This is a genomic window from Streptomyces sp. NPDC046862, assembly GCF_040704615.1.
Classification (GTDB): domain Bacteria; phylum Actinomycetota; class Actinomycetes; order Streptomycetales; family Streptomycetaceae; genus Streptomyces.
This window is the reverse complement of record NZ_JBEYXP010000028.1, coordinates 57,672-115,342: the sequence shown is the minus strand read 5'-3', so window position 1 is coordinate 115,342 and position 57,671 is coordinate 57,672. Positions and strand designations below refer to the sequence as shown.

The following is a 57,671-nucleotide window of genomic DNA, read 5'->3' as shown; positions in this document are numbered from 1 at the left end:
CGTGACGCGTACGTGGTGTGTGTGCTGGAGCAGCTGCACCGCGCGCTGAACCGGCGGGACGTGTTCGCCTCGCCGTCGAACCGGTGGGCGGACCCGCGCGCGAGGCTGTTGGACGGGCCGCGGTGGGAGGCGATGAAGGCGGACGTGCTGGCGGGCCTGTCCCTGTCCGAAGATGCCGCCGAGCACCTGGACCAGCTGGTCCGGGGCCTGGATGCCGCCGTGGCCCGGCTCCGCGCCGAGGGCCACGACATCAAGGACGAGGACGCAGCTCGCCTCTCCCGCTCAAGGACCGGCACATCAACTTCCTGGGCCGCTACCTGTTCAACATCACGGCCAGCGGCCCCGGCCAGGGCCTGCGCCCCTTCCGCGACCCCGCGGCCGAGGACGACGAGGAAGAGGACTGACCGCCGGCGCACCCAAGACGTCAGGCCGCTCGTTGTACCCCGTGCAGGCCGGGCGGCACCGCCTGGGTATCCAGCGCAAGAAAAGAATGCTGATCGCCGAAAACCTGGCGCTCGCCGACCGACGGTGGTCCAGCCGACGAGTCGAGAGCAGGAGGCTCAGCGGGCCAGCAGGCCCCGGATCGCGGCCGCGATCTCGTCGGGTGCCTCTTCGGCCATGAAGTGCCCGGCGCGGGTCAGCCGGTGGTCCAGGTCCGGCGCCCACGCCTTCCACACCCTGGCAGCGTCGTAGCCGAGCTGCGCGCCCCAGTCCTGCTGGATGACCGTCACGGGCATGGCCAGTTGCGACCCGGCGTCCAGGTCCGCCTGGTCGTGCATGATGTCAATGTCCGCCGAGGCCCGGTAGTCAGCGACGATCGACGTCACCGCCGCGGCGCTCGCGCGCAGGTATTCGGCACGCACATCCCCGGGCATGGCGGTGGGGTCGTTGGCCCAGGCGTCGAGGAACGAGCCGAAGAACGCGTCCGCGCTGCCTGCGATCATCGCCTCCGGCAGGCCCGGCGGCTGCGCCATCAGGAAGAGGTGGTAGCCGATCGACGCCGAGGCGCCATGCAGGACGTTCCACATGTCGAGCGTCGGCACGATGTCGAGGATGCCCAGGTGCGTGATGGTCTCAGGGTGGTCCAACCCCGCCCGGAAGGCGACCAGGGCGCCTCGGTCGTGGCCGACGAGGGCAAAGCGCTCGTGGCCGAGCGCCGCCGCCAGGGTCACGACGTCGGCGGCCATGGTGCGCTTGGCGTACACATCGGGGTCGGCGGCCGCCGGCTTGTCGCTGGCGCCGTAGCCCCGCAGGTCAGGACAGATCACCGTGTGCTCGTCGGCGAGCCGCTCGGCGACGTGTCGCCACATCAGGTGGGTCTGGGGAAAGCCGTGCAACAGCACGACCGGGCTGCCGCTGCCGCCGACAGCTGCAGCCAGCTCCACACCATCCGCACCGGGCAGGCGGATGTGATCGAAGCCGGGAATGGTGAGCGTCATGAGGGACCACCCTTTCGGGTCGGGGACTTGACCGGATCAGCTTGGGCGACGGCGATCAGCAACCGATCAGTACGGTTGGGCGCAGTCGGCCCCTGGCACGGAGGATGGGGGCATGCGAATCGACGTGCTCGGTGTGGTGCGTGCCCTCCGCGACGACGGCAGCCCGGTTGACCTGGGCGGACCCCGCCATCGTGAGGTACTCGCCCGGCTCGTCGCCGCCGAGGCACGGATGGTCACCACCGACACCCTTGTCAATGACCTGTGGACCGATCCGCCAGCCCGCGCCGTGGGCGCTTTGCGTACGTTCGTCGCCGCGCTGCGCCGCGCCCTCGAACCCGACCGACCGCCCCGCAATCCGCCGCGCGTCATCGTCACCGAAGGTCCCGGCTACGCGCTGCGCCTGCCGCGCGAGGACGTTGACGTCCATCGGTTCCAGGACACCCTGGCCCGAGCCCGCCGCAACCCCGCCGCGGTGACCGACCTCGGCACGGCACTCGCGGCCTGGCGCGGACCCGCCTACGCCGATGTGACCGGCTCCGCATGGGCGCAGCGCGAGCGGACCCGGCTGGAGGAATTGAGGTTGGAGGGGGTGGAACTTCGCGCCCGCATCCTCCTCGACTCCGGGGAAGGGGCCGACCTCGTCGCCGAACTCGGTGCCCATGGCGCCGAACACCCGTGGCGCGAGCCGGCCTGGGAGCTGCTTGCCCGCGCGCTGTATCGCGCGGGCCGCCAGGCCGACGCGCTGGCCACCCTCCGCCGTGCCCGCGCGATGCTCGTTGACCAACTCGGACTCGACCCCGGTGCCGGCCTTCAGCGCCTGGAGACGGACATCCTCAACGGGTCCGCGCCCCCCGAAGGAGCACGTACCGCGTGGACCGGCCCTGGTGTCCGGCTCGGCCCGCGCACCACCGTGGATCTGGCCCGCACCCTCGCACTGGCGGGTGGCGACGCCCTCGTCCGCTCGCGGCGCGACCGCCTCGCCGCCATCCAGGCGGCGGAACGCACGGGGGACCTCTCCCTGACCGCCCGGATCATCGGCGCCTACGACGTGCCCGCCCTCTGGAGCCGGGCCGACGACCCCGAACAGTCCCGCGCCGTCGTCGCGGCTGCCGAGCGCACGCTCACCGGGCTCGGCCCAGACGGCCCCGCCGACCTGCGCGCCCGCCTCCTGGCCACGGTCGCCGTCGAGAGCCGCAGCGCCGATCTGTCCGGGACCGAGCTGAAGCACGCGCAGCAGGCGGCGCGTCAGGCCGAGGAGCTGGCACGGGACCTGGCCGATCCCGCCCTGCTGGCCTTCGCCCTCAACGGGGTGTTCCTGCAGTCCTTCGGCAGCCCCGGGCTCGCGGCAGCACGGAACAGGACCGGCGCCGAGATCCTCGACCTGTCCACCCGGCACGAGCTGCCGAACTTCGCCGTACTCGGCCGACTCGTCCGCCTGCAATCCGCCTCGGCCCTCGGCGACCTCGACGCCGCGACCTCGCACGCCCATGCAGCCGACCAGCTCGCCGCCACCACCGAGGCGCCCCTCGTCTCCGTCCTCACCAGGTGGTTCAGGGCCCTGGCCACGGCCGCCCGCAGCGCCGAACCCGGCGGACCGACCGCCGCCACGGCCGCAGCGCACTACCGCGCTGCCGAGGACGCCCTCCGGACGGCCGGAATGCCGGGGCTGCACCGCGGCCTGTTCCCGCTCGCCCTACTGGGACTGCGCCTGCTGCACGACCGGCCCGCGCCCACCGACCCGCACCTCGACTGGGGCCCGTACAGGCCCTGGACGCGACCCCTCGTGCTGCTCGCCCAGGACCGGGGCGAGCAGGCCCGTACCGCCCTCGCTGCGGTTCCCGAACCAGCGCGTGACCACATGCAGGAGGCCATGTGGTGCCTGACCGCCCGCGCCGCCGTACGCCTCGGCGAGCGCGGAATCGCCGCGCACGCTGCGGCTGCCCTGCGTGATGCCTGTACAGAACACGCCGGCGCCGCCAGCGGAATGCTGACCCTGGGCCCCGTGGCGCGGTACCTGGCAGAGGCGGAGGCATGCGCCGGAGCGAGGTGAGCGACCGCAATCCGCGAACGCCGAGCCCGTCCGCGCTCACCCCACGGCCCCGGCGGAATCAGGTCGCCATGACGTTCAGGGGCATCCGTCGGCGACGCCAGGCGGTCGGCGACGGTCTCGACGCCACGCGTGGTGATCCACTGCCCGTAGGCGTTCGCGCAGGGCGCTGTGGCAATCTAGGCGACAGCCTTGGTCGTCCCTGCTGTCAACCGCATCGTGGGGGCCAGCGGGCCGTCTGCAACTGCTTGGTGACAAGCGTGACGCTCGGTGATTCGCATAAATGACCAGTTGCGAGAGTTCTGCGAACACCCCGGAACCGCTCACGAATCCGCAGGTCGCCGTTCGCGGAACTCCTCTCAAAACCTGCGTGTTGTGCGAGATAGTTCTGACAGACTGCGCGGGTGGACCTGACGCCCGATCAAGCCGCAAACGCGGTAGAACGAAACGACTGTCCGAAGTGTGAAGCCCCGGCCGGGAGCCCGTGCCGCACCCGCAGTGGGAAGTGCGCGACGAAGTATCACACCGCACGCTTCATCCTCGTGCCCGCGCTCCGCGAGGAGCTGGAGGTACTCGTACCGGAAGACCGCGGCCCCGGGCGGCCGTGGAAGGCGGGCCCGCCCGCCCCGGCCCTGCTGGCCGCCGTCGCGGCCAAGCCGATCCGGATCGGGTACGCCCGCTGCTCGACCGCGCAGCAGGAACTCCAGAGTCAGCTCGACGCGCTCGAACCGGTCTGCAAGCGAATCTTCTCCGAGAAGATCTCCACCCGCATCAAGACCCGGCCCGAGCTGGAGAATGCCCTCAAACTGGCGTACGACATCAAGGAGGCCGCCCCCGACCAAGAGGTCATCCTCACCGTCCACGAACTCAAGCGTCTCGCCCGCAACGCCGCCGAGCTGATGACCCTCTCCGGGCAGCTCCAGGCCGCTGGCGTGCAGCTCGAACTCCTCACCGGCCCGCTCACCGGCATCTACGACCCCAACGGCATGGGCGCGATGTTCTTTGCCGTCCTCGCCGTCGCCGCCCAGCTCGACCGCAACTACATCCGCGAGAAGACCCTGGAGGGACAGCAGGCGGCGGCCGCCAAGGGCAACCACGGCGGACGGCCCAAGGTCATCGACGACGACTCGCTGCTGTTCGCCCGCGCACTGCGGGACCGCGGCGTCCCCGTCCCCGAGATCGCGGGCAAGCTCACCATCAAGACCGGCAAGAACGCAGGCAAGCACCCCTCGGTCGCCTCGCTGTACCGGGCGCTCGCCGAGGACGAAGACACCGCCGGGTCCGACGATGCACAGGTCATCGGCCCGCGCCGTCCGGTCCGCGCCCGCATCACCGGGCCCGGCAGCGGCACCGACCCGGCGCTGATGGAACGGCTCACCGCGCAGGTCCTCGACGGCGACACCGTGCTGGACGACCTGGCCCGCCAGGCCGAAGACGGGTCCGACGACCTGGTGGCCCAGCTGCTCGCACAGGCCCGGAACGACGACCGGTAGGAGAAGCCCAGCAAGATCAATCTCACCGGGATTTCCTGTACCTCAACTACTCACACCCGCGTTCGCCGCGCGGCCGCCGCTCGATATCGGGGTGCCCCACGACACCGTCGCTGTGACAAGCTCGTCTCCACGTGGCAGGACGCAGGAGGGGGAGTTGTGACCATGGGTGATCTTGGTTCTGTGCTGCGGCTGGCGGCCTTTCCGGCGGATCCCTCGGGTGGGAACCCGGCGGGGGTCGTGCTGGACGCTCGCGGGATGTCCGACGCGGAGATGCAGACCGTCGCGGCCGAGGTGGGGTACGCCGAGACCGCGTTCGTCGTACGACCGCCACAGGACGAGAAGCCTCCCCGCGTGGGCATGCGGTACTTCTCACCCGTCGCCGAGGTGCCGTTCTGTGGGCACGCCACCGTGGCGACGGCGGTCGCGCTGGCCGAGCGGATCGACGTCGACGCGTTCCTCTTCGACACTCCCGCCGGAGAGGTGCGGATCGACATCACACGGGCCGGCGGACAGGTGACCGCCTCCTTCACGAGCGTCCAGCCGCGAGTGGAGCCGATCGACGCGGACGTCCTGAAGCGGCTGCTGGACGTCCTCGGGCTCTCGCACGACGATCTCGACGCCGCCCGTCCGCCACGAGAGGCGTTCGCCGGCAACGTCCATCCCGTCCTGGTCCTCGCCTCTCAGGACACCTTCGACGGCTTCTCCTTCGACCCGGACGTGCTGCGCACGCTCATGGACGAACAGCGGTGGCTCGGCACGGTCACCGTTCTGAAGGCGCTCGGTGAGGGGAACGACGGGGAGTTCGAAGCACGCAACCTCTTCCCCGTCGGCGCGATCACCGAGGATCCCGCCACCGGCTCCGCTGCCGCGTCCGTCGGCGCGTACCTCCGTGACACCGGACTGCTCGACGCGCCCGCCACGATCACGATCCGCCAGGGCAGGCACGTCGGCCGGCCCAGTGTTCTCCGGGTCGACATCCCGGCCGAAGGCGGCATCACGGTCTCCGGCACGGCCTCGGCGATCGCGTAGGCACTCACCCCGCCTCACACACGCCCGCGCTCACCCCGCCTTGCACACCGTGCTCACCCCGCCTTGCACACCGTGCTCACCCCGCCTTGCACACCGTGCTCACCTCGCCTTGCACATCGCGCTCAGCCCGCCTCGCGCTCCGGGACCGCCGCCTCCCGGACCGCGAGGCGGCGCAGCATCTCCCGAACCCGGTCACGGGACTCCTCCGCCGCGTCGATGGCCTCCATGCACTGCCAGTACGTCGTCTGGTCGTCCGCCGCGGAAGCGAGGCCGACGAGCGCTATACCGACCTCACCGAGGAGACCGCCCAGGCCGAGGAGGGTCTGACGGGCGTCACCCAACTCGGTGAGCTGGGAGGCGCGTAAGGCCCCCACGTCCAGCTGCGGGGCGCCGAGGACCCCGCAGCCTCTGCCCGCCAACTCGGTCAACCCCAGGGCCTCACCCCGCAGTTCGGGCGGGCCCGACACCGCCAGGCGGCTGCCGATCGCCTGGGCCAGGGCCTGCGCCTGCCACGCCTCCGTCATGATCTCCCGCTCCTCCCCGCTCCCCGCCAGGGCACGCCTGCTCGCCAGGATGAGCCGCATCGCGTCCATGCGAACCGTCCCCGTCTGTCTTGACGTGCTCTTCGCACGTCCGCCCGAACTCCACTGTCCACTACCCAGAGTGAAGGCACGTGGGACGAAAAGCCAGAGGAAGCCCGAAATCTGTGGACAACAAGTTGGTTGCGGACAACTCGTTAACTCCGGAGAGTGACAAACGGATTGATAGGTTCCTGATGGAATCGGTTCCTCCCCCCCACGGGAGCCGTCGGGAGAGCCCGAAGAACCGCTCAGGGCGCCTCGCCGGTCCGCGACTCCCCCGGTCGGGGAAACCTCCGCTCGTTGCGGGTGATCTTCGCGTCCAGCGCGGCCAGCGCGTCGATGCCGAGCACCTCGCAGAGCTGGAGCAAGTACGCCAGCACGTCGGCGACTTCGTCGGTGACACGGTGGGCGGTGCCGGCGTCGTCCATCACGCGCGCCGACTCCTCCGGCGTCAGCCACTGGAAGATCTCGACGAGTTCGGACGCCTCGACGCTCAGCGCGGCGGCGAGGTTCTTGGGGGTGTGGTACTGCTGCCAGTCGCGAGCGGCCGCGAACTCGGCGAGCCGCCGCTGCAGACCTGCCACATCCAGTTCGTTCACGAGATCCAGGTCTATCATCCGACCCCGCGCGGCTCCCGGATCACCCCGCGCTGCTCCCGGATCACCCCGCGCCGCTTCCGGATCACCCCGCGCCGCTTCCGGAGCACACCTCACGCGTTCATGTTCACCACGGTCGCCCCCACCACCCCCGTGGCCCACGACGCGTCGGTCACCGCGCCCACCAGCCGGATGTGCCCACGCGCACCCATGCGTACCGCGAGCCGGGCCAGCTCTCCCACCTGCCGTGCGTCGAGGGCGCGGTCGAAGCCGTCGGCGAGGACGGTCAGCGCCTGGAACGCCGCGGGCACCTCGCCCACTGGGTCGACCTCCAGGACGCCGGGTCCGGTCATCAGCACCAGGGCCAGCGCCAGATATCTCAGTTCCCCGTCCCCCAGCAGCCCGAGCGGTGTCCGTACCCCGTCGCCCCGATCCAGCAGCGCCCGTACCGTACCGTCCCCCAATGGCTCCGCCAGCACATCCGCGACCGGGCCCGCGCACCCGGCGTGGGCCGCCGCGACGAGCTGAACGTGCCGCCGCCCGCACTCCGTGCGCGTGCGCCACAGCACCTCGGCGAGGTTGCCGCAGCCGCGCAGCAGCCGGCCCGCTCCGGGGCGCACCGCCGCCCGCATGGCTTCCGGCCGCGGATCGCAGGCGAACACGGACCGCAGGGCGACCACGGTCTGCTCGGCGGCGGCGAGCACGCGGCGCTGGCCGTCGGTCTTGCCGGCGACGCGAAGAGGCAGCAGAGCGGTACCCAGGCGGTCGTCGGGGAGCGGGCCGCGGGTCACCGGCGCCGAGCCCGCCGTGTGCCAGGCCGCCTGGACGACGGGGCGGCTCGGGTCCCGCAGGGCCGTCTCCAGCAGGATCTGCCCGCCCGACGTCAACCGCTCGCCCACGATGCGCAGTTCGGGCTCGGCCTGCACGGCGACGTCGAGCCGTACGGGTCCCTCGGGGCCGTCGGCCGTGCAGCCGATGCGGAAGCCGCGCCGCTGCCTGGCGTCGGGCCGGGCCCGCTCCGGCACGCACGCGACCGGGTCCGGGAACACCTCTCCCAGCTCGGCCCCGCCGCCCAGCCGGGCCAGCGCCTCGTAGGCCCGGAGGGCCGTGGACTTGCCGCTGCCGCTGCGTCCGGCGAACAGGGTCACCGAGGCGAGCGGGAACACGGTGTTCCGGTGGCCGGCGAAGGCGGAGAGGCGCAGCTCGGTGACACTGGGGCGCTGTGGGCGTGCGGGTGCCTCCGGCGGAGGGGCGGGAGATGTGACAGCGGGTGGTGACGTGGGCGGGGCGGTCATGTACGGACGGTAGTCACGGGGTGGGTGGGCGAACCGTTCCAGCCCTGGGACCTTCCTACGATCGGGGGAGCGCGTGCCGGGGCTCTTTCCGCCCCCGCCGCCCCTACCCGTCCCATCCCTGGGGGCTGCGCCCCCATACCCCCGGGGAGGGTGGGGTGAGTGGGTTGTTGGCTGCGGGTTGAGGGTGGCTGGTCGCGCCCACGCGGCGGAGCCGCATATCGAAACAGCACCGCGCCCCTTAAAAAGCCGCGCCGTTGCCCACGCCCTAAGAACGCCCCGTTCCCCGCGCCCCCTCAAAAGCCGCGGACCGTCGCGCTAGACCCCCGGGATTCCGGCGCCCTCCATGAGGCCGCGTACCTCCGTGCCCGGGGGTGTGAGAAGGAACACGTTGCGGTCGACTCGGTGCATTCCGCTCGCCAGGCCGAACACAACGCCCGTGCTGAAGTCCAGGACCCGCTTGGCGACCTCGGTCTCGGCACCCGAGAGGTCGAGCAGCACCGGGACGCCCGCCATCAGCCTTTCGGCGACGTCACGGGCGTCGGCGAAGACGTTGACCCGCAGCACCACGAATCGGCGCCGTGCCTCCGTCTCGGCCTCGGGTATCGAGCGGTGGCCGACCTGGGACGGCCATGCGTCCCGGCCACGCAACGGCACGACCTGGGCGAGCCCTTCCCACTGTTCGTCGGTGACGTCGTGGCTGTTCACCGGCACTCCCCCTGGCTCGCACTCAAAGTCTGCACCAGCCAATTCTTACGCATGGTCACCCGTTCGGCTCAACCGCGACACGGACCGCTACGTCCTCAAGCGCACAACGGCCGGAATACGTCACTCTTCGATCCCTCACAGTCCCCGCACGGTCACTGTGTGGCCCATGTAACCCCTCATGATCAGGTCATGTGACATCGGCGTAACGGGCAATTCGTACGCTCGACCACGCCGGACAACGAGCCGGACAACGATCGGGGGCCGGGATCCGTATCCACCACCGACACCGATCCGGCACACCGATCCGCACACCGATCGAGCACACCGATCGAGCACACCGATCCGACCGATCGGACCGCTCAGCCGCCGAACAGGAAGGGGCCGCCGTGGCCGTGCAGGGCCCGCAGAGCGCCACCCAGCAGGTGCGGACCGTGTGCTCGTACTGCGGTGTCGGGTGCGGCATGGTCCTGGACATCGGCATGGGCCCGGACGGACGACGTACGGTCCTGAAGGCCTCCGGGGACAAGTCCCACCCCGCGAACTTCGGCCGGCTGTGCACCAAGGGCGCGACCACGGCCGACATGCTGGCCGCGTCGGGGCGGCTGACCACCGCGCTGGTCCGGGACGACCGCGGCGACGAGCCGGTCCCCGCGCCGGTGCACGACGCCGTGGCCGAAACCGCACGGCGGCTGCGCGCGATCATCGACGAGCACGGTCCCGACGCCGTCGCCCTCTACGTCTCCGGGCAGATGAGCCTGGAGGCCCAGTACCTGGCGAACAAGCTCGCCAAGGGCTTCGTGCGGACGAACCAGATCGAGTCCAACTCCCGGCTGTGCATGGCGAGCGCGGGGACGGGCTACAAGCTGTCGCTCGGCGCCGACGGGCCGCCCGGCTCGTACCAGGACCTCGACAAGGCGGACCTGTTCCTGGTCATCGGCTCCAACATGGCCGACTGCCACCCGATCCTCTTCCTGCGGATGATGGAGCGGGTGAAGGCGGGCGCCAAGCTGATCGTCGTCGACCCGCGGCGCACCGCGACCGCCGAGAAGGCCGATCTGTATCTGCCGGTCCGGCCCGGCACCGACCTCGCCCTCCTCAACGGTCTGCTGCACCTGCTGCACGAGAACGGGCACACCGACCCCGACTTCATCGCCGCGCACACCGAGGGCTGGGAGGCGATGCCCGGGTTCCTCGACGACTACGCGCCGGACTCCGTCGCCGCGATCACGGGGCTACCGGAAGAGGACATACGGGCGGCCGCCCGGCTCATCGGTGAGGCGGGCGAGTGGACCAGTTGCTGGACCATGGGCCTCAACCAGTCCACCCACGGCACCTGGAACACCAACGCCCTGGTCAATCTGCACCTGGCGACCGGTGCCATCTGCCGGCCCGGCAGCGGACCGTTCTCGCTCACCGGCCAGCCCAACGCCATGGGCGGGCGTGAGATGGGCTACATGGGGCCGGGGTTGCCGGGTCAGCGGTCCGTACTCGTCGACGAGGAGCGGGCGTTCGTCGAGGAGCTGTGGGGGCTGGCGCCCGAGACCCTGCGCAAGGACGGGGTCGGGCAGGGCACCGTCGAGATGTTCCGGAAGATGGCGGACGGCGAGATCAAGGCCTGCTGGATCATCTGCACCAACCCCGTCGCCTCGGTGGCCAACCGGAAGACCGTGATCGAGGGCCTGGAGGCCGCCGAGTTCGTCGTCACGCAGGACGTGTTCGCCGACACGGAGACGAACGCGTACGCCGATGTCGTCCTCCCGGCCGCGATGTGGACCGAGACCGAGGGCGTCCTCATCAACAGCGAGCGCAACCTCACGCTCGCCCGGCCGGCCGCCGACCCGCCCGGCGAGGCCACGGCCGACTGGCGGCTGATCGCGGCGGTCGCCCGGGAGATGGGCTACGAGAAGGGCTTCTCGTACGACAGCGCCGAGCAGGTCTTCGAGGAGATCAAGCAGGCCTGGAACCCGAAGACCGGGTGGGACCTGCGCGGGGTGACGTACGAGCGGCTGCGCTCGACGTCCGTGCAGTGGCCGGCCCCCACGGAGGACGGGCCGGACCGCAACCCGATCCGGTACGTGGAGAGCGGTGCCCCGGTGTTCCCCACGGCGAGCGGACGGGCCGTGTTCCACGCGCGACCGCACATGGAGCCCGCCGAGATGCCGGACGACGACTTCCCGTTCGTGCTCAACACCGGGCGGCTCCAGCACCAGTGGCACACGCTGACGAAGACGGGCCGGGTCGCCAAGCTCAACAGGCTCAACCCGGGGCCGTTCGTGGAGGTGCATCCGCGGGACGCGGCCGAGCTGGGGATCGAGGACGGCGACTCCGTCGAGGTCGCCTCGCGGCGGGGGCGGGCCGTGCTGCCCGCCGTGGTGACGGATCGGGTGCGGCGGGGGTGCGTGTTCGCGCCGTTCCACTGGAACGACCTGTTCGGGGAGTACTTGAGCATCAACGCGGTGACGAGTGACGCGGTGGATCCGCTGTCGTTCCAGCCGGAGTTGAAGGTGTGTGCGGTGGGGTTGGCCAAGGTTTCCTCGCCCCCGCCGCCCCTACCCGTCCCATCCTCTCTGGGGGCGCCGCCCCCAGACCCCCGTGTCGCCCTTACGGGCTCGTCCTCAAACGCCGGAGGGGCTGAGATGCCGGGCCCCGGTCGGGCAGAACTGGCCGCTCTCGGGCTCGAACCCTCCCCTCCGCCCGTCCTCTCCGCGCAGGAACGCCAGTACCTCACCGGCTTCCTCGCCGGGCTCGGCCCGGGTGTCCCGGGGGTTCCCGTTCTGCCGCCGGACGCTCCCTTCAGCCCCGAGCACGCGCTGTGGGTCAACGGTGTCCTCGCCGGGATGTACTCCAGGTCGGCGTCCGCGCCCCCGGCCGCTCCCGCCGCCGAGCCCGTCGGGCGGGAGGTCGTCGTGCTGTGGGCCTCGCAGACCGGCAACGCCGAGGAGTTCGCGGTGGCCGCCGCCGAGCGGCTGACCGCCATCGGGCACCGGGCCCGGCTCCTCGGCATGGACGACGCCAATCCGGGGCAACTCCCCGGCTCCGCGGACCTGTTGCTGATCACCAGCACCTTCGGCGACGGGGACGCCCCCGACAACGGCTCTGGCTTCTGGGACGTCCTCTCCGGCCAGGAGGCGCCGCGCCTGGACGGGGTGCGCTACGCCGTGCTGGCCTTCGGGGACTCCTCGTACGACGACTTCTGCGGCCACGGACGGCGGCTGGACGCGCGGCTGGACGAGCTGGGCGGGGTGCGCCTCGCGCCCCGTACGGACTGCGAACCGGACTACGAGCCGTCGGCGGACGCCTGGTTCGACCAGGTGCTCACCGCTCTGGGCACGACGACCGAGGCTTCCCCGGCTCCCCCCGCTCTCCCGGCTCCCCCGCCCGTGCGGTCCGCCAAGCCCGAGCCCGCCACCGCCCGCCTGGTCGGCAACCGGCTGCTCAGCCTGCCCGGCGCGGGCAAGGAGGTGCGCCGGTTCACCCTCGACACGAGCGGTACGCCGCTGACGTACGAGGCGGGTGACGCGCTCGGCGTGCGGCCGGTCAACTCCCTCGGCCTCGTGGCGGAATGGCTGGCGGTGACCGGCCTGGACGGCTCGGTGGCCGTGCGGGTGAACGGAGCCGGCGAGGTTCCCTTCGCCGAGGCGCTGCACCGGCACCTCGACATCACGCGGATCACCTCCGACCTGCTCCGGTTCGCCTCCGAACGCGCCCGCGACAACCGCGAGTTGAAGAAACTGCTGCGTCCGGACAACAAGGACGGGTTCGCCCAGTGGTCCTGGGGACGGCAGGCCGTGGACGTGGTCGCGGAGTACGCCGTGCGTGCCTCCGCGCAGGAGTGGGCCGGCGTCTTCAAACGGCTCCAGCCCCGCCAGTACTCCATCTCGTCCAGCCCGCTCGTCGACCCGCACCGGATCGCGCTGACGGTGTCGGTCGTGCGGTACGAGAACCTGCGCGGCCACCCGCGCGGCGGGGTCTGCTCGCCCTTCCTCGCGGACGGCGACCCGGACATGGAGGTCCCGGTCTTCGTGCAGCGCTCCCCGCACTTCCGGCCTCCGGCCGACTCCTCGACCCCCATGATCATGGTCGGTCCCGGCACCGGGGTGGCGCCCTTCATCGGCTTCCTCCAGGAGCGCCGCGCGCTCGGCCACCGGGCGCCGAACTGGCTGTTCTTCGGCGAACAGCACCGGGCGACGGACTTCTACTACGAGGACGAGCTGACGGGTTTCCTTCAGGACGGCACCCTCGCCCGGCTCGACACCGCGTTCTCCCGCGACCAGCGCGCCAAGGTCTATGTGCAGGACCGGATGCGCGAGCACGGCCCCGAACTGTGGCACTGGCTCCAGGACGGTGCCCGCTTCTCCGTGTGCGGTGACGCCTCCCGCATGGCCAAGGACGTGGACCGGGCGCTGCGGGACATCGCGGTCACGCACGGCGGGATGAGCGAGGGCGAGGCCGCCGCGTACGTGAAGCAACTGGCGGCGGACAAGCGGTACGTGCGGGACGTGTACTGATCGCACGGGCCGCTCGCCGCCGCCCGGACTCAGGGCGTGCCGCTCAGAACGGTCACAGGGTGCGGCCCAGGAGCGACAGCAGGGCCTCCCAGTGGCGTTCGGTCGCCTCGGCGTCGTACATGGCGGTGTCGGCCTGGGTGTAACCGTGCCGCGCGCCGGTGTACACCTCGGCGCGGTGACGGACGCCGGCGTCGGTGAGCGCCTTGTCGAGGCGTTCGATCTGCTCGGGCGGCAGGGAGTGGTCCTGGTCGGCGTGGCCGAAGTAGAGCTCGGCGGTGATGCTGCCCGCCAGCAGGTGCGGGCTGTCGGGGTCGTCGGTCGCCAGGCCTCCGCCGTGGAAGCCGGCCGCGGCCGCCACCCGCTCGGGGTGGGCCGCGGCGGTGCGCAGGGCGAGGCGGGTGCCCATGCAGTACCCGGTGGTGCCGACCGGTCCGTCGGCGGCCTCGGGACGGGCGGCCAGCCAGTCGAGGTAGGCACCGGCGTCGCGCGTCACCAACTCGGGTGTGAGCGACTGCAGAACCGGGGCGATCTGCTCCCAGAGGCCCGGGCGTTCCTGGGGGTCGATGAAGTCGGGCAGGTCGAACACGGGTGCCGGGCCGTGGCGGTAGAACACGTTGGGGACCAGCACGGTGTAGCCGGCCTCGGCGAGGCGGTCGGCCATCTTGCGCAGGTGGGGCCGCAGTCCGAAGGCGTCCATGTAGAACAGCACCGCCGGGTGCGGGGAGTTGTCGTCGGGGGAGGCGAGGTAGGCGTCGGCCGTGCCGTCCGGGGTGGGGATGTCAACGGAGGTTCCGCGCACGGTGGTCATGGGCGCTTGCCCTCTCTTTCCTTGGGCGCTCGGGCGCTGGGGCGGGTCGGAGACGGGGCGCACCCTAACAGTTGCTTGTAATCTGCAGCAGTTTCTTTGAGGTCTCAAGTGCCTACCTGGAGGCTGCGTTTCCCCCGAGATAATGTTGTGCACTTTCTTGACGATGGTCATTGAGGCGCCTAAGTTCACGGTGTCCTTCCCCCGGTCAAGGGAGACCGCGATGCCCCCGTCCCCCGTCGCATCACCGTCCACCGCCCCCGACCAGAGTCGGCAACTGCGCCGGGTCGCCCTCTCCGGGCTGCTCGGAACCGCCGTGGAGTTCTACGACTTCCTCGTCTACGGAACCGTCGCCGCGCTCGTCTTCGGCGAACTGTTCTTCCCCGGCGCCGATCCCGCCGTCGGCACCATCGCCGCCTTCGGCACGTTCGCCGCCGGCTACGTCGCCCGGCCGCTCGGCGGCATCGTCTTCGGGCACTTCGGCGACCGGCTCGGCCGCAAGTCCATGCTGCTGCTCACCATGGGCCTGATGGGTGGCGCCAGCTTCCTCATCGGCCTGCTGCCCACCTACGACACGATCGGCGTCTGGGCGCCCGTCCTGCTCATCACCCTGCGCGTCGTCCAGGGCATCGCCATCGGCGGTGAATGGGGCGGCGCCACCCTCATGGTCGTCGAGCACGCCGGTGAACGGCGCCGCGGCCTGTGGTCCAGCTTCACGCAGATGGGAGCACCGCTCGGCTCCCTGCTCTCCTCGCTCGTCGTCACGTTCGTGGTCGCGATGCCCAAGGACGAGTTCGCCGCCTGGGGCTGGCGCGTGCCGTTCCTGCTCAGCGTCGTCCTGTTGGGCGTCGGGCTCTTCGTCCGGCTCAAGGTCGTCGAGAGCCCGCTCTTCGCCGAGGTGAAGAAGGACCGCGCCGAGTCCCGGCTGCCGATCATCGACGTCCTGCGCCGCCCGCGCCCGCTGCTGCTGGCCTGCTGCGTGGGCATCGGTGCCTTCACCGCGCAGTCCCTGCTGACCAGCTACATGATCGCGTACGCCACCGGTATCGGCTACGCACGCCCGCAGGTGCTGACCGCGCTGACCGTCTCCGCCTGCGTCGCCCTCGTCGTACTGCCCTGTGCCTCCGCGCTCTCCGACCGGATCGGCCGCCGCCCGGTCGTCCTCGCCGGAGCCCTCGCCTCGGCCGCGCTCGCCTTCCCCGTCCTCGCGCTCGTCGACTCCAAGTCGCCCGGACTGCTGATCCTCGCGGTCGTCCTCGGCCACGGCATCGCCCAGTCCACGATGTACGGGCCGCTGGGCGCCCTGCTCACCGAGATGTTCGGCACCCGGGTCCGCTACACCGGCGCCTCCCTCGGCTACCAGGGCGCCACCCTCATCGGCGCCGGCTTCTCCCCGATGATCGCCGGCAGTCTGGTGGCCGGGAGCGGGGGCGGCACTCCCGTCGCCCTGCTGGTGTGCGGGGGCTCCCTCATCACCGCGCTGACCGTCCTGTTCGTGCGCGAGACCAGCCGGTCCTCCCTGACCGACAGCGCCGAACGCCCGGCCACCGCGCCGACGGCAGAGATCTCCGCATGACGCCCCGCGCCAGCGCCAGCACCCGCGCCCGCCCCCACACCGCGGTCCGCCAGTCCGGTCCCGCCCGCTACACCACCTACCGGCCCACCCCGTACCTGCGGCCCGACGACCTTGCCCATCCCGCCGACGACCAGTGACGCCGTACGGCTGCCCGCCGCGTGGCCGGCGGGCGGCCGTAGGCTTACCGCCGTGGAGATCGACGACATCCTGGACACCCCGGACACCGCTGACGGCCCCCAGCCCCGCCCGCAGTCGCTCATGCTCACCTTCTTCGGCAACCACGTCCTGGATGAGGGGGACCTGTGCGTCTACTCCGGCAGCATCATCGACGTTCTCGGCCGCGTCGGGGTCGGTGAGCAGGCCGTACGCTCCACGCTGACCCGCATGGTCAACCGCGGCCTGCTGCGGCGCCGCCGCGAGGGGCGCCGAATGCACTTCGGCCTGACCCCGCAGGCGACCCGCGTCCTTGAGGACGGCCGGACCCGGATCTGGCGGCAGGGCGCCGTCAACGACGACTGGGACGGCGGCTGGACGCTGCTGGGCTTCTCCCTCCCCGACTCCTGGAAGCGCCAGCGCCACGACCTGCGCTCGCGGCTCACCTGGTCCGGGTTCGGCGCGCTGTACAGCGGGCTGTGGATCGCCCCGGGACGGGTCGACGTCGCCGATGTCGTCTCCGAACTCGGGCTCCGCGACCACGTCAAGATCTTCCACTCCAGGGCCGACGAGTCCACCGACATCGGGCTGATGATCCGCGACACCTGGGACCTGGAGAGTATCGCCGCCCGTTACGTCACCTTCGACAAGCGCTGGACCGCGCATCTGGACGCCGGATCCGGGGACGACCCGATCGGTACCCGGCTGCGGCTGGTCAGCGAATGGCTGTGGACCATCCGCGCCGACCCCAGGCTCCCGGCCCTCCACCTCCCTCGCGACTGGCCGGCCCGCCCCGCGCAGGACACCTTCCGGCGCGTCGCGGAGCAGACCGAGGCACCCGCACGGCGGATGGCCCGCGAACTGCTTCAGACCGTCCCGGCGCGGTAACCGGTAGCCAGTCGCCGGTGGCGGCCGCCGGGTGGGCCCTCAGTTCCCGCTCAGCGGATGCGTGAGGTTCGCTCCGGTCGCCGGGTCGAAGACGTGGGCCTTGGCCATGTCGACCCGCAGCTCCACGGGCTCGCCCTCGCGGGCCCGGGTGGCGGCGTCCAGGCGGGCCACGATGTGATGGGCGTCGCCCCCGGTGTCACGCATCCCCGATTCCGTACGGAGCTCCTCCAGTTCGGTGGTCGTCGCGGGCCCGCCCTCCGCGGTGAAGTAGACGTACACGTCGGAGCCCAGCGACTCCAGGACCTCGACGGTGGCGATGAGCACCGGGCTCGTCCGGTCCCGTTCGTGCGACAGGGCCACGTCCTCGAACGCCTCCGGTCGCAGCCCGACGATGACCTCACGGGGCGCGTTCTGCCGCTCGAGCGCCTGCCTCGTACGGTCGTCGAGGGGCAGGTCGCCCAGGGAGGAGCGCAGGGTCCCGTCCTGCAGGGTGGCGTTGAGGAAGTTCATCGCCGGGGAGCCGATGAAGCCCGCGACGAAGATGTTGCGCGGGGAGTCGTACAGCTCGGCGGGCGTGCCGATCTGCTGGACCAGGCCCTGGCGCATGACCACGACACGGTCGCCGAGCGTCATCGCCTCGGTCTGGTCGTGGGTGACGTACACGGTGGTCGTGCCGAGGCGCCGCTGCAACCGGGAGATCTGGGTGCGCATCTGCACCCGGAGCTTGGCGTCGAGGTTGGACAGCGGCTCGTCCATCAGGAACGCCTTGGGGTCACGGACGATCGCCCGCCCCATGGCCACGCGCTGGCGCTGGCCGCCCGAGAGCTGCGAGGGCTTGCGGTCCAGGTGTTCCGTCAGGTCGAGGACCCGGGCGGCCTCCTCCACCTTGGCGTTGACGGTGTTCTTGTCGACCTTGGCCAGCCGCAGCGGAAAGCCCATGTTCTCCCGGACGTTCATGTGCGGGTACAGGGCATAGCTCTGGAAGACCATGGCGACGTCGCGTTCCTTGGGAGCGAGGTCGTTGACGACCCGGTCCCCGATGCGCAGGGTCCCCTCGGTGATGTCCTCAAGTCCGGCGATCATGTTCAGAGTGGTCGACTTCCCGCATCCGGACGGGCCGACCAGGATCACGAACTCGCCGTCGGCGATGTCGAGGTCCACGTCCTTCACGGCGAGGGCCCCGTCGGGAAAACGCTTGCTGACTCCCTCAAGGATGATCTCGGCCATGGGTGGCGCCTCCTTGCCTTGCGTGCCGTCCGGGCCGGGTCATCCCTTGACCGCCCCGGAGGTCAGTCCGGCGACGATGCGTCGCTGGAAGAGCAGAACGAACACGATGATCGGAACGGTGATGACCACGGCGGCCGCGGCGATCGATCCGGTGGGCTGCTGGAACTGGGAACTGCCGGTGAAGAAGGCGATCGCGGCGGGCACGGTGCGCGCGGCCTCGGTGGAGGTCAGCGAGATCGCGAACAGGAAGTCGTTCCAGCAGAAGATGAACACGAGGATGGCCGTGGTGAACACGCCCGGCGCGGCCAGCGGCACGATGACCATCCGGAACGCCTGCGCGGGCGTGGCCCCGTCGACCTTGGCGGCCTTCTCCAGGTCCCAGGGGATCTCCCGGAAGAACGCCGACAGCGTGTAGATCGCCAGCGGCAGCGAGAAGGTCATGTACGGGATGATCAGCCCGATCCAGGTGTCGAAGATCCCGATGTTCCGCTCGATGTTGAACAGCGGTGACACCAGGGAGATCGGCGGGAACATGGCGATCAGCAGGGACATGCCGATGAGCACCTGCTTGCCGGGGAAGCGGAGCCTGGCCACCGCGTAGGCGGCCATGGTGCCCAGCACCACCGCGATCGCCGTCGCGATCAGGGCGATGCCGATCGAGTTGATGAGCGCGCGGGTGAACTCGGAGGTGTCGAAGATGCCGCGGTAGTTCGCCCAGGTCCACTTCCTGGGGATGTAGTTGCCGTCGGTGAGGGTGCTGGGGTCCTTGAACGACAGCGCGGCGATCCACCACACGGGGAACAGGGCGTACAGGATCACCACCACGTTGATGACGGTCCACCGGACGGCGTGCGTCTTCCCTGCGGCGGCCATCAGCGCTTCACCTCCGCGCCGGGTGCGGCCGCGCCGAACAGTTTGACGAAGGCGAAGGCGATGATCCCGACACAGATGAAGATCAGGACCGAGACGGCAGAGCCGATGCCGAGGTTCAGCGCGGTGAACAGGTTGTCGTAGCCGAGGATCGAGACCGAGCCGGTGTCCTGGGCGCCCGCGGTCAGGATGTAGATGTTGTCGAAGATCCGGAACGCGTCCAGCGTGCGGAAGAGCAGGGCCACCAGGATGGCCGGCTTCATCAGCGGGATCATGACCTTGGTGAAGCGCTGCCAGGCGGTGGCGCCGTCCACCATGGCCGCCTTCAGGGTCTCCTCGGGGACCAGGGCGAGGCCCGCGAGCAGCAGCAGGGCCATGAACGGCGTCGTCTTCCAGACCTCGGCGAGGACGATGATCCACAGGGCGGGCCACTGCTCGGTCAGCGGCGCCGTTCCGCTGGGCAGCAGCTCGGCCAGGTATCCGAGGTCGGGCGTCCAGGCGTACTGCCAGGAGAAGGCGGCGACGACGGTGACGATGCCGTAGGGGATGAGGACCATGGTGCGCACCGTGCCGCGTCCGAAGATCGCCCGGTGCATCACCAGGGCGATCGCCATGCCGAGGGCCAGTTCGATGGCGACCGACACGACGGTGATGAACACCGTGACCCAGAAGGCGTTCCACCAGTACGGGGAGGACAGCACGGCCCCGTAGTTGCTCAGGCCCACCCACTTCGCCTGCGCCGGGAAGCGCAGGTCGTACCGCTGGAGGGAGAGGGAGACGGCGTACCCGATGGGGTACGCGGTCACGGCGAGCATGACGACGACGGCCGGTGCGCACAACAGCCAGCCGAGCCGCCGCTCCTGGCGCGCGCCCGCCGAGACCGCCGCCCGTCCCTTCCGTGTCTGCTCCGCCTCCGGGGGCGTCGGGGCTCCGGCGGGTTCCGCCTGCATGCTCATCTCGGACCGCCCGGCGAGGTGACCCGCACGCGGGGGCGCCGACGGGCGGGATGGTGCGGGAGGTGGTGGTTCACGGGATCACGCCCTCGGATCGCAGAGCCTGGTCGATCTGGTCCCTGATGGTGTCGACCGCGCTCACCGGCTTGATCCCGGACGGCGGGGACAGCGTGTGCGAGATGGCGATCGAGATGTTCTGGTACGCCGGAGTGAGCGGGCGCACGCTCGCCGACTCCAGTGCGGCCAGCACCTCCTTGGCGAACGGGTAGGCCTTGATGAGCGCCGGGTCGTCGTACAGGTCGCGCAGGGTGGGCGGCAGTCCGCCCTGGACCGCGGCGGTGAGCTGGTTCTCCCGGTCGCGCAGGCACAGGGCCGCCTCGAAGGCCAGGTCGGGATGGCGCGAGTAGGCGCTCACGGCCAGGTCGATGCCGCCGATGGTGGGCCGCGACGGGCGGCCCGGGTCGACCCGGGGGTACGGGGCCCAGCGGAAGCTCTTGAACAACTTCGGGTTGTTCGCCTGCATCGACGGATAGACGAACGGGTAGTTCAGCTCGAACGCGGCCACCCCCGACTCCATGGCGAGACGGTTCTGGTCCTCCATCTGGTTGGACAGGGAAGGGTCCGCGGCCGGGGAGTTCGCCAGGTCACGCATGACCTGGGCGGCTCGCACGGCGGGCGGGCCGAGGGAGGGCGCGGTCGCGTTCGCGTTGAGGATGGAGCCGCCGGCGCTGTTGATCAGCGTGTTGAACCAGACGGTCAGGCCTTCGTACTGGCCGCCCTGGACCTCCACGTAGTGCGGTTTGCCCTGCCGGGCGAGGGCACGGGCCATGGCCGTCATCTCGGCCCACGTCGTGGGCGGGGTGGGCACGAGGTCCTGGCGGTACCACAGGAGCTGGGTGTTGGTGTTGTACGGGACGGCGTACAGCTTGTTCTTCCAGGTCGACGTCTGCAGCGGTACGCGCAGGGTGCCCTGGACGGCCTGCTGCTTCGCCGTCCCCGTCCATTCCCGGATCCAGCGTGCCTCGGCGAACTCCGCCGCCCAGGTGACGTCCAGGCCGAGGATGTCGAGCGAGTCGTCCTTGGCGGCGAGCCTGCGGACCATCTGCTGGCGCTGGCCGTCGGCGGCGCGCGGGAGTTTGTTGTAGCTGATCTTGTAGCGGCCGCCCGACGCCTTGCTGCAGCGGTCGGCCGCCTTCTGCAGCGCACCGGAGTCGTCGGGGAAGTTGTACCAGTTCAGGGTGGGCCGGCCGCCGCCCTCGCCGCCACCGCACGCGGCGAGCCCCACCGCGAGCAGCGGCAGTACGGCGAACGCCCGCAGCCATCGCGTCCGCGTGGGGCGCCTTCGCCCACCCGAACCCCTGCCCGAAACCGGCCGGCAGCCGTACCTCGCGTGCACGGGCTCCACACCTCGCTTCCGGGACGGTGGCTCGGGTCATTCGGGACGGTGGCTCGGGACAGGACTCGGACCTCACTCGGGCCTCGCAGCGCTTCTCTCCCCGCGAACGCTAAACACCGCATAGAGCAACATCAAGCACATATCGTATGGAATCACCTGGCGGAACCTTCTGTCCCTGATTGACCGTCGCGTGAAGGGGTACTCCGACGATCTTGTGCGGCCGATGCGCCGGCAGCAGAAGGTCGCCCACCGGCACCCGCGCTTCGACCGCCCCTTCGAGCACATCCTCGAACCCGGTGCGGCTCAGCGCGTGTCAGGAGTGGCGCGTATTCCGTACGCCCACGGCCCGCCGCGCTCCAGCGGCGGGCCGTGGGCGGCGGCAGGGGTGTCAGGCGCCGGCCGCGAGGGAGTCGTCCTCGGGGCGGGCTCCGGGGAGCCGGTGACGGGCGGCGATCAGCGCGGCGTCTATGTCGCGAGTGCCGGTGGCGATGCACAGGGTGTAGGCGATGTCGTCCAGGCGCTGACGTGCCTGGTCGCTGCCGTCCTCGGCGTGGAGGGCGTGCAGGGTCCTGTACTGCTCGAGCAGCTCGGCGAGGACGGCCGGGTGGGCCATGAGCATGGACGCTTCTCCCGTCACACGGTGGTCGGACAGCCGCGGGAGGGCGCTGGACGGCGCGCACCAGAGGTCGGCCGGCCGATGATCGACCGCTCCCGCGGTGGGCCTGTGGTCCCAAGCACCCGCCGGGCCGAATGCCCTCGCCGCGGGGGCTCAAACCGGCGCCGACCTGTCACTCCCCGCTCATTCCTCGCTCATTCCCCGCGCTCGTCCGCCGACGGCAGCTGGTCGTCCGGCACCACGTGGACGGCGGCCTCCTCGGCGCCTGCCGCTCCGCCGTCGATGCCCTGGTCGTCGGCCACGAGTTCCTTGGTGGTGTCCGTGCGCGTGCCCTCGTCCGGGGCCACGAGGCGGCCCGAGCGGTCCGTGCCGGCCTCCGGGTCACGTGGTTCACCCTCGCCGCCGGGCAGGTCGCCCGTGCCGTCCCCGATCGGCGCCTCGACGTCGGGGACCTCCTGCCGCAGCCTCTCGTCGAGGGACTCGCCCTCGTGCTGCTCGGCCGCCGTGGTGCCCGTCTTGGTGACGCCCAGCGGCTTCTCCGGCGGGGAGTACCCCTCGTCCAGCATCTCGTCGTAGGTGCGCTCGTCCACGGCGTCCTGGAGATCCAGCGGGGCGGCGTCCTCCTGCTCCTCGTTGTCACCGGTGGGCTGGTAGGCGTCGTCCGCCATGTTCTCCTCGCTCATCTCCGCCTCCTCGGTCGGTGATCGGTCGGTGCTTCCCGTGGGGAGTACCGAGTACCCGGCGCGTGATACCTGGCGCGGCAGGGGCGTGGCGGTCCGTCCACGACGACGTTGGGATCCGTGGTCCCTCGGGGAAGGCTGGGTAGACGGTTTGCTCGGACAGCGGCGAGACGCGGAGGGACGGTATGGACTGGGCTCGGTTCGCACAGCAGATGGCGTCGATGGCGCGGGACCTGCTGGCTCAGGAATCGGTCGATGGCACGCTGCGAAGGATCACCGCCTCGGCGACCGAGCTGGTAGAGGGCTGCGACGCGGCCGGCATCCTCGTGCTGCACGACAGGAAGGTGGAGTCGCTCGCCCCCACGGACCAGTTGGTCGTCGCCAGTGACCAGTTGCAGGAGCGCCTGGGAGAAGGGCCGTGCTTCGACGCCGCCCGCGGCTCTCTGGAAGGACGTGTGTTCCGGATCTCGGACCTCACCCTGGAGCAACCGCGCTGGCCCGCCTACGCCCCGCAGGCCCGCACTCTGGGCGTGGGCAGCATGATGGGCTTCCTGCTGTTCACCGAGGACGAGAACCTCGGTGCGCTCAACCTGTACTCCAGCAATCCCGGTGCCTTCACCGAGGCCAGCGAGATGGCCGGCTGGCTGCTGGCCTCGCATGCCGCGGTGGCCTTCTCCAGTGCCCGCACCCACGCACAGATGGAGCAGGCCGTCGCCACCCGCCACGTCATCGGCGAGGCCATGGGCATCCTCATGGGCAGCCACCGCCTCACCGAGGAGGAGGCGTTCGGCGTACTGCGCCAGTTCTCGCAGGAGAACAACGTCAAGCTCCGTGAGGTCGCCCGCCAGGTCTGCGAGAAGGGCGGCCTCTCGTGACGAACGGCCGGACGGGACCCGCGGTGCGGTTCGCGCCGGGAGGACAGGGTACTCGCGGGAGCGCTTGAGAGAGGAGCTTGAGAGAGGAGTTCCGCCATGCCCGCAGGATCGAGCCGAAAGCGCGAGCGGCAGTACGAGCACGTGAAGGAGAGCGCCGAGCAGCGGGGCGAGTCCACCGGCCGGGCGAAGAAGATCGCCGCGCGCACGGTGAACAAGCAGCGGGCCCGCTCCGGTGAGTCCCGCACCGCGAGCAGGACCTCGACGCGCGACCCCAAGTCCGCGTCCCAGCGCGGCGGCGAGCGCTCCCACAGCGGCGCCGCGGGTCCCACCAGGGACCAGCTGTACGAGGAGGCGAAGAAGCGCGACATCGAGGGCCGTTCCTCCATGAACAAGCGGCAGCTGCAGAAGGCGCTCGGCCGCTGACCCGGCCGGTCCGACGGCAGGTCGGCCGGACGGGCTCGCCCCCATCGGCAGCGAGGAACCTCGACCTCCACCGCGTCCTTCACCGTGCTCATGGGTTCCTCCTCGCTGACGGTCGCTCGCGCCGGGCCCGCAGGCCGGCGCGTACTCGGTCGCCGGCCACGGCGGGTCCGCCTCCGCTGGGCGCCACGCTCGCGAAGGCGCTGGCCTCGCCCAGGCGGGTCCTGTCCCGCGACAAACGGGACGCCGCCCGGGTACGCGAGCCCCTTGTCCGGATCGCCCCACCCTCCTCGGGACCCACAGCGGCACGCCGTAGTGCACGAACACGGGAGCTATTGCCGAACTGGCCCCCGCAGAAGGCCCGTTGCAGCTCACCGAATCGCTACCGCGCAGAGGCCGCGTGCGGGGGCCTGGTGAGCTGCTGGAGTGCGCGGTGGCGCAAAGGCGTCCGTGCGCGGTCACTGATCGGTCGATCCAACATCAAAGCTTGACCACAAATCACACACATCCCCTCTACACACTGGCCCCGATGGTCTAGATTGACCGTGCTTCAGCCCTTCGGACACGAGGCGACCGCTAATGATCTATAGGTCCGACGTTGCGGGACGCCAGCAGTCGTGTCCCAGGTGCCGGACCTGAGGGTGATCGATTCTTGGAGTCCAAGGGGGAGCCTTGGGTGCGGGGAGCACCCGAGTTTTCGACGGGTTCCGCGCGCCTCGGGGGGATGGCAGGACAAGGGAGTCTGCTGTCGCCGGGGTGGGTTGTTCAAATAGCTCTGAAATAGCCGGGATGTCATGCGCGGGAGGCGGGGGCCTCTCACGGGGAGGAACAGCACGGCGCGGGGGGCGGGGGCCCGCGGGGAGGAACAGTGCCGGGGGGCGGGGGCCTCCCGGGGGGCGAATCAGTGTTGGGCGAATACGTCGAACCACTGGGGACCTTGGGGGGTTCTGTGCGGCAAGGGGGAGTAGTCAGCCCGTTTCCGTCGGCGCGCGAGCGTCTGGCGAACGGAGCAATCAGCCAACCTACGATCGCCTGGGAGCAGCGGTACCGCCGTGCCGTGATCACCAGCGATACCGTGGCCACCGCCTGCGTGGTGGCGGCGATCGGCAACTTCTTCGGGGCCCGGGACGCGGCCAACTGGCATGAGAAGTGGGGAATCCTCGCCTTCGGCACCGAGTTGCTGGTGCTGGGGACGCTCGCGGTGAGCCGGTCGTGGGCTCCGGCCGTGCTCGGCCAGGGCGCCGAGGAATTCCGAAGACTCGGACGCTCACTGTTCGCGGCGACCGTCGTACTGGCGCTCGGCGGGATCGCCCTCACCTCGCGCAACATCAAGCTCTGGATCTTCGTCGCGATCCCCGCGATCGCGCTCGTCACCATGACGGCGCGGTATCTGCTGCGCCTCCGGCTGCACAAACAGCGCAAGGAAGGCCGGTGCCTGAGACCGGTGCTCGCTGCCGGGAGCACGGCCACCGTGCACGACCTGATCACCCGGACCCGCAAGTTCCCGCACCTCGGCTGGCGGGTGGACGCGGTGTGCACGACGGAGGGTCCCGGGGTCGACGGTGACCTGCTGGACGGCGTGCCGATCGTCGGCCAACTGACGGACGTCGCCAAGCACGTCCACGGCGACGGCTACCGTGTCGTCGCGGTCACACCGGACCCGCACTGGTCACCGGACCGGCTGCAGCGGCTGGCCTGGAACCTCGAAGGTACCGACGCCGAGATGGTCGTGGCCCCCGTGCTGATGGAGGTGGCCGGCCCGCGGCTGCACGTCGACGCGGTGCTCGGGATCCCGCTGCTGCGGGTCAGCATGCCGACCTTCACCGGGAGTCGCCGGGCGGTCAAAGCGGTCGTCGATCGCATAGGCGCAACGATTCTGCTGTTGCTGTTCGCGCCGCTGATGGTGTTCGTCGCGCTGCTCGTGATGGCGGACAGCCGGGGCGGGGCGTTCTACCGCCAGCGCAGGGTCGGCAAGGACGGTCGCGAGTTCACCATTCTCAAGTTCCGCACCATGGTCGCCGGGGCCGACCGGGCACGTGCCGAGCTGGCCGACCTCAACGAGGGCGCCGGCCTGCTGTTCAAGCTTCGCCGGGATCCGCGGGTGACCCGGGTGGGAGCGGTGCTGCGCCGCTACTCGATCGACGAACTCCCGCAGCTTTTCAACGTGCTCAGCGGATCGATGTCGCTCGTCGGTCCGCGGCCTCCGCTGCCGGAGGAGTCCGCCGCGTACGGCCCGGACATCCGGCGGCGGCTGCTGGTCAAGCCCGGTCTCACCGGCCTGTGGCAGATCAGCGGACGCAGCGACCTGTCGTGGGAGGAAGCGGTCCGGCTGGACCTGCGGTACGTGGAGGACTGGTCGCTCGCCCTGGACACAGTGATCTTGTGGAAGACGCTGCGTGCGGTGGTCTACGGGCAGGGGGCCTACTGATGCGCGGGGGTGGCCGTCCGGCCGGCGCGCGGACCGCAGGCCGCGAGGGCCTGCTCGGGGGGACCGCAGGCCACAAGGGCCTGCCTGGGGGGAGGAACGGGTCATGAGAGTCAGCGTTTTCGGGCTCGGCTACGTGGGCTGCGTGTCGGCCGCGTGCCTGGCCAGCATGGGTCACGAGGTCATCGGGGTGGACGTCAACCAGGTGAAGGTCGACCTGGTCAACGACGGCAAGGCCCCGGTGGTCGAGGAGCGGATCGGCGAGCTCATCGCCGAGGTCGTACGGACCGGAGCGTTGCGCGCCACCGGCGACGTCCGCGAGGCGATCATGGACAGCGAGGTGTCGCTGATCTGCGTGGGCACGCCCTCGGAGCCCAACGGCAGCCTGTGCACCACGTACTTGGAGCGGGTCACCGAGGAGATCGGCGCCGCGCTCGCCGAGCGGGGCGGGCGGCACACCGTCGTGTTCCGCAGCACCATGCTCCCGGGCACCTGCCTGAACCTGCTGGTGCCGATCCTGGAGAAGTACGTCGGCGGCACGGCCGGGGTGGACGTCGGAGTCGCCGTCAACCCGGAGTTCCTGCGCGAGGGCACGAGCGTGCGGGACTTCTTCGACCCGCCCAAGACCGTCATCGGCGAGCTCGACCCGGCGAGCGGCGACGCGGTGATGGCGCTGTACGAGGGCCTGCCCGGCGAGGTGTTCCGGGTGCCGGTCCCGACGGCCGAGGCCATCAAGTACGCGGACAACGCGTTCCACGGCCTCAAGATCGGCTTCGCGAACGAGCTGGGCGCGGTGTGCCATGCGCTCGGGGTGGACTCGCACCAGGTGATGGACGTGTTCCTGGCCGACCGCAAGCTGAACATCAGCCCCGCCTATCTGCGGCCCGGCTTCGCCTTCGGCGGCTCCTGCCTGCCCAAGGACCTGCGCAGCCTGGTCCACGCGGCGCAGCGGGCCGACATCTCGGTGCCCATCCTCGCCCATGTGCTGCCCTCAAACGCCGACCATCTGCAGCGCGCCGTGGAAATGGTCGAGCGCACCGGCAAGCGCCGGGTGGGGCTGTTCGGTCTGTCCTTCAAACCCGGCACCGACGACCTCCGCGAGAGCCCGCTCGTCGAGCTGGCGGAGAGGCTCTACGGCAAGGGGTACGACCTCAAGATCTACGACGCCAACGTGAGCCTCTCCCGGCTGCTCGGCGCGAACCGCGAGTACATCGAGAACCGGCTGCCGCACCTCGCGCAGCTGCTCGCGGACTCCGTCGACGAGGTACTCGAACACGCCGAGGTGTGCCTGGTCGGGAGCAAGGATCCGGCCGTGCTGTCGTCCCTGCCTCACGGGGACGGCCCGGTGATCGTCGACCTCATCCGCCTTCCCGACGCCGAGACGCGCCGGACCGAACCGGGGTACATGGGCCTTGCTTGGTAACACGACCAGCGGCGAAGGAACGAACCGGCGCGCGCTGATCCTGGTGGAGAACCTGTCGGTGCCGTTCGACCGGCGCGTGTGGCAGGAGTGCACGACGCTGCGCGACGCGGGCTGGGAGGTGCACGTCATCTGCCCCCGGGGAGAGAAGCGGGACACCGAGCCGGAGGCGGTGATCGACGGGGTACGGATCCACCGCTACCCGTTGCGCGCGGCCACCGGAGGTCCGGCCGGCTACCTGCGGGAGTACGGAACGGCGTTGTGGCACACGCTCCGGCTGGCCCGCAAGGTCGGACCGGTCGACGTGGTCCACGCCTGCAACCCGCCCGACCTGCTGTTCCTGCCGGCACTGTGGCTGAAGCGGCGCGGCGCGCGGTTCGTCTTCGACCAGCACGACCTGGTGCCCGAGCTGTACCTCTCCCGGTTCGACCGCGGCGAGGACCTGCTCTATCGCGGTGTGTGCGCGCTGGAACGGCGGACCTACCGGGCCGCGGACATCGTGCTCGCCACGAACGAGAGCTACCGGGACGTCGCGGTGAGCCGTGGCGGCAAGCGTCCGGAGGACGTGTTCGTGGTGCGCAGTGCGCCCCAGATCGAACGGTTCCAACCGGTGCCGCCCGAGCCGGAGTTGAAGCGCGGCAAGCCTCATCTGCTGTGCTACCTCGGCGTGATGGGCCCTCAGGACGGCGTCGACTACGCCCTGCGTGCCCTCGCGAAGCTGCGCGACGAGCTCGGGCGGACCGACTGGCACGCGGTGTTCGTCGGCGCCGGCGACGCCTTCGACGCGATGGTGGAGCTGTCGGGGCGGCTCGGTCTCTCCGAGCAGGTGCAGTTCACCGGGCGCATCCCGGACGCCGACCTGGTGCGCTACCTGTCCACCGCGGACGTGTGCCTCTCCCCCGACCCGCGCAATCCGCTCAACGACGTGTCGACCATGAACAAGGTCCTGGAGTACATGGCGATGGGCCGGCCGATCGTCTCGTTCGACCTGAAGGAGGCGCGCGTCTCCGCCGGTGACGCCGCCGTCTACGCGCCCGCCAACGACGAGGCCGAGTTCGCGGGGCTCGTCGCGCTGCTGCTGGACGATCCGGAGAAGCGGGCCCGGATGGGCAAGATCGGCCAGGAGCGGATCAGCGGACCGCTCTCCTGGCGGAACTCGCAGGCGTCGCTGCTCGCCGCCTACGCCGCTGCCTGCCGTGACAACCCTCCGGTGTCGGCAGGCGCCCCGGACCGGGCAGGGAAGAGGCAGCGCAGTTGAACGAAGACGCCATTCGCCTGGTCACGATCGGGCGGATTTTCCGTCGGCGCTGGCGGCTGCTCGCCGTCGTCGCCGTGGTGGGTGCGCTCGTCGGCTACGGCGCCTCCCTGCTGTTTCCGCCGCGCTACACGACCTCGGCATCGGTGCTGCTGCCGGGGACGTGGGAGGAGCGCGAGTTGCTGACCCAGACGGAGGTGGCGACCAGTTCGGTGGTGGTCGACCGCGCGGCCGCCAGGCTCGGCTGGACCGGGGTGAGCGGCAGCGACCTGCGGGATCATGTCAGCGCCAAGGCCACCGACGGGAACATCATCAAGATCTCCGGCACGGCCGACACCCCGGAGCGCGCACAGCGGCTCTCCGACCAGCTGGCCAAGGAGTTCGTCTCCTACGCCACGCGGATCGCGAACGACAGCGCCGACCCTGAAGCGGCGGGGCAGCTCGCCGCGCTTCAGAAATCGGTGAAGGACACCAGCCGCCGCATCAGCAAGCTCGCGGACGCGGCCGATCCGGGGCAGACCGTGGAGAGCGTGCAGACCCGCACCGAGTTGGAGAAGCTGCGCACCGCGCTGCTGGAGGCCATCAACGCGCTGGAGCAGGCCGATCCGGCCGAGAACGAGGCGAAGAACCTGGTCGTCATGGGGTCGGCGGCCCGGCCGACCGGCGAGGCTCCGCCGACGAGGACGCAGCTCATCGCCGGCGGAGCGCTGCTGTTCTTCCTGTTCGCGGTCATCGGCCATCTCACCGCCGCGCGGATGAGCCGTCGGCTGCGCGGTGAAGGGGAGATCACCGCGGCGCTGGGCTCGGCGCTGCTGGGCACGGTCGACGTACCCGTTGAACGGCCCACGCACCGGCCGGAAGGCAGTGGCCCGGGGGCCTGGATCCGCCGGCTGCTGGGCCTGGACGTCCGGTGGGACCTCCCGACCCCGCAGACGTCCGGCGACGAGGCCAGCAGGCAGATCCGCTACCGGCGGGTGTGCTCCCGTCTCCGGGACCAGCCGTCTGCCCCGCGGCGGCTGCTGGTCGTCTTCCCCGAGGGTGACGAGATCGCCCGCCGGGCCGCCGGGCAGCTCGTCGTCGAGGCCGGGAGCGATCCGCGCCTGCGAGCGGTGGCGGTCCCGGTGTCCCGGCCGATGGTGCCGGACCGCGGCTTCGAGTCCGGTGCCCTGGTCGTGCTCAGCGCCGGCAGCTGGACCGCGGGGGAGCTCGCCGGCATCGCCGAGGCGTGTGCGGACGCCAAGCACGCGGTCGTCGGCATCGTCCTCGCCGGCCCGGTCCGTGCGACGCGGTCGGCCGACCACCCTCGGGACACCGCCGTACCGGCGCTCGCGGGCTTCGACGGCGAACGGGACGACGCGACGGGAGTCAGAGGGTGACGACGAGTACGACCGCGGAGTCGTCGGCCGCCACTCCGCTGCTTGATCTGCAGGCCCTGGTCGCGGCGGTGCGCAGGCGGCGCCGCCTCTGGTGCTCCCTCGCGCTGCTGGGGCTGCTCGTCGGCGCGGCGGTGGCGTTCCTGCTCCCGCAGCCGCCGACCGCGGTGACCAAGGTGCTGGTCTCACATGAGGAGGACCAGCCGAACGACCCCGGAACGCTGATCCGCACCGATGTCGCGCTGCTGCAGACCACACGGATCGCCGACAAGGCCCTGAAGTCCCTGAAGTCCCAGGAAAAAGCCGAGGACTTCATGAAGGACTACAGCGGCATCGGTTTGACCAACAACGTGCTGCAGATCACCGTGACCGGTGACAGCGACACGGAAGCGGTGGCCCGCGCCAAGGCGTTGGCCGATGCGTTCGTCGCGGACCATGTGAGGCGCATACAGCAGGCCGCGGACGCCGAGGCCAAGGCCCTGCTCAACCAGCGTGACCAGCTGAAGGGCCAACTGGCCCAGGTCAACAAGGCCATCGGAGACGGAACGCAGGTGAGCGGGCCGACGTCGTCGGCGGACCTGGAGTCGCTCTACGCCCGCCGGGCCGAACTCACCTCGCAGATCTCCGATTTCAGCCAGCGCGCCGGGGAGGCGAGGATCGGCACGCCCCGGCTCGTCGCCGGCACACAGATCGTGGACGCCCCGTACGTGGTGCGCGGCTCCCTGCCCAAGGCCGCCGCCACCAACGCCGCGATCGGGCTCTTCCTCGGGCTCTTCCTCGGGCTCGCGGTGGCCGCGGTCGGCGCTGTGGTGGCGGACCGTCCCGTGCTGCGCCGGGAGATCGCCGCGAACCTCGGCGCCTCGGTCATCGCGGAGCTGCCCCACCGGCCGGCCGGGCGATGGCAGCGCCGCCGGGTCCGGGAGGCACGGACAAGACTCACCACGTCCCTGGCCCGCACCGTGCGCGGCTCCGCGGAACCCGTGTCACTGCTGGAACTGGGCTGCGCGCGCAACACGAGCGTGATCGCCCTGGACCTCGCCAGGGCACTGGCGGCGGAGGGGCCGGTGGTCATCGTCGACGGTCTGCCCGGCGGGCAGCTCGCCGGCCTCCGCCCGAAGCCGGGGGACCCGTCCGTGGTCACCGGTGAGCAGGCCGCGGCCGTGTCGCACCAGGAGCGCCGGCTCGGCGTCGGCTCGGTGGCGCCGGGCACGGCGTGGACCGACCTTCAGTACCTCGGCACTCGGACGGTGCTCGTGGTGCGTGCCGGGCACGGCAGCGCCGCATGGCTGCACACCGTGGCGCGGCAGCTCGCGGACCAGCGCATTCCGGTGATCGGTGTGGTGCTGATCGACCCCGATCCGCGTGACCGGACCGACGGCACGCTGTGGAACGGGCTGCACACCGCGCTGCGTGGCCGGAGCGAGCGGCCGGCCCGGCAGAAGGGTGGGGGTACCTCCCACGCCGTTCAGGCAGTGGGGGAGGGCCGTCGGCTGACGGAGGAGCTGCCGAGGTGGGCCGCACGGGTCCCGGACAACGACCAGGAGGTGCGGTAGGACATGTGTGGAATCGCAGGCACGTACCGATGGCCGGACGGGAAGGTCGTGACCGACCGGCTCACCGAGACCCTCGCCCATCGCGGTCCGGACGGGGCGGGCCGGTACAGCCACCCCCTCGGTGACGGCGAAGTGCACCTCGGGCACCGTCGGCTGGCCATCATCGACCTGTCCGAGACCGGCGCCCAGCCGATGGTCTCGGACGGCCTCGTCCTGACGTACAACGGCGAGCTGTACAACGCGCCCGAGCTGCGCGCCGAGCTGGCGGCCGCCGGGGTGCGCTTCCGCGGCACCTCCGACACCGAGGTGCTGCTCGAGGCCTGGCGGCGCTGGGGCACGGACTGCCTGCCCCGGCTGCGCGGCATGTTCGCGTTCGGGATCTTCGACGAGCGAACCGGTGAGCTGGTGCTCGCCCGCGACCAGCTCGGCATCAAGCCGCTGTTCCTGCTCCGGCGCGGCGAGGGGCTGGTGTTCGCCTCCGAGCTCAAGGCGCTCGCCGCCGTGACCGGCGGGTCGCTGCAGGTGGACCCCACGGCGCTGGTGGCCTCGCTGCTGTACTACTGGGTGCCGGACTCACGGTGCGCGTATCGCGAGGCGGAGAAGCTGCCGCCGGGGAGCTGGCTCAGGTGCCGGCCCGACGGCCGGGTGGAGCGCGGCCGGTTCTGGAACCTGAAGGACGTCGCCGCAGAGGGCCGGGAGCGGGCCCGCAGCGGCGAGCAGCCGGACCTGGCCGCCGTCGTCGAGGAGTCGACCAGGCGGCACATGCTCTCCGACGTACCCGTGGCGACCTTCCTCTCCGGCGGCCTCGACTCCAGCTACCTGACCGCGCTGGCGGCCCGCGACCAACCCGGGATCTCCGCCTACACGATCGGGTTCCGCGCCGAGGACGCGAAGTTCGAGGCGATGCCGGACGACCTGCGCTATGCCCGGCAGGTGGCCGAGCGGTTCGGTGTCGACCTGCACGAGATCGAGATCGCCCCGAACGTGCTCGACCTGCTGCCGCAGATGACGTATCACCTGGACGAGCCGATCGGCGACCCCGCCGCGATCAACACGTTCCTGATCTGCTCGGCCGCCCGGGAGGCCGGGGTCAAGGTGATGCTCTCGGGGATGGGTGCCGACGAACTGTTCGCCGGTTACCGCAAGCACCTGGCCAACCTGATCGCGCTGCGCTATCAGCGTGTCCCGCGGCCCCTGCGGCGCGGCCTGTCCGCGGCCGTGGGCCGGCTGCCGGTCGCGACGGCCCGCCGGGGGTACCGGTCGGTGCGCTTCGCGAAGCGGTTCCTCTCCTTCGCGGACCTGCCGGAGGAGACCGCGTTCCGGCGCAGCTACACCATGTACGACCAGGACGAGCTGCTCGCCCTGATCGATCCGGACCTGGCCGGGACGGTCGACGACGTGCTGACCGAGCACGCGGACGTCTACCAGGACAACGAGCTCGACGACTTCGTCAACCGCATGTGTCTGGGCGACGCCCGGATGTTCCTGCCGGGCCTGAACCTCGCTTACACGGACCGGTCGAGCATGGCCGCGTCGACCGAGGTGCGGGTGCCGTACGTGGACGTCGAGGTGGTCAAGGCGGCGTTCGCCGTGCCGGGCGACCGCAAGATCGTCGGACGGCAGGGCAAGGCGGTCCTGAAGGAGGCGGCCACCTCGGTCCTGCCCCGGGAGATCGTGTACCGGCCCAAGGGCCTGTTCAGCGCCCCGCTGCGCGCCTGGATGAGCCGGGATCTGGCGCCGCTGGTGCGCGAGGTGGTCAACGACGGCGAGCTCGTCAAGTCCGGGCTCCTGCGCCGCGACGCGCTGGCGCGCATGGTCGCCGAGGACGCCGCCGGGCAGCGGGACTTCTCCAAGCATCTGTGGCATGTGCTGACCCTCGAGTACTGGTATCGCGGCGCGACCTCCGGGTCCGGCCGGAGCGCTCGCTCGGCGGCGTAGAAGACGGCGTAGAAACAAGGGGACTTCGGGTGAAACAGGTCGTACAGAACTACAAGAGCGGCGAGTTGGCCCTGCTCGATGTGCCGGTGCCGGGCTGCAAGGCGGGCGGTGTGCTGGTCCGGACCGCCTACTCGCTGATCTCCACCGGGACCGAGCTCATGAAGGTGTCCGAGGCCGGCATGTCGATGCTGGGCAAGGCCCGCTCCCGGCCGGACCAGGTGGCCAAGGTCGTGCAGAGCGTGGCCACCAACGGGGTGCCCGCCACCTACCGCAAGGTGATGGGCAAGCTGGACTCCTACACGCCGCTGGGCTACTCGCTGTGCGGGGTGGTCGAGCAGGTCGGCGCCGGGATCGACGATGTGAAGGTCGGCGACCTCGTTGCCTGCGCGGGCAACGAGCACGCGCTGCACGCCGAGTTGAACTGGGTGCCGAAGAACCTCTACGCCCCCGTGCCGGACGGCCTCGCGCCACGGCACGCGGCCTTCGGCACCGTCGGGTCGATCGCGATGCAGGGCGTCCGCCAGGGCGAGTCACGGCTCGGTGAGGTGGCCCTGGTCATCGGCCTCGGCCTGATCGGGCAACTGGTGGTTCAGCTCCTCGCCGCATCGGGAGTCCGCGTCGTCGGCGTCGACCCCGACCCGGCGCGCTGCGAGCTCGCCGAGCGCCTGGGCGCGGCGGCCTGCGGCGATCCGGCGTCCGCGGCCGTGGAGACCGCCGTCGCCGAACTCACCGGCGGGCACGGCGTGGACCAGGTGTACCTGGCCGCCGGCGGCGGCAGCAACCAGCCCGTCGAGCTGGCCGCCCGGCTGTGCCGGGACCGCGGCCGGGTCGTCGACATCGGCAAGTGCCGCCTGGACCTGCCGTGGAACGCGTACTACGAGAAGGAGCTCGACGTCCGCTTCTCCCGCAGCTACGGCCCCGGGCGCTACGACCCGGAGTACGAGCTGGAGGGGCGGGACTACCCGATCGGCTACGTGCGCTGGACCGAGCGCCGCAACCTGGCGTGCTTCCTCGATCTCCTCGCCCGCGGCAGCGTCGACGTGGAGCCCCTGGTCTCCCACGTCGCCGACTTCGATGACGCCGTGGAGACGTACCGGAGCCTGAAGGACGGCGACCTGAAGGCCGTGGCCGTGCTGTTCCGGTACCCCGAACAGGAGGTGGCGGCGGAGGCTCCGGCGGTGGCCGTGCCCACGGTGAACGTCAAGCCCGGTCCGGCCCGGGCCGCGAAGACGCCGGTGCGCCTCGCGTTCGTCGGCGCGGGAAACTACGCGACGTCGATGCTGCTGCCGCACCTGGCACAGCGCGAGGGCGTCGAGTTGTCCACGGTCGTCACCACGACGGCGCTGTCCGCGGCCAACGCGCAGCGGAAGTTCGGCTTCGCCGAGGCGACCACCGATCTCGACGCCGTGCTCGGCGACAAGTCCATCGACGCGGTGTTCGTGGTCACCCGGCACAGCTCGCACGCCGAACTGACCCGACAGGCGCTGCTGGCCGGCAAGACGGTCTTCGTGGAGAAGCCTCTGGCGCTGACCGAGGACGAGTTGGCCGGCGTGCTCGCGGCGGTGGAGGAGTCGGGCAACGACCGGTTGCAGGTGGGCTTCAACCGCCGGTTCGCACCGCTGCTGCAGGAGGCCAGGACGCGGTTCGGCGCCCGGACGGGTCCGGCGAGCCTGCGCTACCTGATCAACGCGGGCCGCCTCGACCACGGCAGCTGGTACCTCCAACAGGGCACCGAGGGCTCGCGGTTCGCCGGCGAGGGCGGGCACTTCATCGACACGGCGAGCTGGCTGCTCGAGGCCGACCCGGTCTCGGTGTACGCGACCGCCACGTCGGGCAACGAGGACCTGCAGATCGTGCTGGGCTACCCGGACGGGTCCACCGCCACCATCAGCTACGTCACCACCGGCGCGCCCGGCTTCCCCAAGGAGACGCTGGACCTGGTCGCGGACGGCAAGGTGCTGCAGCTCGACGACTTCGTCCGCGCCTCGGTCTACGGCCGCAAGAAGTGGGTCAGTTCGCGGCTGCCCAAGGCCCGGGACAAGGGCCAGAACGCCGAACTGGCCGCGTTCATCAAGGCCGTGCGGACCGGCGGGCCGATGCCGGTGCCGCTGGACTCGCTGGTCGCCACCACGGCGGCCACCCTCGCCGTGCAGACCGGCCTGGCCGGCGGCGCGCCGGTGACGTTGGCGAGGGCGCTGTGACCATGAGCGCGGGCTGGTACCTTCGGCGGCTGTCCCGGATGGGACCGCGGGAGGTCAACGGCCGGGTGGGCGACGCGGTGCGCCGGAGGCGGTGGCGGTCCGCGCCGCCGGACTGCCCGCGCGTGACCGGCGCCCGGTTCACCGCCGTACTGCCCGCGGGGACGATCGCCGCGGTGCCGCCGGACGCCGCGAAGCGTCTCGTCGCCGAGGCGGACCGGCTGATGGCCGGGCACGCCGAGTTCTTCGGGGTGGTCCGCGACGACATGGCCGACCCGGACTGGTGCCACGACCCGAAGACCGGGCGCCGGGCTCCGTGGGGCTACGCCTTCGACGTGCCGTACCGCAACGAGGACGCGGTCGGGGACATCAAGCAGATCTGGGAGCCGTCCCGGCATCAGTACCTCACCGTGCTCGCCGCCGCCTACGCGATCACCGGGGACGAGCGGTACGCCGAGCGCGTGGCCGAGCACCTGCGGTCGTGGTGGGCGGCCAACGCGCCGCTGCGCGGGGTGCACTGGGTCAGCGGCATCGAGCTGGGGATCCGGCTGCTGTCCTGGGTGTGGATCCGCCGGCTGCTCGACGGCTGGCCGGGCGTTGCCGCTCTGTTCGAGGACAACCCGGTGGCGCTGCGGCAGATCTGGCACCACCAGCGCTGGCTGGCCGCCTTCCCCAGCCGGGGGTCTTCGGCGAACAACCACGTCATCGCCGAGGCCGCCGGGCAGTTCGCCGCGGCCTGCGCGTTCGGATGGTTCCCCTCCTCGGCGCGTTGGCGAGCCGACTCGCTGCGGTCGCTGGAGCGGCATCTGCGCGGTAACACCTTCCACTCCGGCCTCAACCGCGAGCTGGCCACCGAGTACCACGGACTGGTGCTGGAGCTCGGCCTGGCCGCGGTGGCCGAGGCGGATGCCGCGGGCGTTGCCGTCCCCGCGACGGTCCGGCTGGTGCTGCTGCGGATGACCGACGCGCTCGCGGCCGTCGTGGACAACCGGCTGCGACCGCCGCGCCAGGGAGACGCGGACGACGGGCACGGGCTGGTCGTGGACGGCGAGGGCACCGACCGCTGGGGCTCGCTGCTGGCCACCGGGGACGCCGTGTTCGGCGGGCTCGCCTGGTGGCCGGCGGTGACCGGCACCGATGTGCGCACCCCGCTGCTGGCCGCGCTCATCAAACCCACCGAACTGTCCGTGACCCGCCCGGCGAGCCGGCCGGCCCATTTCGCCGACGCGGGCATGACCATCCTGCGCGGTCCGGGAAAGACGGGAGAGACGGGCGAGATCTGGTGCCGCTGCGACGGTGGTCCGCACGGATTCCTGTCCATCGCCGCGCATGCCCACGCGGACGCGCTGTCCGTGGAGGTTCGGCACGACGGGGTCGACGTGCTCGCCGACCCGGGGACGTTCTGCTATCACGGGCAGCCCGAGTGGCGGCAGTACTTCCGGTCGACCCTCGGCCACAACACCCTGCAGCTGGACGGCGGTGACCAGTCCGTCTCCGGCGGCCCGTTCCTGTGGACCCGGCATGCCAAGAGCCGCGTCCTGGTCGCGGACACATCCGCTGAGGGGGTGGCCCGCTGGTGCGCCGAGCACGACGGTTACAAGCCAGCCGCTCACCGCCGCCGCGTCGAGCTGACGGCCGCGAGCCAGGAACTGAGGGTGGTCGACGAGGTGCACGGCGGCCCTCGGCGGCCCGTGCGGCTGGCGTTCCACCTCGGCCCGGCGATCGCCGCGGACCTGGTGGACAACCGGGCCGTGCTCACCTGGACCCGGGACGGCGAGGACCGTTCCGCCGTCCTCGACCTGCCCGGACAGCTGACCTGGCGGGCGCACCGCGGCGAGAGCGACCCGCCGCTGGGCTGGTACTCCCCCGGCTTCGGGCGCAAGGAACCCACCACCACGCTGGTCGGCACCGGCTTCACCGACGGCGCGGAGGGCTTCACCACCGTGCTCAGGTTCCACGGTTAGTCAGGGATTGGGGAGAGGAGGACGCGTGGGGATCAAGTGGCGGCGCCGGGCGCTGCCGGCGGCAGCGCTGGCGCTGGCCCTGGCGGCTGCGACCGGCTGTGAGAGCAGCGTGACGGACGCGGCGCCGAAGCCGACCGCCGCGCCCTCCGCGTCCGTGGCCCGCGTGTGTGCCAAGCCCGCGGCCGGGCCGGCGAAGGCGCCGGCGGGCGCGGTGACCGTCGACCCGACGGTGCCCGGCGACCTGGCCGCGAAGACCGAGAGCAGCCCCCCGCACACCACGTTCTGGCTTCGGCCGGGCAAGCACACGCTCATGTCGGACCGCTACGACCAGGTGACCCCGAAGGAGGGGGACGTCTACCTCGGCGCGCCGGGCGCGGTGCTCGACGGCCGGAAGAGCAACCACTACGCGTTCGGCGGCAGCGCCCGCGACGTCACGATCCGCTACCTGACCGTGCAGGGGTTCGTCGCGCCCCGTGACGAGGGCGTGGTCAACCACGACTCGGCCGACGGGTGGGTGATCGAGCACGCGACGATCCAGAAGAACTCCGGCGCCGGTCTGATGGCCGGCGCCCGCCAGCAGGTCCGCGCCAGCTGCCTGCGCGACAACGGCCAGTACGGCATGAACGCGTACAAGGCCGGCGACGGTATTCGCGGCCTGGTGGTCGAGGGCAACGAGATCGTGGGCAACAACACGGGCGACTGGGAGCGGCGGCGGCCGGACTGCGGCTGCAGCGGAGGCGTCAAGTTCTGGGCCGTCAACGGCGCCGACATACGCGGCAACTGGGTGCACGACAACCGCGGAACCGGGTTGTGGGCGGACACCAACAACAACGACTTCCTGATCGAGGACAACCTGATCGAGGACAACGACGGTGCCGCGCTGATCTACGAGATCAGCTACAACGCGGTCATCCGGAAGAACACCATCCGGCGGAACAACTGGGTCGAGGGCCGCGGTTACGCCGCCGACGGCGACACCTTCCCGTACGCGACCGTCTACCTCTCCGAGTCCGGCGGCGAACCGCGGATCCGCGCCCGCACGGACAAGATCGAGATCTACCGGAACGTGCTGGAGAACAACTGGTCCGGGATCACCCTGTGGGAGAACGCCGACCGGTTCTGCAACAGCCCGGCCAACACCTCGTCCGGTGACTGCACGCTGCTGGTGAAGAACACCGACCGCTGCGTGCGGCCGGCGATCGCCAAGGCACCGCTCTACTCCGACTGCCGGTGGAAGACCCAGCGGGTGGACATCCACGACAACCGCTTCGTGCTGGACAAGTCCGTCGTCCACTGCACGGTGAAGTGCGACCGGATGGCGGTGCTGTCCAACTACGGCACCTACCCGGACTGGTCGCCGTACCAGGGCGAGCGGGTGGCCGAGGCGATCACCAACCAGCAGCACAACCGCTGGCACGACAACGTCTACGTCGGACCATGGACCTTCGTCGTCCATGACGCGAGCCGGACAGTCGACTTCAAGCAGTGGCAGGACAAGCCGTACCAGCAGGACGCGGGCAGCACCTTCCGCGCAGGGGGCGGTGGTTGAGATGGGCACAGAGATCGAGACGGGCACGAAGCACACGTCGAAGGTCGTCGGGACGGCCTGGGGGCTGCTCATCCTCAACACCCTCGGCTCCGCCGGGGCGCAGACCATCGTCCCGCTGCCCCGCTCCCTCATCCAGATGGTCACCATGGGCTCGCTGGCCGCCGCGTTCGCGCTGGCGCTCATGGTCAACCCCCGGGTGCGCATCCGGCCCAGCGCCTACGTGTTCCTGCTCACCCTGCTGCTGGTGCCGAGCCTGATCTCCAGCGTGGACCAGGGGTTCGGCGCGCTGTTCCGCTGCACCCGGCTGGCTCTCTTCATCGGCACGCTGTGGCTGCTCACCCGCTGGTGGGACGGTGGCCCGACGTTCGTCCGGCACCACATCCGGATGTACTTCGCGGTGCTGGGGTCGGTGGCCGCCGGCCTGGTCATCTCCCCGGGCGCCGCCATGCCCGACCTCTACGGCGGGCGGCTGGTCGGCGCGTTGTGGCCGCTCACCCCGCCGCAGATCGGACAGTACGCCGCGGTGATCATCGGGCTCACCGTGCTGCTCCTCCTGGGCCGCCGGACCGACCGGAGAAGCGCGGCGGTGGTCATCGTGCCCTCCCTCGTCCTGCTCGCGCTGACCCATACCCGGACGGCCACGCTCGGCATGCTCATCGGGCTGACATTGGCGATTCTCTCGCTCATCCTGACCAGCGCCGCCGCCCGCCGGGTGTTCACCTGGGCGGTGCTGTGCGCCGCCGTGGCCGCGGTGGGGTTCAGCTCCGCCCTCCAGGCGTGGTTCCTGCGCGGGCAGAGCCAGGAGAACTTCGCCAGCCTCACCGGCCGGGCCAAGGTCTGGCACGCCCTGCTGTCAGCACCCCGGACGACCACGGAGCAGCTGTTCGGCTGGGGCTTGGGCGACAAGTCGTTCGACGGGTTGCCGATCGACAACAGCTGGCTGGCCGTCTACAACGAGCAGGGCATGACCGGTGTCGCCCTGGTGGCGGCGATCATCATCGTGCTGGGCGGCGTCGCGCTGCTGCGGCCACCGTCGCTGTCGAGGGCCTGCGCGATCTTCCTGATCAGCTACTGCGCGATCGCGTCGTACACCGAGGCCGGGCTGGGCGACGCCTCGCCGTATCTGCTGCATCTGGCCGTGGCAGCCTCGCTGCTGGCGGCACCTGCCGAGCCCACGCCCCTCCCGGCGCCCGAAGTCTCCAAGCCCGAAGTCCGTCAACGACGCGCCCCGCGATGGGCCCGGACATCGGAGGTGACCTGACTATGCACGTCCTCGTGGTGCACAACCGTTACGCCTCGGCGCAGCCGAGCGGGGAGAACAAGGTCGTCGATCAGGAGGTGGAGCTGCTGCGCGCGGCCGGCCACCGGGTCGAGGTGTTCGAGCGGCGTAGCGACGACATCGCCGCCCGCTCCCTGCTGGGCAAGGTCGCGGTACCGCTGCTCGTGCCGTGGAACCCGGCGGTCCGCACGGAACTCGCCGCCCGGCTTCGCGCCGAGCGGCCGGACGTGGTGCACGTCCACAATGTCTTCCCGCTCCTGTCGCCGGCGGTCCTTGCCGCCTGCGCCGACGCCGGCGTGCCCGCCGTCGCCACGCTGCACAACTACACCCAGGTCTGCCCGCCCGGCACGCTGCAGCGGGACGGCCGGCCGTGCACCGAGTGCGTCGGGTCGGCCGTCCCGCTGCCCGCGGTCCGGCACGGCTGCTACCGGAGTTCCCGCCTTGCGACGGTGCCGCTCGCGGTCAGCATGTCGGTCAACCGGCGGCGGTGGTGGTCCGGCGTGGAGCGGTTCTTCTGTATCTCCGCGGCGCAGCGCGACGTCCTGGTGCGGGCGGGCATGCCCGCCGAGCGGCTGGCGGTGAAGCACAACTTCGTGCCCGACCCGGGCGCCTGCCGAGAGGGAGACGGCGAGCATCTGCTCTATCTCGGCCGGCTCGCGGAGGCCAAGGGCGTACGGCTGCTCATGGCCGCGTGGGACGAGATCGCAGCGAGCGGCGGGGTGGGCGTGCCGCTCGTGATCGCCGGCACCGGACCACTGGAGGCAGAGGTCACCGCCTGGGCGGCGGGCCGGGACGACGTGCGCTACGTCGGGCTGTTGGACACGGCGGAGTGCCGGAAGGCCGTCGCGCGGTCGGTCGCCGTTCTGGCTCCCTCGACGTGGCTGGAGGCGTTCGGCCTGGTGGTCGTGGAGGCGATGGCGGCCGGGGTCCCGGTCGTCGCCGCCGGTCACGGCGCCTTCGTCGAACTCGTCGAGGACGGGGTGACCGGGCTGCTGCACCGGCCGGGCGAGTCCGCCTCGCTCGCGTCCTGCATACGCCGGATCGCGGCCGGGCCGGACCGCAACCGGGAGATGGGCCAGGCGGCCCGGCTCCGTTACGAACAGGGTTTCAGCCCGGCGGTCGGCCTCGACCGCCTGGTTGATGAGTACCGCACCGCGATCGCGGGTCGGTCAGCACTTTCTCGCGGCGGGGACAGCCGCGCGAGCAGGGGGGATGGGGACAGCAGATGACACGATGCCGACTGTGCGGCTCGGAGGCGATGGCGAGCGTCGTCGACCTCGGGGCGACGCCACCATGTGAGAGCTTTCTCGCCGCGGACCAACTGGACCAGCCGGAACCGGCGTACCCGCTGCACCTGCGGGTCTGCACCGACTGCTGGCTCGCGCAGATCCCTCCGCTGATCACGCCGGAGGAGACGTTCAAGGAGTACGCGTACTTCTCCTCGTTCTCGACCTCCTGGGTGGAGCACGCGCGCACGTTCGTCGCCGACGCCACGGCGCGGGTGGGTCTCGGCCCCGACGCGTTCGTGGTCGAGGTCGCGAGCAACGACGGGTACCTGCTGAAGCACGTGGTGGACCGGGGGATCCGCTGCCTCGGCATCGAGCCGTCGGTGAACGTCGGCGCGGCGGCACGGGACGCGGGCGTGCCCACGCTCACGGAGTTCCTGAGCCCGGACACCGGTACGGCCGTCCGCGCCGAGCACGGCCCGGCGGACCTGGTCGTGGCCAACAACGTGTACGCGCACATCCCCGACGTGATCGGGTTCACCCAGGGGCTGCGTGCCCTGGTCGCCGACGACGGGTGGGTCTCCATCGAGGTGCAGCACCTGCTGACCCTGATCGAGGAGAACCAGTACGACACGATCTACCACGAGCACTTCCAGTACTACACGGTCGCGTCCGCGATCCGAGCTCTTGCGAGCGGTGGGCTCACGCTCGTGGACGTCGAGTTGCTGCCCACGCACGGCGGCTCCATCCGGCTGTGGGCCCGGCCGTCCGAGGTGGCCGGCGAGCCGACGCAGCGGGTGACCGACGTGCTGGCCCGGGAGAAGGCCGCCGGGCTGCAGGAGCTGTCCGGGTACACCGAGTTCTCCGCCCGGGTGGCCAAGGTGCGCCGGGACCTGCTCAAGTTCCTCATCGAGGCGGCCGAGCGCGGCGAGACGGTCGTCGGCTACGGCGCCCCCGGCAAGGGCAACACCCTGCTCAACCACTGCGGCATCCGGCCCGACCTGCTCCCGTACACGGTCGACCGCAACCCCTACAAGCACGGCCGGTTCACCCCGGGCACCCGCATCCCGATCCTGCCGCCCGAGCAGATCAGCACGGACAAGCCGGACTACGTCCTCGTCCTCCCGTGGAACCTGCGGGCCGAGCTGGTCGAGCAGCTGGCCTTCGTCCACGAGTGGGGCGGCCGCCTTGTCTTTCCCATCCCGGAACTGAGCATTGTCGAGGTCGCGTCTCGAAAGGACACAGCATGAAGGTCGTTCTGTTCTGCGGCGGTTACGGGATGCGGATGCGGAGCGGTGCCGCGGACGACGTGCCCAAGCCGATGGCGATGGTCGGCCCCAGGCCGCTGATCTGGCACGTCATGCGCTACTACGCGCACTTCGGGCACAAGGAGTTCATCCTGTGCCTCGGGTACGGGGCGCACCACATCAAGAACTTCTTCCTCAACTACGAGGAGACGACGTCCAACGACTTCGTCCTGCGGGGCGGTCGGACCGAGCTGCTGTCCACCGACATAGCCGACTGGACGATCACGTTCGCGCAGACCGGCATCGAGTCTCCGATCGGCGAGCGGCTGCGCCGGGTGCGGCACCACCTGGACGGCGACGAGATGTTCCTCGCCAACTACGCCGACGTGCTCACCGACGCCCCGCTGCCGGAGATGATCGACCGGTTCGCGCAGCGCGACGCCGGTGCGTCGATGATGGTGGTGCCGCCGCAGTCCTCGTTCCACTGTGTGGAGCTGGGCGAGGACGGCCTGGTGGGGGGCATCACCGCGGTGAGTGACATGCCGCTGTGGGAGAACGGCGGCTACTTCGTGCTCCGCCAGGAGGTCTTCGACCACATCCCGGAGAACGGGGACCTGGTCGCCGACGGATGCGCCCAACTGGCCAAGCGCGGGCGGTTGGTGGCGCACCAGCACCGCGGCTTCTGGAAGCCGACCGACACCGTGAAGGAGCGGGCCGCGCTCGACGAGGCCTACGCCCGGGGCGACCGCCCGTGGGCCGTGTGGGAGCGGGCCGGCGCGGGGGTGAGCGCGTGATCGGGCTGGGCGCCGGGCGCCTGGAGAGGATCGTCGCGGTGGGCGCGCACTGCGACGACATCGCCATCGGCGCCGGCGGCACACTGCTGACGCTGTGCCTCGCGCGTCCGGGTGTCCGCGTCGACGCGCTGGTGCTCTCCGGCGGCGGCAGCGAGCGGGAGCAGGAGGAGCGGGCCGCGCTCGCCGCCTTCTGCCCGGGCGCAGACCTGCGGCTGACCGTGCACAAGCTGCCGGACGGCCGGCTGCCCGCGCACTGGGAGGAGGCCAAGTCCGCGGTCGAGGAGCTGCGCGGGCAGACCGACCCGGATCTGATCCTGGCCCCGCGCACCGACGACGCGCACCAGGACCACCGCGGCCTGGCGCAGCTGATACCGACCGCGTTCCGCGACCACCTGGTCCTCGGTTACGAGATCGTCAAGTGGGACGGCGATCTCGGCCGTCCGGCGGCGTACCAGCCGCTGTCACCGGAGATCGCCGAGCAGAAGGTGCGGCTGCTGCAGGAGCACTACCCCTCGCAACGCCACCGGCCCTGGTACGACCGGGAGGCCTTCCTCGGCCTCGCCCGGATTCGCGGCATCGAATGCCACGCGCGTTACGCCGAGGCGTTCGCCGTCACCAAACTCACGCTCAACCTGGGGGGTTGAACCATGCGCGTACTCCTGACCGGACACCAGGGCTACCTGGGCACCGTGATGGCCCCGGTCCTCGCCGACGCCGGGCACGAGGTCGTCGGTCTCGACGCCGGCCTGTTCGCCGACTGTGTGCTGGGCCCGACGCCCGCGGACCCGTCGGGGCATCGGGTGGACCTGCGCGACATCACGGCCGAACACGTGGCCGGGGTGGACGCCGTGATCCACCTGGCCGCGCTGTCCAACGACCCGCTGGGATCGCTGGCGCCGGAGCTCACCTACGACATCAACCACCACGCGTCCGTGCGCCTTGCCCGGCTGGCCCGCGAGGCCGGAGTGCGGCGCTTCCTGTACGCGTCGACCTGCTCGGTCTACGGCGCCGCCGGCGGCGACGACCTGGTGGCCGAGGACGCCCCGCTGCGCCCGGTGACGCCGTACGCGGAGTCCAAGGTGCGGGTGGAGGACGACCTGCACGCGCTGGCCGACGGCGACTTCAGCCCGGTGTACATGCGCAACGCCACCGCCTTCGGCTACTCCCCCAGGCTGCGCGCCGACATCGTGCTGAACAACCTGGTGGGCCACGCGCTCCTGTCCGGCGAGGTGCTGGTGCTCTCCGACGGCACCCCCTGGCGCCCGCTGGTGCACGCCGCCGACATCGCGCGGGCCTTCGCGGCCGCGCTGACCGCGCCTCGGGAAGCGGTGCACGACCGGGCGTTCAACATCGGCAGCGAGATCAACAACGTCACGGTCGCCGAGATCGCCGGGCAGGTCGCCGAGGCGGTGTCCGGCGCGAAGGTGGTGATCACCGGGGAGAACGGCGCCGATCCGCGGTCGTACCGGGTGGACTTCTCCCGGTTCCGCGCCGCGATCCCCGGCTTCGACTGCGAGTGGACGGTGAAGCAGGGCGCGCTCGAACTCGCCGACGCCTACCAGAAGTTCGGGCTGACCAAGGAGGACTTCGAGCGGCGCTTCACCCGCCTTGCCGTGCTGCGCGCGGCGTCCGAGACCGGCGCCGTCGACGACACCCTGCGGTGGCGCGGATGACCGCGGCCGCCGAACAGCCGGTGACCTCGGCCGGCGACGAGATGTACGCGCTGGTGGAGCGGCTGTACCCGCTGTGCCGGAGCATCACCGGCGACGGTGTGCGCGCCACCCTGGACATCGTCGGCGAGTACCTCCCGCTGCAGGTGCACGAGGTGCCGACCGGGACGCAGGTGCTCGACTGGACGGTGCCTCAGGAGTGGAACATCCGGGACGCGTACATCGCCGACAGCACCGGTAGGCGGGTCGTCGACTTCGCCGCGTCCAGCCTGCACGTGCTCGGCTACAGCGTGCCGGTGGCGGCGACCATGCCGCTGGCCGAGCTGCGCGGACACCTGCACACCCTGCCGGACCACCCGTCCTGGGTGCCGTACCGCACCAGCTACTACAAGCCGGACTGGGGGTTCTGCCTGGCCCAGGAGACCCTGGACGCGATGCCGGACGGCGAGTACGAGGTGTGTGTCGACTCCACGCTCGCCGACGGCCACCTCACCTACGCCGAGCACGTGGTCCCCGGGCAGGTCGCCGACGAGGTGATCGTCTCCTGCCACGTCTGCCACCCGTCGCTGGCCAACGACAACATGGCCGGCGTCGCGGTGGCGACGTTCCTGGCCAAGGCGCTGGCCGAGCAGACGCCGTACTACACCTACCGGTTCATCTTCGCGCCCGGCACCATCGGGGCGATCACCTGGCTGGCCCGCAACGCGGAGCGGGTGGACCGGGTCAAGCACGGCCTGGTGCTGGCCTGCGCCGGGGACCCGGGCCAGTTGACGTACAAGCAGAGCAGGCGCGGCGACGCGGAGATCGACCGGGTGATGCGGCACGTGCTGACCGCGTCCGAACGCCCGTACCAGGTCAACGAGTTCACCCCGTACGGCTACGACGAGCGGCAGTACTGCTCGCCCGGGTTCGATCTCGGCATGGGTTCGCTCACCCGGACCCCGTACGCGGGCTATCCCGAGTACCACACCTCGGCGGACAACCTGGACTTCGTCTCCCCGGAGGCGATGGCGGACACCCTCGCGGTCTGCCGCGAGGCGTTCGCCGTCCTCGACCGCAACCGGCGGTACCTCAACCTCAGCCCCTACGGCGAACCACAGCTGGGCCGGCGCGGGTTGTACGACGCGCTCGGCGGCCGCAGCGACACCAAGCAGGCCCAGATGGCCATGCTCTGGGTGCTCAACCTCTCCGACGGCGAGCACAGTCTGCTGGACGTCGCCGAGCGGTCCGGGCTGCCGTTCGACACCGTCGCCGCCGCGGCCGGCGCCCTGCACGGCGCCGGGCTGATCAAGGCATGACGCCAATGACCACCGAGGGGGAGAAGACGACGGCACCGCCGGTCCGGGCCAGACACGCCCGGCCGAACGCCCGGCGGGCCCTCGCCGGCCGGCTGTCCTGGGGGCTGGCCGACCAGGCGGCCTCCAGCATCAGCAACTTCGTGGTGGGCATCTACGTGGCCCGCTCGCTGGGGGTGACCGCGTTCGGCGTGTTCAGCCTGGCCTGGGTGACCTACGGCGTGGTGCTCAACGTCTCCCGCGGCCTGGCCACCGACCCGCTCGTGGTGCGCTTCAGCGGCGTGTCTGAGGCGTCCTGGCGCGGGGCGGTGACCCGGGCGTCGGGTACCGCGCTCGGTGTCGGTGCCGTCCTCGGCGCGGCGTGTCTGGTGGTCGGCCTCGCTCTCGGTGGCCGTGTGGGGCCCGCGTTCGCCTGCCTCGGCGTCATGCTGCCGGGGCTGCTGCTGCAGGACGCCTGGCGGTTCTCGTTCTTCGCCGCCGGCGCCGGGCGGAAGGCGTTCGTCAACGACGTCGTGTGGGGCGTCGCGCTCGTCCCGGCCATGGTCGTGGCGGCCCGTGTGGGCAGCGTGGCCTCGTTCGTGCTCGCCTGGGGCGCGTCCGCCACGGTGGCGGCGGGGTACGGCTACATCCAGTCCGGCATCCGGCCCCGGATGACCGAGGCGCGCGGCTGGCTTCGCGAGCAGCGAGATCTCGGCTACCGCTACCTGGTCGAGAACGTCAGCCTCAGTGGCGCGAGCCAGCTGCGGGCCTACGGGCTCGGCGCGATCGTCGGGGTCGGCGCGGTGGGTGCGGTGCGGGGTGCCGAGCTCCTGATGGGCCCGTTCCTCGCCGTGCTGATGGGGCTGTCACTGGTCACCGTCCCGGAGGCGGCGCGGGTGCTGCGGCAGGCCCCGCAGCGGCTGGGGAAGTTCTGCCTCCTCCTTGGCGGTGGGCAGGCCGTTGCCGCGCTGCTCTGGGGCGGACCGCTGCTGTTGCTGCCGGACCGGCTCGGCGAGCTGGTGCTCGGCGGCGTCTGGACTTCCGCCTCGCAGCTCATCGTGCCGATCACCCTCGGCGTCGCGGGCGCGGGCCTCGGCACGGGTGCGGCGGCCGGACTGCGCGCGCTCGGCGCGGCCCGGCGCAGCCTGCGCTGCCAGCTGTTCGCCTCCGTCTGTTACGTCGGCGGCGGGCTCGGCGGCGCGGCCGCCGCGGGCACGGTCGGCTCGGCCTGGGGCGTCGCCGCCGCGACCGTCAGCGGCTCGGCCGTGTGGTGGCTGCAACTGCGGTCCGCCCTGCGCGAGCGCCACCACCATCCCGTCCCCGAAGTGAGGACCTCATGACCGACCGACCCAGGCTGAGCATCGGCCTGCCCGTGTACAACGGCGAGGAGTACCTGGCCGAATCGCTCGACGCCCTGCTCGGCCAGACCTACGAGGACTTCGAGCTGGTCATCTCCGACAACGCCTCGACCGACGGGACCCAGGACATCTGCCGCCGGTACGCCGAGAAGGACTCGCGCATCCGCTACCTCCGGCTGCCCCGGAACATCGGCGCCACGCCGAACCACAACCGTGTGTTGGCCGAGTCCCGCGGCGAGCTGTTCAAGTGGGCCTCGCACGACGACCTGTACGGCCGGGACCTGCTGCGGCGCTGCGTCGAGGCGCTGGACGAGCGGCCGGACGTGATCCTCGCGCACACCGACCAGGCGGTCATCGACGGCGACGGCCAGGTGAAGGTCCCCTACGAGTACACCCTCGCCACCGACTCGCCGCACGCGCCGGAGCGCTTCCGCAGTCTGTTGTTCGAGCCGGGTGGCGACGACTTCTACGGGGTGATGCGGACCGACGTGCTGCGCCGGGTGAAACCGATGGACAGCTACCACCACGCGGACCGCACGTACGTCGCCGAGATCACCCTGCACGGCCGCTTCCACCAGGTACCCGAGTTGCTGTACTTCCGCCGCGACCACCCCACCCGCGCCGAGCGGGCCAACCCGTCCAAGCGTTCCCGGTGCGTCAACCTGGACCCGCGCCGGGCGGGCCCGCTGCACCCGACGCCCCGGCTGCTCGCCGAGTACATCTGGGGCTTCGCCTCGGCGATCCGGAGGGCGCCGCTGTCCGCGGCCGACCGGCGCGCCTGCTACCGCCACATGGCCGCGTGGATGACCAGCCGGGTCCGTCCGGGCGCCGGTGAGCGGGTCGAGGACCGCGCCCCGGTCGACCCGGCCCTGCTCACGGTCTCCGTGGACGCCCTCGTCGCCGGGCGTGAAGGTCGTGCCGGTCGTGAAGGGGGCACGTATGACGTCCGCTGACGAAACCCCGGTGCGCGTCGGCGTGTTCGGCCTGCTCGGTTCCGGCAACCTCGGCAACGACGGGTCGCTGGAGGCCGTGCTCGGGTACCTCCGTGCCGAGCACCCGGAGGCGGTCGTGGACGCGCTGTGCGGCGGCCCCGAGGCGGTGAAGGCCCGGTTCGGGATCCCCGCCACGCGGCTGCACTGGAACCGCGCGGAGTACCGGACCGCGTCACGTGCGGGCTCGGTCGCGGCGAAGGGCCTGGGCAAACTCGTCGACGTCTTCCGCACCGCCGCCTGGGTGCGCCGGCACGACGTGGTGATCGTGCCGGGCATGGGCGTCCTGGAGGCCACGCTGCCGCTGCGGCCCTGGGGTTTCCCGTACTCGCTGTTCCTGCTCTGCGCGAGTGGCCGGCTGTTCGGCACCCGGGTCGCGCTCGTCAGCGTCGGCGCCGCGACGATCGGCAACCGGCCGACCCGGGCCCTGGTGCGCTGGTCGGCACGGCTGGCCGCGTACCGGTCGTACCGCGATGCCCAGTCCCGCGACGCGATGCGGGCGATGGGTGTGGACACGTCGCGCGACGAGGTCTACCCGGACCTCGCGTTCTCCCTGCCCACGCCGCAGGCGAGCGCGCCCGCGGACTCGGACTCGGACTCGCCGGGGCCGGTCTGCGTCGGGGTCATGGACTTCCACGGCGGCAACGACGACCGCGGCCGGGCCGAGGAGATATACCGGCGCTACCTCGACGGGACGATCCGTTTCGTCCGCGCGCTGGTCGAGGAGGGCAGGCCGGTCCGGCTCCTCACCGGCGACCAGTGCGATCTGTCGGTGGTCGCCGCGATCCTCGACGCGGTGGACTCACCGCTGGTCACCGCCGCCGAACCGGCCTCACTGGCCGACCTGATGAACGAGATGGCGGCCGCCGACACCGTGGTGGCCGTCCGCTACCACAACCTGATCTGCGCGCTGAAGACCGGAACGCCCGTGCTCGCCCTCAGTTATGCGGCGAAGAGCGACGCGCTCATGGCGGACATGGGCCTCGGCGCGTACTGCCACCCTGCGCGCGAGGTCGACGCCGACCGGCTGCTGGATCAGTTCCGGGCCCTGGAGAAGCAATCGGCCGAACTGCGGCAGGCCCTCACCGAGCGGAACCAGGCCGCCGCCCGGCGCCTCCAGCACCAGTTCGACGCCTTGACCGCGACCCTGTTTCCGGCGGCCGGTCACCCCCACGCTCATACCCACACCCACACCCTGCGGAAGGCTCCATGAAAGCGACCGAAGTCCCGGAGATCGCCGGAGCGTACCTGTTCGAGCCGACGCCGTACGCCGACGAACGCGGCTTCTTCTGCCGCACCTTCGACGCCGACGTGGTCCGCTCGGTGGGCCTCGACCCGCACGCCTTCATCCAGGACAGCGTGTCCCGCTCGGTCCGGGGCGTGCTGCGCGGCCTGCACCTGCGCTCCGGCGCCGGCGAGGCCAAGCTGGTGCGGTGCTCGTACGGGCAGATCTTCGACGTCGTCGTGGACCTGCGGCCGGACTCGCCGACGTACCTGGGCCGGGCCTTCTTCGAGCTGTCCGGCGAGACGCAGAAGACCGTGTACATCCCGGCGGGATGCGCGCACGGCTTCCAGGCTCTTACCGAAATCGCAGACACCTCTTACCGTATCGACCGTGAGCACGATCCGTCCGAGGACGTGACGATCGCCTTCGATGACCCGGAACTCGCCATTCCCTGGCCGCTGCCGGTCACGTCGATGTCCCAGCGGGACCGGGAGGCGCCGAGCCTCGCCGAGGTCCTGAAGCACAAGGAAGGGTGAAGTCGGTTGACCACCGAATACGCCGAACACACCGCGGAGACCGCGGAGACCGCGGAGTTCCTCCTGCCCCGGTCGCGACAGGCCAACGAGCGGCTGCACGCCCTGATCCCCGGGGGCGCCCACACCTACGCCAAGGGCGACGACCAGTACCCCGAGAACATGGCCCCGGTCATCAGCCACGGCCACGGTGCCCATGTGTGGGACGTCGACGGCAACCGCTACGTCGAGTACGGCTCCGGCCTGCGGTCGGTCAGCCTCGGCCACGCCCACCCGCGCGTGGTCGAGGCGGTACGGCGGGAAATCGACCGCGGCAGCAACTTCGTCCGGCCGTCCGTCGTGGAGGTCCAAGCGGCGGAACGCTTCCTGGCCACGGTACCGACCGCCGAGATGGTGAAGTTCGCGAAGAACGGCTCCGACGCCACCACCGCCGCGGTGCGCCTGGCCCGCGCCGCCACCGGGCGCACGCGGGTGGCACTCTGCGGCGACCATCCGTTCTTCTCCACCGACGACTGGTTCATCGGCACCACGCCGATGTCCGCCGGCATTCCGGCGGCGACAAACGACCTCACCGTTTCCTTCCCCTACGGGGACCTGGCCGCCACGGAGGAGCTGCTCACCCGGTACCAGGACGAGGTCGCCTGTCTGATCCTCGAACCCGCCACCCACACCGAGCCGCCTCCCGGGTACCTCGCCGGCCTGCGCGAACTGGCCGACCGGCACGGCTGCGTCCTGATCTTCGACGAGATGATCACCGGCTTCCGCTGGTCCGAGGCGGGCGCCCAGGGCCTGTACGGCGTCGTCCCCGACCTGTCCACGTTCGGCAAGGCGCTGGGCAACGGATTCGCGGTCTCCGCGCTGGCCGGGCGCCGCGAGCTGATGGAGCGGGGCGGGCTGCGTCACTCCGGCGAGCGGGTGTTCCTGCTGTCCACCACCCACGGTGCGGAAACGCACTCCCTGGCGGCCGCGATGGCCGTGCAGACCACCTACGCCGAGGAGGGCGTCACCGCGCGGCTGCACGCCCTCGGCGAGAGGCTGGCCGCCGGTGTCCGCGACGCCGCGGCGAGCATGGGCGTCGGCGACCACGTCGTCGTCCGGGGCCGGGCCAGCAACCTGGTCTTCGCCACCCTCGACGAGAACCTTCAGCCGTCGCAGGAGTACCGCACCCTGTTCCTGCGCCGGCTCCTCGCGGGCGGGGTGCTGGCCCCGTCGTTCGTGGTGAGCAGCGCGCTCAGCGACACCGACATCGATCACACCGTCGACGTGGTGGCCCAGGCATGTGCGGTGTACCGGAAGGCACTGGACGCCGCCGACCCCGCCCCTTGGACGGGCGGACGACCGGTGAAGCCCGTGTTCCGCCGCTTGGCGTGACGTGACGTGATGTGACGTCAGCGCCGCTCCTGCCGACCGGCGTCGGCCGTCCGGTCAGCCGACCGAGCGGCCATCCCGTCAGCCAGCCGGTCGGCCACACGGTCGACCAGCCACGCGGTCGCCGGTATCACCGCCAGCGCGGTGCACCAGCCGCCGAGGACGTCGGTCGGGTAGTGCGCGCCCAGGGCGACCTGTGCCCAGCCCATGGCCGCGCCGGCGACCAGCGCCGCGGCGAGCACGAGTGAGGTACCGGCCGTCCTGCCGAGGCCGAGCCGGCCGGTCGCGAGCAGCGCCACCACGAGGGCGAGCGCGGTGAGGAAGGCGGTGTGCCCGCTCGGGTAGGACAGGTTGCCGTCGCCGTGGATGGTGCGCCCCACCAGGTGCTTGAGCAGCGTCGCCGTCACCACGCTCACGCCGACGCCGGCCACGACGAGCACCGCCGCGCGAGGACGCCGAAGCAGCAGGCAGCCCGCCACGACGGCCACGACCAGCATCGCCGCTCCCGCGGGCTCCCCCAGGAAGTCCAGGGCCAGAGCGACGTACCGCCACGGCGGCCGCACACTGTCCGCCGTCGGCTCGACGATCCACCGGTCCACCCTGCCGGGCTCGCTGTGACCGGCGTACAGGACCCCGATCACCACGACCACCAGCGCGGCGAGGGCCGCGATCAGCCCGAGCCGCACGCGCAGCGACGGGGGCAGCAGGGCTGCCCGGCCTGCTTTCGGTGACCTTGTCTGCCATGCGCGGCAGTGGTTCATGTCCCGGCGCTCCTTGGCTGCGAGGAACGCCCGCATCACTCGGCGGTGGAGGGGCGTTGCGGGTGGCGAGGTGGGTGCGGGGTGTCGTCGGCGCAGGTGGGGCTGTGGGATCAGGACGCCGGAGGTCTCCGAGGTCATCGTCGGTTCATTGTTCCTGACCTGTCGCGGTGACGTGCCCGATGCCCGGTTTTCATGGACTCGGCCCGTCCGTCCGCCCTGCCCTTTCCCCTCGCCGAACCGAGCACCGGGCGACGTCACCGTTCGGGCCGGACGAAGCGCACCGGTTCCGTGAGCACGGCGGTGGCGGACTCCGTGTCGGCCAGCCGGGCCGACAGCGTGGCCTCGGCCAGGCGTGGTGGAAGGGCTTCGCCAAACTTCAGGCCACGTACCGCCCGTTCGTCGACGTCCGGCAGACACAACCGGTCGGTCGCGTCCTTCTTCGTCTCGCTCCAGGTGTGCGCGGTGACGTCCTCGCGCAGCCGGATCCAGCGGTCGTTGATGTGTTGTCCCGGCACCGCGACCATGCCGAGAGTCGCGGCGAGTGTGGCGTTCGTACGGTGGCCCGCCCAGGTCCACCAGCGCACCTGTCCCTCCGTGTCCTGAATGATCAGGGTGCCTCCGGGATGCACCCGCTCCAGGTACTCCTCACGGGCCCGCCGCAGGGCGCTGGTCGCCCGCCCCGTCATCTTCACGGGCGGATCCTCACCCAGCAGTACCTGACGTTCCGCGCGGGTGAGCTCGCAGGAGCCGGCCGAACCGAATCCGGGACTGCTCCACTTGGCCTTGCCTCCCCCGTCGACGGGCTCGACGAAACAGCGCTTGCGCCGCCAGTCGATGTAGGTGACCTGCCAGCTCCGTCCGGCCAGCAGAAGCCGACGTGGGCCGTCGACCCGTTCGGTGAGGAGGCTGGGGTCGGTCCGGCCGATCTCCGTACGTCCCTGGAGGACGGTGAACTGCGGAGGCGCGGTGAACACCGCGGTGAGGTTCATGAAGTGGCGGTGTCCGAAGCGCCGTTCCGCCTCCGGGCCGATGAACAGCATGCCGCCGTCCCGGTCCAGGTACCCCTGGTCGACGAGGTGGCGCACGATCGGTTCGGCCGACCCGCCGAAGGGGCCGAGTCCGTTCCACCATTCCTGCCACAGGTGCTCGCCGACACGGTTCTCCTGAAGGCACAGGGCGAGAAGTTGCTGGGCGACGATGTGCCGGGGCTCCGGTGGTGCAACGACCCGTTCCACCCATCCTTGCGACCACTTGAGCAGCAGTCCGGCCGCTCCCAGGAGGCCTTCCTCGTCCAGGGCGAGGAACAGGCAGTTGCGTGTGGCGCCCTCTCGGCGTCCGGAACGGCCGAGCCGCTGGAGGAAGGAGGCCACCGAGGCGGGAGCGTCGATCTGGATGACCCGGTCCAGGTCACCGACGTCGATGCCGAGTTCCAGCGTGCTGGTGGAGATGATCACGCAGTCGCGGGCCTCGGCGAAGGCCGCCTCGGCACGTCGGCGCTCGTCGAGGGAGAGTGAGGCGTGCGAGAGAAAGGTGGTGACGCCCTTCGCCAAGAGCTTCTCCCCGAGTTCCTCCACGTAGCGCCGTGACTCGCAGAAGACGAGGCGCTTCTCGCCACGGTGCAGTGCGGCGATGACGGTGGCCGCGTTGTCGAGCGAGCCGACGTGGTCGAGTTGGACGTCCCCCGGTGGGACGGTGGCCGGTCCACCGGCTACTGCGGATTGAGACTCGACCCCGGTTGCCATGGGTGGGAGGTCGGAGAGGTGGGGGGCGATCACCTGCCCCGGCTGCTTGTTCGCCCCTGAGCCCTGCAGCCAGGTGAGCAGTGCGTCGGGATTGCCGACGGTCGCCGAGAGGCCGACACGTTGCACCGATCGGCCCGCGACCCGTTGCAGCCGTTCCAGTACGGCGAGGAGGTGCCATCCCCGGTCGTCACCGGCGAAGGCGTGCACCTCGTCCACCACGACGGCCCGCAACCCCGAGAAGAACGAGGCGTGGTCGACGTTGGCGCTCACCAGCATCGCTTCGAGCGATTCCGGCGTGGTGAGCAGGACGTCGGGACGTGCGGCGAGGATCCGTTTGCGGGCACCGGCCGTGGTGTCTCCGTGCCACAGGGCCGCGGTGCGGCCCAGCCAGGAGGTGTAGGTCTCCCACCGCGGCAGCAGGTTGTTCAGCAGCGCCTTCAGCGGGCAGACACAGAGGACGGAAGTGCCGCTCCACCGCTCCCCCGTCATCCGGGTCAGCAGCGGGAAAGCTGCTGCCTCGGTCTTGCCACCTGCGGTGGGAGCGAGCAGGACGGCGTCATCTCCGCAGACCAAGGGGGTGACGGCTGCTTCCTGGAGCGGACGCAGGCTCCGCCAGCCAAGGGTGTTGACGATGTGGTGGATGAGCGCCGGGTCCAGGTCTCCGGCGCTCACGGCAGCTCCAGTTCGACGACACCGGCATCCCCGGACGCGGCCGCGTTGCGTTCGGTCTCGGTGAGTTCCGACGAGGTGATGGTCAGTGCGTAGTGCGTGCGCGGGTCGAAGTCCTCGAACTCGTCGACGCGGTCGAGGACGTCGGCCACCAGCTTGCGCAGGAACACGCGGGGCGCGATGCCGACCTTGCCGCCGAGTCTGCCAGTGACGGCCCTGGCGAGCTCCGCCAGATACGCGTCGTCGACTCGCTCGGCCACCCGCTCGGGATGGCGAGCGATCTGGGCATACAGCTCGCGCACACTGCGGCCGAGTTCGACGAGCTGGGACAGGTCGAAGCCCGGGAGCCGGAGCTGGACGGCACGCGGGGAGTCGAAGCGCGGGTCGGTCGTGAAGTCCGTGGCCAGCCGTTGGGCGAGCGGAGGCAGCCGCTGCGCCCCCTGTTGCCCGTCGTAGAACGCCGGGGTTCCCGTGATGACGAGGAAGAGCCCCGGGAACCGGCCCGCGTCGATCTCGTCCAGCAGCTGCCTCAGCGCGTTGAGGCCCTTCTCGCGGACATCACCACGTACGCGTTGCAGGGTCTCGATCTCGTCGAGGACGAGGAGGAGGCCCGGGTGGCCGCAGTCACGCAGCACTGTGAGCAGCCCTTGCAGGAAGCCGAGGGCCGCAAAGTGGTCGAGGTCCCCTCGGACGCCGGCACTGCGGCGGGCGGAGGCCGCGACCGACTTCTGGCCTCCGAGCCAGGCGATGAGTGCTTCCGCCGTCGCCCCGTCTCCGGCGGCCACGGCCCGCCGGTAGCCGCGCAGTGCGGCCGCGAAGGCGGGGGTGGTCCTGGCGACGTCGGCGAGTCTGCGTTCCATGAGCGCGTCGACGGCCGTGGCGAGTGCCGCCTCGTTCTCCTCGTCCGTCTCCCCTGCGTCGAGGACTTCTTCCTCCAGTGTGTAGAACCACGAGTCGACGACCGCGCGCAGCGCGCTGGGCTGATGGGTGGCGGTCGCCAGACGCTCGGTGAGCCTGCGGTAGACCGTCTCCAGCCGGTGCAGCGGGGTCTCGGTCTCGGAGATCTGGACTTCGGCCGTGGCCAGTCCGGCACGTTTGGCGCGTTCGGCGAGCCACCGCGCGAAGAACGTCTTCCCGGAGCCGTACTCACCGCGGATGGCGTGGAACGCGGCTCCGCCTCGTGCCGTTGCTGCCAGGTCGTCGTCGAGCGCGGTCTCGAACCGGTCCAGGCCGACGGCGAGCAGATCCAGCCCGGCCTGCGGTACTGTGCCGCGCCGCAGCGCGTCCACGACCTCCCGCATGCGTACGGGGCTGGCCGGGGTCGCCGCGCTCATGACGTCCCCTTTCTCGACGACCCGGCTCTCGCTTCGTCCGCCAGGAACTGGTCCCGAAGCAGGGCGACGTCGAGCTTCACCGCGTGACCGGCGTCGACGAAGCCGAGGACCGGGTACCCCTCGACGTTGAGCAGGCGCTGCACGGTGGCGACGAAGCCCTCGATGTTGCGCCGTACCCGGCCGGTCGCCGAGATGGCCGCGGCCAGGGCGGCGGGTGACATGGTGCCCCCGGCTGCGGCCAGCGCGTCGATGACGGCGGCGACGACCTTGCCTTCCGGAGCCTTGCGCACGTATTCCTTCTGCGCCTCGTACACCTCGCCGGCCACCACGCGCTCGCCGAGGGTCGTGGGAGCGGGGGGTGCCTCGGGCGCCGCT

Annotated in this window: 46 protein-coding genes and 1 pseudogene (2 of these 47 cut by a window edge); 31 read left to right on the top strand and 16 right to left on the bottom strand. The window is 71.2% G+C overall.

Translation table 11 applies throughout. The features are described 5' to 3' along the window. A pseudogene (locus AB0959_RS28805) lies at positions 1-216 on the top strand (DUF4158 domain-containing protein); its annotated part reaches 1,449 nt to the left of the window's first position; the annotation flags it as partial. A gap of 344 nt (positions 217-560) precedes the next feature. On the opposite strand, the gene AB0959_RS28800 reads toward AB0959_RS28805, so the two are convergent. Then, positions 561-1,439, bottom strand: a complete 879-nt coding sequence (locus AB0959_RS28800) for an alpha/beta hydrolase (protein ID WP_366829520.1) — start codon at positions 1,437-1,439, stop codon at positions 561-563. 112 nt (positions 1,440-1,551) lie between these two features. On the opposite strand from AB0959_RS28800, the gene AB0959_RS28795 reads away from it, so the two are divergent. The 3 genes from AB0959_RS28795 to AB0959_RS28785 all read left to right on the top strand — a co-directional run bounded on the left by AB0959_RS28795 (position 1,552) and on the right by AB0959_RS28785 (position 6,008). Next, positions 1,552-3,489 carry an AfsR/SARP family transcriptional regulator gene (locus AB0959_RS28795; protein ID WP_366829519.1) on the top strand — a complete coding sequence of 646 codons (1,938 nt, stop codon included), beginning with the start codon at positions 1,552-1,554 and terminating at the stop codon, positions 3,487-3,489. A 539-nt stretch (positions 3,490-4,028) separates the two neighbouring features. Continuing rightward, entirely contained in the window at positions 4,029-4,979 is a 951-nt protein-coding gene (locus AB0959_RS28790) for a recombinase family protein (RefSeq protein WP_366829518.1), read from the top strand. A 162-nt stretch (positions 4,980-5,141) separates the two neighbouring features. Beyond that, positions 5,142-6,008 carry a PhzF family phenazine biosynthesis protein gene (locus AB0959_RS28785; RefSeq protein WP_366829517.1) on the top strand — a complete coding sequence of 289 codons (867 nt, stop codon included), beginning with the start codon at positions 5,142-5,144 and terminating at the stop codon, positions 6,006-6,008. Between the two features lie 122 nt (positions 6,009-6,130). Here the strand turns inward: AB0959_RS28785 and AB0959_RS28780 are convergent, their stop codons facing one another. From AB0959_RS28780 to AB0959_RS28765, 4 genes are all read right to left on the bottom strand, one after another. After that, entirely contained in the window at positions 6,131-6,601 is a 471-nt protein-coding gene (locus AB0959_RS28780) for a DUF6099 family protein (protein ID WP_366829516.1), read from the bottom strand. 236 nt (positions 6,602-6,837) lie between these two features. Next, the gene (locus AB0959_RS28775) at positions 6,838-7,206 is read right to left on the bottom strand and encodes a nucleotide pyrophosphohydrolase (RefSeq protein ID WP_366829515.1); all 369 of its coding nucleotides are present in this window, start codon (positions 7,204-7,206) and stop codon (positions 6,838-6,840) included. A gap of 92 nt (positions 7,207-7,298) precedes the next feature. Further along, the gene (locus AB0959_RS28770; RefSeq protein ID WP_366829514.1) at positions 7,299-8,480 is read right to left on the bottom strand and encodes an ATP-binding protein; all 1,182 of its coding nucleotides are present in this window, start codon (positions 8,478-8,480) and stop codon (positions 7,299-7,301) included. A 315-nt stretch (positions 8,481-8,795) separates the two neighbouring features. Then, positions 8,796-9,191 carry a cell division protein SepF gene (locus AB0959_RS28765; RefSeq protein ID WP_366829513.1) on the bottom strand — a complete coding sequence of 132 codons (396 nt, stop codon included), beginning with the start codon at positions 9,189-9,191 and terminating at the stop codon, positions 8,796-8,798. 380 nt (positions 9,192-9,571) lie between these two features. Between AB0959_RS28765 and AB0959_RS28760 the strand changes: the two genes are divergently transcribed. Then, entirely contained in the window at positions 9,572-13,693 is a 4,122-nt protein-coding gene (locus tag AB0959_RS28760) for a bifunctional nitrate reductase/sulfite reductase flavoprotein subunit alpha (protein WP_366829512.1), read from the top strand. A gap of 52 nt (positions 13,694-13,745) precedes the next feature. On the opposite strand, the gene AB0959_RS28755 is transcribed toward AB0959_RS28760, so the two are convergent. Next, positions 13,746-14,501 carry a dienelactone hydrolase family protein gene (locus AB0959_RS28755; RefSeq protein ID WP_366829511.1) on the bottom strand — a complete coding sequence of 252 codons (756 nt, stop codon included), beginning with the start codon at positions 14,499-14,501 and terminating at the stop codon, positions 13,746-13,748. A 220-nt stretch (positions 14,502-14,721) separates the two neighbouring features. On the opposite strand from AB0959_RS28755, the gene AB0959_RS28750 reads away from it, so the two are divergent. From AB0959_RS28750 to AB0959_RS28740, 3 genes are read left to right on the top strand one after another with little or no spacing between them, the layout of a single operon-like run. Continuing rightward, the gene (locus tag AB0959_RS28750; RefSeq protein WP_366829510.1) at positions 14,722-16,074 is read left to right on the top strand and encodes an MFS transporter; all 1,353 of its coding nucleotides are present in this window, start codon (positions 14,722-14,724) and stop codon (positions 16,072-16,074) included. Next, positions 16,071-16,211, top strand: a complete 141-nt coding sequence (locus AB0959_RS28745; protein ID WP_366829509.1) for a hypothetical protein — start codon at positions 16,071-16,073, stop codon at positions 16,209-16,211. Before AB0959_RS28750 ends, AB0959_RS28745 begins: the two co-directional genes overlap by 4 nt. Before the next feature lie 52 nt (positions 16,212-16,263). Next, positions 16,264-17,115, top strand: coding sequence for a PaaX family transcriptional regulator C-terminal domain-containing protein (locus AB0959_RS28740; protein WP_366829508.1), 852 nt, complete (start codon positions 16,264-16,266; stop codon positions 17,113-17,115). Between the two features lie 39 nt (positions 17,116-17,154). Here AB0959_RS28740 and ugpC read toward each other — a convergent pair whose 3' ends face one another. From ugpC to AB0959_RS28710, 6 genes are all read right to left on the bottom strand, one after another. Further along, entirely contained in the window at positions 17,155-18,342 is a 1,188-nt protein-coding gene (gene ugpC, locus AB0959_RS28735) for a sn-glycerol-3-phosphate ABC transporter ATP-binding protein UgpC (protein WP_366829507.1), read from the bottom strand. A 39-nt stretch (positions 18,343-18,381) separates the two neighbouring features. Beyond that, a complete protein-coding gene (locus AB0959_RS28730; protein ID WP_366829506.1) occupies positions 18,382-19,215 on the bottom strand; it encodes a carbohydrate ABC transporter permease in 834 nt (277 codons plus the stop codon). Next, positions 19,215-20,168, bottom strand: coding sequence for a sugar ABC transporter permease (locus AB0959_RS28725; RefSeq protein WP_366829505.1), 954 nt, complete (start codon positions 20,166-20,168; stop codon positions 19,215-19,217). The genes AB0959_RS28730 and AB0959_RS28725 overlap by 1 nt, the downstream gene beginning before the upstream one ends. Before the next feature lie 70 nt (positions 20,169-20,238). Next, complete coding sequence (locus tag AB0959_RS28720; protein ID WP_366829504.1) at positions 20,239-21,561, bottom strand: ABC transporter substrate-binding protein; 1,323 nt, start codon at positions 21,559-21,561, stop codon at positions 20,239-20,241. A 388-nt stretch (positions 21,562-21,949) separates the two neighbouring features. After that, positions 21,950-22,180 (bottom strand): DUF5133 domain-containing protein, encoded by a 231-nt coding sequence (locus AB0959_RS28715; protein WP_366829503.1) that lies wholly within the window; start codon positions 22,178-22,180, stop codon positions 21,950-21,952. Positions 22,181-22,371: 191 nt separating this feature from the next. Then, the gene (locus tag AB0959_RS28710) at positions 22,372-22,860 is read right to left on the bottom strand and encodes a DUF5709 domain-containing protein (protein WP_366829502.1); all 489 of its coding nucleotides are present in this window, start codon (positions 22,858-22,860) and stop codon (positions 22,372-22,374) included. Between the two features lie 182 nt (positions 22,861-23,042). Between AB0959_RS28710 and AB0959_RS28705 the strand changes: the two genes are divergently transcribed. The 23 genes from AB0959_RS28705 to AB0959_RS28595 all read left to right on the top strand — a co-directional run bounded on the left by AB0959_RS28705 (position 23,043) and on the right by AB0959_RS28595 (position 52,793). Then, on the top strand, positions 23,043-23,732 hold the full coding sequence (locus AB0959_RS28705; RefSeq protein WP_366829501.1) for a GAF and ANTAR domain-containing protein: 690 nt from the start codon (positions 23,043-23,045) through the stop codon (positions 23,730-23,732). Between the two features lie 96 nt (positions 23,733-23,828). Beyond that, positions 23,829-24,155: a plasmid stabilization protein gene (locus AB0959_RS28700; protein WP_366829500.1), complete on the top strand. Its 327-nt coding sequence runs from the start codon at positions 23,829-23,831 to the stop codon at positions 24,153-24,155. Positions 24,156-25,101: 946 nt separating this feature from the next. Continuing rightward, entirely contained in the window at positions 25,102-26,580 is a 1,479-nt protein-coding gene (locus AB0959_RS28695; RefSeq protein ID WP_366829499.1) for a sugar transferase, read from the top strand. A 103-nt stretch (positions 26,581-26,683) separates the two neighbouring features. After that, positions 26,684-28,000, top strand: coding sequence for a nucleotide sugar dehydrogenase (locus tag AB0959_RS28690; protein WP_366829498.1), 1,317 nt, complete (start codon positions 26,684-26,686; stop codon positions 27,998-28,000). Next, positions 27,990-29,255, top strand: a complete 1,266-nt coding sequence (locus AB0959_RS28685) for a glycosyltransferase family 4 protein (RefSeq protein ID WP_366829497.1) — start codon at positions 27,990-27,992, stop codon at positions 29,253-29,255. The genes AB0959_RS28690 and AB0959_RS28685 overlap by 11 nt, the downstream gene beginning before the upstream one ends. Continuing rightward, complete coding sequence (locus AB0959_RS28680) at positions 29,252-30,628, top strand: Wzz/FepE/Etk N-terminal domain-containing protein (RefSeq protein WP_366829496.1); 1,377 nt, start codon at positions 29,252-29,254, stop codon at positions 30,626-30,628. The genes AB0959_RS28685 and AB0959_RS28680 overlap by 4 nt, the downstream gene beginning before the upstream one ends. Continuing rightward, positions 30,625-32,178, top strand: coding sequence for a Wzz/FepE/Etk N-terminal domain-containing protein (locus AB0959_RS28675; protein WP_366829495.1), 1,554 nt, complete (start codon positions 30,625-30,627; stop codon positions 32,176-32,178). The genes AB0959_RS28680 and AB0959_RS28675 overlap by 4 nt, the downstream gene beginning before the upstream one ends. A 3-nt stretch (positions 32,179-32,181) precedes the next feature. After that, positions 32,182-34,116, top strand: coding sequence for an asparagine synthase (glutamine-hydrolyzing) (gene asnB, locus AB0959_RS28670; protein WP_366829494.1), 1,935 nt, complete (start codon positions 32,182-32,184; stop codon positions 34,114-34,116). Between the two features lie 29 nt (positions 34,117-34,145). Further along, positions 34,146-36,317: a bi-domain-containing oxidoreductase gene (locus tag AB0959_RS28665; protein ID WP_366829493.1), complete on the top strand. Its 2,172-nt coding sequence runs from the start codon at positions 34,146-34,148 to the stop codon at positions 36,315-36,317. 2 nt (positions 36,318-36,319) lie between these two features. Further along, on the top strand, positions 36,320-38,278 hold the full coding sequence (locus AB0959_RS28660; RefSeq protein WP_366829492.1) for an alginate lyase family protein: 1,959 nt from the start codon (positions 36,320-36,322) through the stop codon (positions 38,276-38,278). A gap of 25 nt (positions 38,279-38,303) precedes the next feature. Next, positions 38,304-39,827, top strand: coding sequence for a right-handed parallel beta-helix repeat-containing protein (locus tag AB0959_RS28655; protein ID WP_366829491.1), 1,524 nt, complete (start codon positions 38,304-38,306; stop codon positions 39,825-39,827). A gap of 1 nt (position 39,828) precedes the next feature. Next, positions 39,829-41,088, top strand: a complete 1,260-nt coding sequence (locus tag AB0959_RS28650) for an O-antigen ligase domain-containing protein (protein ID WP_366829490.1) — start codon at positions 39,829-39,831, stop codon at positions 41,086-41,088. A 2-nt stretch (positions 41,089-41,090) separates the two neighbouring features. Then, on the top strand, positions 41,091-42,335 hold the full coding sequence (locus AB0959_RS28645; protein ID WP_366829489.1) for a glycosyltransferase: 1,245 nt from the start codon (positions 41,091-41,093) through the stop codon (positions 42,333-42,335). Continuing rightward, entirely contained in the window at positions 42,332-43,582 is a 1,251-nt protein-coding gene (locus tag AB0959_RS28640) for a class I SAM-dependent methyltransferase (protein WP_366829488.1), read from the top strand. Before AB0959_RS28645 ends, AB0959_RS28640 begins: the two co-directional genes overlap by 4 nt. Beyond that, positions 43,579-44,373: a glucose-1-phosphate cytidylyltransferase gene (locus AB0959_RS28635; protein WP_366829486.1), complete on the top strand. Its 795-nt coding sequence runs from the start codon at positions 43,579-43,581 to the stop codon at positions 44,371-44,373. Before AB0959_RS28640 ends, AB0959_RS28635 begins: the two co-directional genes overlap by 4 nt. Next, entirely contained in the window at positions 44,370-45,017 is a 648-nt protein-coding gene (locus AB0959_RS28630; protein WP_366829485.1) for a PIG-L deacetylase family protein, read from the top strand. The genes AB0959_RS28635 and AB0959_RS28630 overlap by 4 nt, the downstream gene beginning before the upstream one ends. Before the next feature lie 3 nt (positions 45,018-45,020). Continuing rightward, entirely contained in the window at positions 45,021-46,046 is a 1,026-nt protein-coding gene (locus tag AB0959_RS28625) for an SDR family oxidoreductase (protein ID WP_366829484.1), read from the top strand. Continuing rightward, entirely contained in the window at positions 46,043-47,341 is a 1,299-nt protein-coding gene (locus AB0959_RS28620; protein ID WP_366829483.1) for a DUF4910 domain-containing protein, read from the top strand. Before AB0959_RS28625 ends, AB0959_RS28620 begins: the two co-directional genes overlap by 4 nt. 5 nt (positions 47,342-47,346) lie before the next feature. Next, complete coding sequence (locus AB0959_RS28615) at positions 47,347-48,657, top strand: hypothetical protein (RefSeq protein WP_366829544.1); 1,311 nt, start codon at positions 47,347-47,349, stop codon at positions 48,655-48,657. After that, positions 48,654-49,628, top strand: a complete 975-nt coding sequence (locus AB0959_RS28610) for a glycosyltransferase (protein ID WP_366829482.1) — start codon at positions 48,654-48,656, stop codon at positions 49,626-49,628. Before AB0959_RS28615 ends, AB0959_RS28610 begins: the two co-directional genes overlap by 4 nt. Continuing rightward, the gene (locus tag AB0959_RS28605) at positions 49,615-50,877 is read left to right on the top strand and encodes a polysaccharide pyruvyl transferase family protein (protein WP_366829481.1); all 1,263 of its coding nucleotides are present in this window, start codon (positions 49,615-49,617) and stop codon (positions 50,875-50,877) included. Before AB0959_RS28610 ends, AB0959_RS28605 begins: the two co-directional genes overlap by 14 nt. Then, on the top strand, positions 50,874-51,425 hold the full coding sequence (gene rfbC, locus AB0959_RS28600; RefSeq protein ID WP_366829480.1) for a dTDP-4-dehydrorhamnose 3,5-epimerase: 552 nt from the start codon (positions 50,874-50,876) through the stop codon (positions 51,423-51,425). Before AB0959_RS28605 ends, rfbC begins: the two co-directional genes overlap by 4 nt. A 6-nt stretch (positions 51,426-51,431) precedes the next feature. Next, the gene (locus tag AB0959_RS28595; RefSeq protein WP_366829479.1) at positions 51,432-52,793 is read left to right on the top strand and encodes a glutamate-1-semialdehyde 2,1-aminomutase; all 1,362 of its coding nucleotides are present in this window, start codon (positions 51,432-51,434) and stop codon (positions 52,791-52,793) included. A gap of 17 nt (positions 52,794-52,810) precedes the next feature. Here AB0959_RS28595 and AB0959_RS28590 read toward each other — a convergent pair whose 3' ends face one another. The 4 genes from AB0959_RS28590 to pglZ form a co-directional block, all read right to left on the bottom strand. Then, positions 52,811-53,551 carry a phosphatase PAP2 family protein gene (locus AB0959_RS28590; RefSeq protein ID WP_366829543.1) on the bottom strand — a complete coding sequence of 247 codons (741 nt, stop codon included), beginning with the start codon at positions 53,549-53,551 and terminating at the stop codon, positions 52,811-52,813. 254 nt (positions 53,552-53,805) lie between these two features. Beyond that, positions 53,806-55,965 carry a DEAD/DEAH box helicase gene (locus tag AB0959_RS28585; RefSeq protein WP_366829478.1) on the bottom strand — a complete coding sequence of 720 codons (2,160 nt, stop codon included), beginning with the start codon at positions 55,963-55,965 and terminating at the stop codon, positions 53,806-53,808. Continuing rightward, positions 55,962-57,296 carry a BREX system ATP-binding protein BrxD gene (gene brxD, locus AB0959_RS28580; protein ID WP_366829477.1) on the bottom strand — a complete coding sequence of 445 codons (1,335 nt, stop codon included), beginning with the start codon at positions 57,294-57,296 and terminating at the stop codon, positions 55,962-55,964. The genes AB0959_RS28585 and brxD overlap by 4 nt, the downstream gene beginning before the upstream one ends. Beyond that, positions 57,293-57,671: the final stretch of a BREX-2 system phosphatase PglZ gene (gene pglZ / locus AB0959_RS28575; protein ID WP_366829476.1), read on the bottom strand. 2,423 nt of this gene lie beyond the right edge of the window; the window shows 379 of its 2,802 coding nt (coding positions 2,424-2,802); the start codon falls outside the window, past its right edge — the gene reads right to left on this strand; the stop codon is at positions 57,293-57,295. The genes brxD and pglZ overlap by 4 nt, the downstream gene beginning before the upstream one ends.

Bases quoted from the DNA above. Each gene is read 5' to 3' on its own strand.
- AB0959_RS28690 (WP_366829498.1), top strand. From the start codon at position 26,684: ATGAGAGTCAGCGTTTTCGGGCTCGGCTACGTGGGCTGCGTGTCGGCC.
- rfbC (WP_366829480.1), top strand. From the start codon at position 50,874: ATGAAAGCGACCGAAGTCCCGGAGATCGCCGGAGCGTACCTGTTCGAG.
- AB0959_RS28635 (WP_366829486.1), top strand. From the start codon at position 43,579: ATGAAGGTCGTTCTGTTCTGCGGCGGTTACGGGATGCGGATGCGGAGC.
- AB0959_RS28625 (WP_366829484.1), top strand. From the start codon at position 45,021: ATGCGCGTACTCCTGACCGGACACCAGGGCTACCTGGGCACCGTGATG.
- AB0959_RS28750 (WP_366829510.1), top strand. From the start codon at position 14,722: ATGCCCCCGTCCCCCGTCGCATCACCGTCCACCGCCCCCGACCAGAGT.
- AB0959_RS28730 (WP_366829506.1), bottom strand. From the start codon at position 19,215: ATGGCCGCCGCAGGGAAGACGCACGCCGTCCGGTGGACCGTCATCAAC.
- AB0959_RS28615 (WP_366829544.1), top strand. From the start codon at position 47,347: ATGACCACCGAGGGGGAGAAGACGACGGCACCGCCGGTCCGGGCCAGA.
- AB0959_RS28620 (WP_366829483.1), top strand. From the start codon at position 46,043: ATGACCGCGGCCGCCGAACAGCCGGTGACCTCGGCCGGCGACGAGATG.
- AB0959_RS28710 (WP_366829502.1), bottom strand. From the start codon at position 22,860: ATGAGCGAGGAGAACATGGCGGACGACGCCTACCAGCCCACCGGTGAC.
- AB0959_RS28640 (WP_366829488.1), top strand. From the start codon at position 42,332: ATGACACGATGCCGACTGTGCGGCTCGGAGGCGATGGCGAGCGTCGTC.
- AB0959_RS28785 (WP_366829517.1), top strand. From the start codon at position 5,142: ATGGGTGATCTTGGTTCTGTGCTGCGGCTGGCGGCCTTTCCGGCGGAT.
- AB0959_RS28660 (WP_366829492.1), top strand. From the start codon at position 36,320: ATGAGCGCGGGCTGGTACCTTCGGCGGCTGTCCCGGATGGGACCGCGG.
- AB0959_RS28705 (WP_366829501.1), top strand. From the start codon at position 23,043: ATGGACTGGGCTCGGTTCGCACAGCAGATGGCGTCGATGGCGCGGGAC.
- AB0959_RS28645 (WP_366829489.1), top strand. From the start codon at position 41,091: ATGCACGTCCTCGTGGTGCACAACCGTTACGCCTCGGCGCAGCCGAGC.
- AB0959_RS28605 (WP_366829481.1), top strand. From the start codon at position 49,615: ATGACGTCCGCTGACGAAACCCCGGTGCGCGTCGGCGTGTTCGGCCTG.
- asnB (WP_366829494.1), top strand. From the start codon at position 32,182: ATGTGTGGAATCGCAGGCACGTACCGATGGCCGGACGGGAAGGTCGTG.
- brxD (WP_366829477.1), bottom strand. From the start codon at position 57,296: ATGAGCGCGGCGACCCCGGCCAGCCCCGTACGCATGCGGGAGGTCGTG.
- AB0959_RS28775 (WP_366829515.1), bottom strand. From the start codon at position 7,206: ATGATAGACCTGGATCTCGTGAACGAACTGGATGTGGCAGGTCTGCAG.
- AB0959_RS28745 (WP_366829509.1), top strand. From the start codon at position 16,071: ATGACGCCCCGCGCCAGCGCCAGCACCCGCGCCCGCCCCCACACCGCG.
- AB0959_RS28770 (WP_366829514.1), bottom strand. From the start codon at position 8,480: ATGACCGCCCCGCCCACGTCACCACCCGCTGTCACATCTCCCGCCCCT.
- AB0959_RS28700 (WP_366829500.1), top strand. From the start codon at position 23,829: ATGCCCGCAGGATCGAGCCGAAAGCGCGAGCGGCAGTACGAGCACGTG.
- AB0959_RS28795 (WP_366829519.1), top strand. From the start codon at position 1,552: ATGCGAATCGACGTGCTCGGTGTGGTGCGTGCCCTCCGCGACGACGGC.
- AB0959_RS28590 (WP_366829543.1), bottom strand. From the start codon at position 53,551: ATGAACCACTGCCGCGCATGGCAGACAAGGTCACCGAAAGCAGGCCGG.
- AB0959_RS28725 (WP_366829505.1), bottom strand. From the start codon at position 20,168: ATGAGCATGCAGGCGGAACCCGCCGGAGCCCCGACGCCCCCGGAGGCG.
- ugpC (WP_366829507.1), bottom strand. From the start codon at position 18,342: ATGGCCGAGATCATCCTTGAGGGAGTCAGCAAGCGTTTTCCCGACGGG.
- AB0959_RS28780 (WP_366829516.1), bottom strand. From the start codon at position 6,601: ATGGACGCGATGCGGCTCATCCTGGCGAGCAGGCGTGCCCTGGCGGGG.
- AB0959_RS28800 (WP_366829520.1), bottom strand. From the start codon at position 1,439: ATGACGCTCACCATTCCCGGCTTCGATCACATCCGCCTGCCCGGTGCG.
- AB0959_RS28715 (WP_366829503.1), bottom strand. From the start codon at position 22,180: ATGCTCATGGCCCACCCGGCCGTCCTCGCCGAGCTGCTCGAGCAGTAC.
- AB0959_RS28650 (WP_366829490.1), top strand. From the start codon at position 39,829: ATGGGCACAGAGATCGAGACGGGCACGAAGCACACGTCGAAGGTCGTC.
- AB0959_RS28755 (WP_366829511.1), bottom strand. From the start codon at position 14,501: ATGACCACCGTGCGCGGAACCTCCGTTGACATCCCCACCCCGGACGGC.
- AB0959_RS28610 (WP_366829482.1), top strand. From the start codon at position 48,654: ATGACCGACCGACCCAGGCTGAGCATCGGCCTGCCCGTGTACAACGGC.